The 47,799-nt window shown below is 73.1% G+C and carries 38 protein-coding genes (1 of these 38 cut by a window edge); 8 read left to right on the plus strand and 30 right to left on the minus strand.

Annotated features, from left to right (window positions below; translation table 11 throughout):
- Positions 1–74: the start of a RidA family protein gene (locus tag OGL89_RS03655; RefSeq protein ID WP_263118512.1), read on the minus strand. It extends 337 nt beyond the left edge of the window; 74 of the gene's 411 nt are visible here — the first part of the coding sequence; its start codon is at positions 72–74; its stop codon lies off the left edge, out of view.
- 140 nt (positions 75–214) lie between these two features.
- On the opposite strand from OGL89_RS03655, the gene OGL89_RS03660 reads away from it, so the two are divergent.
- From OGL89_RS03660 to OGL89_RS03675, 4 genes are all read left to right on the plus strand, one after another.
- Positions 215–559, plus strand: a complete 345-nt coding sequence (locus tag OGL89_RS03660; RefSeq protein WP_263118513.1) for a helix-turn-helix domain-containing protein — start codon at positions 215–217, stop codon at positions 557–559.
- A 115-nt stretch (positions 560–674) separates the two neighbouring features.
- A complete protein-coding gene (locus OGL89_RS03665; RefSeq protein ID WP_263118514.1) occupies positions 675–1,298 on the plus strand; it encodes a hypothetical protein in 624 nt (207 codons plus the stop codon).
- 66 nt (positions 1,299–1,364) lie between these two features.
- Positions 1,365–3,683 (plus strand): HAD-IC family P-type ATPase, encoded by a 2,319-nt coding sequence (locus tag OGL89_RS03670; protein ID WP_263118515.1) that lies wholly within the window; start codon positions 1,365–1,367, stop codon positions 3,681–3,683.
- A gap of 98 nt (positions 3,684–3,781) precedes the next feature.
- The gene (locus OGL89_RS03675) at positions 3,782–3,979 is read left to right on the plus strand and encodes a hypothetical protein (protein ID WP_263118516.1); all 198 of its coding nucleotides are present in this window, start codon (positions 3,782–3,784) and stop codon (positions 3,977–3,979) included.
- On the opposite strand, the gene OGL89_RS03680 is transcribed toward OGL89_RS03675, so the two are convergent.
- From OGL89_RS03680 to OGL89_RS03705, 6 genes are read right to left on the minus strand one after another with little or no spacing between them, the layout of a single operon-like run.
- Positions 3,976–4,830 (minus strand): HAD family hydrolase, encoded by an 855-nt coding sequence (locus OGL89_RS03680; protein ID WP_263118517.1) that lies wholly within the window; start codon positions 4,828–4,830, stop codon positions 3,976–3,978. The two genes, OGL89_RS03675 and OGL89_RS03680, sit on opposite strands and share 4 nt — an antisense overlap.
- 35 nt (positions 4,831–4,865) lie before the next feature.
- Positions 4,866–6,527: a glycoside hydrolase family 43 protein gene (locus OGL89_RS03685; RefSeq protein WP_263118518.1), complete on the minus strand. Its 1,662-nt coding sequence runs from the start codon at positions 6,525–6,527 to the stop codon at positions 4,866–4,868.
- On the minus strand, positions 6,524–8,932 hold the full coding sequence (locus OGL89_RS03690) for a glycoside hydrolase family 3 N-terminal domain-containing protein (RefSeq protein WP_263118519.1): 2,409 nt from the start codon (positions 8,930–8,932) through the stop codon (positions 6,524–6,526). The genes OGL89_RS03685 and OGL89_RS03690 overlap by 4 nt, the downstream gene beginning before the upstream one ends.
- A 6-nt stretch (positions 8,933–8,938) precedes the next feature.
- Entirely contained in the window at positions 8,939–9,808 is an 870-nt protein-coding gene (locus tag OGL89_RS03695) for a carbohydrate ABC transporter permease (protein ID WP_263118520.1), read from the minus strand.
- Positions 9,808–10,776: a sugar ABC transporter permease gene (locus OGL89_RS03700; RefSeq protein WP_263118521.1), complete on the minus strand. Its 969-nt coding sequence runs from the start codon at positions 10,774–10,776 to the stop codon at positions 9,808–9,810. Before OGL89_RS03700 ends, OGL89_RS03695 begins: the two co-directional genes overlap by 1 nt.
- Positions 10,773–12,068, minus strand: coding sequence for an extracellular solute-binding protein (locus OGL89_RS03705; protein WP_263118522.1), 1,296 nt, complete (start codon positions 12,066–12,068; stop codon positions 10,773–10,775). The genes OGL89_RS03700 and OGL89_RS03705 overlap by 4 nt, the downstream gene beginning before the upstream one ends.
- 153 nt (positions 12,069–12,221) lie before the next feature.
- Here OGL89_RS03705 and OGL89_RS03710 point away from each other — a divergent pair, with 153 nt between their 5' ends.
- Positions 12,222–13,220 (plus strand): LacI family DNA-binding transcriptional regulator, encoded by a 999-nt coding sequence (locus OGL89_RS03710; RefSeq protein ID WP_263118523.1) that lies wholly within the window; start codon positions 12,222–12,224, stop codon positions 13,218–13,220.
- Positions 13,221–13,257: 37 nt separating this feature from the next.
- On the opposite strand, the gene OGL89_RS03715 is transcribed toward OGL89_RS03710, so the two are convergent.
- From OGL89_RS03715 to OGL89_RS03745, 7 genes are all read right to left on the minus strand, one after another.
- A complete protein-coding gene (locus OGL89_RS03715) occupies positions 13,258–14,286 on the minus strand; it encodes an Lrp/AsnC family transcriptional regulator (RefSeq protein ID WP_263118524.1) in 1,029 nt (342 codons plus the stop codon).
- Entirely contained in the window at positions 14,283–15,197 is a 915-nt protein-coding gene (locus tag OGL89_RS03720; protein ID WP_263118525.1) for an alpha/beta hydrolase, read from the minus strand. Before OGL89_RS03720 ends, OGL89_RS03715 begins: the two co-directional genes overlap by 4 nt.
- 69 nt (positions 15,198–15,266) lie before the next feature.
- Entirely contained in the window at positions 15,267–16,481 is a 1,215-nt protein-coding gene (locus tag OGL89_RS03725) for a Xaa-Pro peptidase family protein (RefSeq protein ID WP_263118526.1), read from the minus strand.
- Entirely contained in the window at positions 16,471–17,388 is a 918-nt protein-coding gene (locus OGL89_RS03730; protein WP_263118527.1) for an ABC transporter permease, read from the minus strand. Before OGL89_RS03730 ends, OGL89_RS03725 begins: the two co-directional genes overlap by 11 nt.
- The gene (locus tag OGL89_RS03735) at positions 17,385–18,347 is read right to left on the minus strand and encodes an ABC transporter permease (RefSeq protein WP_263118528.1); all 963 of its coding nucleotides are present in this window, start codon (positions 18,345–18,347) and stop codon (positions 17,385–17,387) included. Before OGL89_RS03735 ends, OGL89_RS03730 begins: the two co-directional genes overlap by 4 nt.
- A gap of 14 nt (positions 18,348–18,361) precedes the next feature.
- Complete coding sequence (locus OGL89_RS03740) at positions 18,362–19,999, minus strand: ABC transporter substrate-binding protein (protein WP_263118529.1); 1,638 nt, start codon at positions 19,997–19,999, stop codon at positions 18,362–18,364.
- Positions 19,999–21,207 carry a dipeptidase gene (locus OGL89_RS03745; RefSeq protein ID WP_263118530.1) on the minus strand — a complete coding sequence of 403 codons (1,209 nt, stop codon included), beginning with the start codon at positions 21,205–21,207 and terminating at the stop codon, positions 19,999–20,001. The genes OGL89_RS03740 and OGL89_RS03745 overlap by 1 nt, the downstream gene beginning before the upstream one ends.
- Positions 21,208–21,398: 191 nt before the next feature.
- Here OGL89_RS03745 and OGL89_RS03750 point away from each other — a divergent pair, with 191 nt between their 5' ends.
- A complete protein-coding gene (locus OGL89_RS03750) occupies positions 21,399–23,129 on the plus strand; it encodes an ABC transporter ATP-binding protein (RefSeq protein ID WP_263118531.1) in 1,731 nt (576 codons plus the stop codon).
- Between the two features lie 55 nt (positions 23,130–23,184).
- Complete coding sequence (locus tag OGL89_RS03755) at positions 23,185–23,934, plus strand: ABC transporter permease (protein ID WP_263118532.1); 750 nt, start codon at positions 23,185–23,187, stop codon at positions 23,932–23,934.
- Positions 23,935–23,999: 65 nt separating this feature from the next.
- On the opposite strand, the gene OGL89_RS03760 is transcribed toward OGL89_RS03755, so the two are convergent.
- Positions 24,000–24,590: a TetR/AcrR family transcriptional regulator gene (locus tag OGL89_RS03760; RefSeq protein WP_263118533.1), complete on the minus strand. Its 591-nt coding sequence runs from the start codon at positions 24,588–24,590 to the stop codon at positions 24,000–24,002.
- Between the two features lie 97 nt (positions 24,591–24,687).
- On the opposite strand from OGL89_RS03760, the gene OGL89_RS03765 reads away from it, so the two are divergent.
- Entirely contained in the window at positions 24,688–25,704 is a 1,017-nt protein-coding gene (locus tag OGL89_RS03765; protein WP_263118534.1) for an NADP-dependent oxidoreductase, read from the plus strand.
- 142 nt (positions 25,705–25,846) lie between these two features.
- Here the strand turns inward: OGL89_RS03765 and pulA are convergent, their stop codons facing one another.
- The 15 genes from pulA to OGL89_RS03840 form a co-directional block, all read right to left on the minus strand.
- Positions 25,847–29,647 (minus strand): pullulanase-type alpha-1,6-glucosidase, encoded by a 3,801-nt coding sequence (gene pulA, locus OGL89_RS03770; RefSeq protein WP_263118535.1) that lies wholly within the window; start codon positions 29,645–29,647, stop codon positions 25,847–25,849.
- 169 nt (positions 29,648–29,816) lie between these two features.
- Positions 29,817–31,232 carry a nucleotide pyrophosphatase/phosphodiesterase family protein gene (locus OGL89_RS03775; RefSeq protein WP_263118536.1) on the minus strand — a complete coding sequence of 472 codons (1,416 nt, stop codon included), beginning with the start codon at positions 31,230–31,232 and terminating at the stop codon, positions 29,817–29,819.
- Complete coding sequence (gene eboE, locus OGL89_RS03780; protein WP_263118537.1) at positions 31,229–32,425, minus strand: metabolite traffic protein EboE; 1,197 nt, start codon at positions 32,423–32,425, stop codon at positions 31,229–31,231. The genes OGL89_RS03775 and eboE overlap by 4 nt, the downstream gene beginning before the upstream one ends.
- An 11-nt stretch (positions 32,426–32,436) precedes the next feature.
- Positions 32,437–33,306 carry a TatD family hydrolase gene (locus OGL89_RS03785; protein ID WP_263118538.1) on the minus strand — a complete coding sequence of 290 codons (870 nt, stop codon included), beginning with the start codon at positions 33,304–33,306 and terminating at the stop codon, positions 32,437–32,439.
- Positions 33,306–34,034, minus strand: coding sequence for an EboA domain-containing protein (locus OGL89_RS03790; protein WP_263118539.1), 729 nt, complete (start codon positions 34,032–34,034; stop codon positions 33,306–33,308). The genes OGL89_RS03785 and OGL89_RS03790 overlap by 1 nt, the downstream gene beginning before the upstream one ends.
- 29 nt (positions 34,035–34,063) lie before the next feature.
- On the minus strand, positions 34,064–34,915 hold the full coding sequence (locus OGL89_RS03795; protein ID WP_263118540.1) for a sugar phosphate isomerase/epimerase family protein: 852 nt from the start codon (positions 34,913–34,915) through the stop codon (positions 34,064–34,066).
- Positions 34,912–35,961: an SCO3242 family prenyltransferase gene (locus OGL89_RS03800; protein ID WP_263118541.1), complete on the minus strand. Its 1,050-nt coding sequence runs from the start codon at positions 35,959–35,961 to the stop codon at positions 34,912–34,914. Before OGL89_RS03800 ends, OGL89_RS03795 begins: the two co-directional genes overlap by 4 nt.
- Complete coding sequence (locus OGL89_RS03805; protein WP_263118542.1) at positions 35,958–37,079, minus strand: inositol-3-phosphate synthase; 1,122 nt, start codon at positions 37,077–37,079, stop codon at positions 35,958–35,960. The genes OGL89_RS03800 and OGL89_RS03805 overlap by 4 nt, the downstream gene beginning before the upstream one ends.
- On the minus strand, positions 37,076–38,083 hold the full coding sequence (locus OGL89_RS03810; protein ID WP_263118543.1) for a sugar phosphate isomerase/epimerase family protein: 1,008 nt from the start codon (positions 38,081–38,083) through the stop codon (positions 37,076–37,078). Before OGL89_RS03810 ends, OGL89_RS03805 begins: the two co-directional genes overlap by 4 nt.
- A 30-nt stretch (positions 38,084–38,113) precedes the next feature.
- Positions 38,114–39,322, minus strand: coding sequence for a DUF916 domain-containing protein (locus OGL89_RS03815; RefSeq protein WP_263118544.1), 1,209 nt, complete (start codon positions 39,320–39,322; stop codon positions 38,114–38,116).
- Positions 39,323–39,411: 89 nt separating this feature from the next.
- The gene (locus OGL89_RS03820) at positions 39,412–40,689 is read right to left on the minus strand and encodes a hypothetical protein (protein WP_263118545.1); all 1,278 of its coding nucleotides are present in this window, start codon (positions 40,687–40,689) and stop codon (positions 39,412–39,414) included.
- Between the two features lie 17 nt (positions 40,690–40,706).
- On the minus strand, positions 40,707–41,672 hold the full coding sequence (locus tag OGL89_RS03825; protein WP_263118546.1) for a sugar phosphate isomerase/epimerase: 966 nt from the start codon (positions 41,670–41,672) through the stop codon (positions 40,707–40,709).
- A 158-nt stretch (positions 41,673–41,830) separates the two neighbouring features.
- On the minus strand, positions 41,831–45,268 hold the full coding sequence (locus tag OGL89_RS03830) for a PQQ-dependent sugar dehydrogenase (RefSeq protein WP_263118547.1): 3,438 nt from the start codon (positions 45,266–45,268) through the stop codon (positions 41,831–41,833).
- A 181-nt stretch (positions 45,269–45,449) separates the two neighbouring features.
- Entirely contained in the window at positions 45,450–46,622 is a 1,173-nt protein-coding gene (locus OGL89_RS03835; protein ID WP_263118548.1) for a Gfo/Idh/MocA family oxidoreductase, read from the minus strand.
- 61 nt (positions 46,623–46,683) lie between these two features.
- Positions 46,684–47,721, minus strand: coding sequence for a substrate-binding domain-containing protein (locus tag OGL89_RS03840; RefSeq protein ID WP_263118549.1), 1,038 nt, complete (start codon positions 47,719–47,721; stop codon positions 46,684–46,686).
- Positions 47,722–47,799: the final 78 nt, after the last annotated feature.

A 47,799-nucleotide genomic window follows, 5' to 3' on the forward strand; every position in this document is an offset into this window, starting at 1 on the left:
CCCTCGGCGACCGCGACGTGCGCGTAGGGCGTGTGGGGCTGGAGACCGGCCGGGCTGAAACGATGGACGGACATGGAACTCTCCTGGCTCTGATGGACAACGGTCTACTCTTGATACCTAGTTCCCTCAAGCCACTTCAAGGAGACCTGGTGTCATGCCGGATACCGCACCAGGCGGTCCGCGGCCGCACGTGAGCGCGGCCGACGAGCTGCGAGTGACCGCACCGCACCGCGAACTCCTGGACCAGGTGCTGGACAAGTGGTCCCTCAGCGTCCTGAACGAGCTGTGCGAGCGACCCTGCCGGTTCAACGCCCTGCGCCGGGCCATCCCCGAGGTCACGCAGAAGTCGCTCACGGCGACCTTGCGTCGTCTGGAGCGCAACGGCGTGGTGCAACGCTGTGTGACCGGCACACGGCCGGTGTCCGTGGAGTACCGGATCACCCCCCTGGGCAAGACGCTGCGTGGGCCGGTCGACGCGCTGCTCTCCTGGGCCGACCGACAGCTCCCCGCCATCGAGCGCGCACGGCAGGCGTTCGACCAGGCACTCGACGAGCGCTAGCCCCGTTCCCGAGGTGTTCGGCGGGTGCGCCGCCCACGCCGAGCCCGGTTGCGTGGCTCGTGGTCCCCGTTACGTTCGAGAAGCCACGTGAGCCATCACCAGGAGGACGACCCCCGTGATCACGACTTCTCCGTACACCCGTCGCGTCATCGCCGCCGCGCTCACCGCGAGCGCCGTCACCCTATGGGCCTCGGGCTGTTCGGGCGACGACGCCGAGGCCGACAGCACCACCGACACCGCGACGGTCGCGCCCGCCCCGACCGAGGCGGCCACCGACGAGGACGCCGCCACCACGGAGCCGACGAGTGACGCCGGACCGCTGTTCGACGGCAGCACGCTGGTCGACCTCCAGACCTACGCCGGCACCTGGGTGGCCACCACCGCCGAGGGTGCGGTGACCACCATCGACGACCCGGCCGCCTCCGAGGTGCCGAGCACCTGGGTGATCGAGCCGGCCGACGCCGAGGGGACCTACCACCTGGTGTCCAGCGCCACCACGGACGACCGGGAGATGTGCCTGACCCTGCCCGGCGACGACGTGGTGAACGTGAGCACCTGCGACCCGGCCGACGCCGGACAGCAGCTGAGCATCGCCTCCCTCGACCAGGTGGAGCAGGTGAACATCTCGAACGCGAACGGCTACCTGGTGTCCGACCCGGAGGGCGGCCTGGCGGTGGAGCCGGACCCGTCCAGCCCGGCGAGCGTGTTCACCCTGGTGGAGCGGGGAGCGGCGGGCTGATCCCACCGCGTTCCGACGGTGCCCCGAGCCGGTCCGGCCCGGGGCACCGTTGTCTAGGCTGGCTCCGTGCAGCCGTTGACCAGCAGTGAGGTGGCCGACCGCGTCCGCCGGGGCGAGATAAACCGGGTCGAGCGGGTGACCAGCCGTCGTACGCGCGACATCGTGGTCGCGAACGTCGTCACCCGGGTCAACGCGATCTACTTCGTGCTGTTCTGCGTCGTCGCGTCCACCGGCCACTGGATCGACGGGCTGTTCGGTCTGCTGATCGTGGTCAACAGCGGGGTCGGGATGGTGCAGGAGATCCGCGCGAAGCGGACCCTGGACCGGTTGGCGATCCTGAACGCGTCGACGGTGACGGTGCTGCGGGCCGAGGGCGCGGTGCCGATCGACCCGGGCGACATCGTGGTCGACGACGTGGTCGAGGTGGCCGCGGGCGATCAGGTGCCGGTGGACGGCGAGCTGCTGGCCAGCACCGGGCTCGAGGTGGACGAGTCGCTGCTGACCGGGGAGTCGGACGCGCTGGCCCCGGAGGTGGGTGCGGCGCTGCTGTCGGGGAGCCTGGTGGTCGCGGGCAGCGGTCTGCTGCGGGCGACCCGGGTGGGCGATCAGGCTTACGCCGCGCAGCTGGCCCGGGAGGCGGCGACCTACTCGACGCCGTCGTCGGGGCTGCGGGCCGGGATCGACACGATCCTGAGGTACCTGACCTGGGTGCTGATCCCGGTCGGTGCGCTGATGATCTGGAATCAGCTGACCCGGACGGAGCTGCCGCTGGGCGACGCGCTGCGCGGGATGGTGGCCGCCCTGGTGCCGATGGTGCCGGAGGGGCTGGTGCTGATGACCAGCGTGGCGATGGCGGTCGGGGTGATCCGGCTCGGTCAGCGTCAGTGCCTGGTGCAGGACCTGCCAGCGATGGAGGCACTGGCCCGGGTGGACGTGGTCTGCTTCGACAAGACCGGGACGCTGACCGAGGACGGGATGCGGGTCCGGGAGCTGGTGGTGCTGGAGGGCGACGACGCCGAGGCACGCTCCGCCCTGGCGCTGATCGGGGCGGGCGAGAACCGGCCGAACGCGAGCATGCAGGCGATCCTGGAGGCGACCGAGCCGAACGCCGCCGAGGCGCTGGCCCGGGTGCCGTTCTCCTCGGCTCGACGGTGGGCGGCCGCACAGGTGGCCGGGACGACCTGGGCGGTGGGCGGTCCGGATGTCCTGCTGCCCGGGCACCCGGCACTCGACCGGGCGGCGCACGAGTCGTCGCAGGGCCGTCGGGTGCTGGCACTGGTCCGGAGCGGACAGCCGCTGGCGGGGCAGTCGCTGCCCGAGGACCTGACCGCGGTCGCCCTGGTGGTCCTGGACCAGCGGGTGCGACCGGAGGCGGCGGAGACGCTGCGGTTCTTCGACGAGCAGGGGGTCACGCTCAAGGTGATCTCCGGCGATGCACCGGTGGCGGTCGGCGCGGTGGCGGCGCAGGTCGGGCTGGAGTCGTCGGTGACGGTGGACGGGCGGGACCTGCCGGAGGACGTCGCGGAGCTGGGTCGGGTCGCGGCGGGATCGAGCGTGTTCGGCCGGGTGCGTCCCGACCAGAAGCGCGAGCTGGTCCGGGCCCTGACCGACCGGGGCCACACGGTCGCGATGACCGGCGACGGGGTGAACGACGTGCTGGCCATGAAGGAGGCGGACGTCGGGGTGGCGATGGGCGGCGGCAGCCCGGCGGCGCGTGCGGTGGCCCGCCTGGTGCTGCTGGACTCCTCGTTCGCGACCCTGCCGTTCGTGGTGGCCGAGGGACGCCGGGTGGTGGCGAACATCGAGCGTGTCGCCACCCTGTTCCTGTCCAAGACGGTCTACTCGGTGCTGCTCGCGCTGGTGGTCGCGGTGACCGCGCTGCCGTTCCCGCTGCTCCCCCGGCACGTCACCCTGATCGCCTGGTTCACCATCGGCATCCCGGCGGCGGTGCTCGCGCTGGCACCCAACCGGGAGCCCGCCCGGGACGGGTTCGTGGCCCGGGTGCTGACCGCGGCGGTGCCCGGCGGGGTGGCGGTGGCGGTGTCCGCCTACGGGGCGTACGCGGTGGCCAGGTCGGTGATCGGCACCGGTCCCGGCGACGCGGTGCTGACCGCGACGGCGGCGTTCCTGGCCCTGGTGGTGGTGGCCTTCGACATCCTGATCGACGTGGCCCGGCCGTTGCAGGCGTGGAAGGTCGGCCTGCTGGTGGCGATGATCGGGGCGATGGCCGCGGTCGTGGCGATCCCGCTCGGCCAGCGACTGTTCCAGCTGGATCCGACCGACGGCCGGGTGCTGATGATCGCGGGGGCGGCCGCGGTGGTGGGGCTGGTGCTGCGCCGGGTGGCACGGGTCGTGGTCGGGCTGGTGCTGGCCCGGCGGGGCTGAGGCGGCTCGCGGCGCACCACCCGGCGGCAGACCGGGGCTCGATGGCGCTGGTCGTGGGCGCCTAGACTCGACCCGACCAACCGCGAAGGGGGCACAGCATGGGCGTGATCGGTGAGGCCGACGACGGCACCACCCGGGCGCTGCTGAGCGTGTTCGGCCCGGCGCAGATCGGCGACCCGCTGGCCCCGGACCGGGACGTGCCGGACGAGGACCGCGAGCGCGACCGGGCGTTGCAGGACGGGTTCGTCCGGGTGGTCGGCGCGGACGGCCGTTCGTACCTGGTGCCGCGGGGCTAGCGGGCCTCGATCAGCCCGAGCTCGACGAACGCGGTGGCCAGTCCCTCGTGCTTCGGACCGGGCGCGGTGCGGTCCGCGACCGCCAGCGCGGACGGGTCGCCGCCCTCGATGCCGACGCCGATCCCGGCGAACTCCAGCATCTCCAGGTCGTTCAGGCCGTCGCCGAACGCGATCGTGTCCTCACGCGGGACGCCCAGGTGCGCGATGACGTCCCGGATGCCGACCGACTTGTCGACCGCGGCGACGTAGATCTCGCCCGCGCGGTCGCCCAGGCCCGGGATCGAGCTGGGCAGTGCGGCGATCTCCGGCCCCATCTCGACCGCCAGTTCGGTGACCGTGACCGGGGAGTCGAAGCAGGTGATCTTGGCGAAGGACGCGGTCGACAGGTCGGCGTCCGCGGTCAGCCCGTCCAGGATGTCCAGCGGCCCCTCGTGCCGGGACTCCTCCGGGTCGACCGCCATCCGGGCGGACCAGGCGGCGCGCAGCCGCTCCTTCACGTCCGGCGGGCCGTACAGCGCGTCCGGCGCCTCCAGCACGTAGGCCGCGTCGTGCCGGGTCAGCACCTCGACCGCGTGTGCCGCGATCCCCGGCGGGAACCGGCGGTCGGCGAGCAGCTCGCCGCCGACCTCCACGTAGCCGCCGGCGCTGGCCACGATGCCGTCGAACCCGGCCGCCAGGATGCGCTCGGGCAGCATGGACTTGGGCCGGCCGGTGCACAGCAGCACCAGGTGTCCGGCGGCGCGGGCGGCCCGGACCGCGGCGACATGGCCCGGGGGCACGTCACCGTGGTCGGCGAAGGTGCCGTCCACATCGAGGAAGATGATCCGGCGGTGTGCGGGGTTCCCAGTCATCGAGGCCGACCCTATCGTGCCCCGCGGAGCAATCCTTACCGGGCGGTCGACAGTGGGCGGTAGCTGAGCCGGACGCGGACCGTGCTCGGCGCGGGCTGACCTGCGGGGGCACGACCGGCCGTGTCTCCGCGCACCGTGGCCGTCTTCGTGGCCGTCGCCGTGGTCGTGGCCGTCACGTACGGTCCGATCCACAGGCCGAGGAATCCACCCGCCGCGACCGAGTCCAGGTCGCGACCGTCCGCGACCGCGATCTCGCTCAGATGGTCGAGGTCGGGTCCGGACAGCAGGGCGTACTCCTGGCCGCGGGTCCGCAGCACCAGGGTGTTCCCCGCCGGGCCGGCGCCGAGCTCTTCGGGCTCCCCCGCCCGGACCAGCACCGCCCGGGTCACGGTGCCGTCGGTGAGCAGGGTCAGGTGGTCGGTCTCGGACTGCCGCACCGCCAGCCCGGCCCAGGTCCCCGGTGCGAGGCCGGCGGCGACGCTGACGACGACCTCGCAGTCCTGATGCCGCTGCCGCACGCCGAGGAACGACGACGGCTCGGTGTCGGCGAGCGTGGTCGTGCGGGCCGGCAGCAGCCAGTCGTCGCCGTCGGGGGTGGCCAGGTCGGTCGGCAGGTGCCGGGGCGCGCACCACGCCGGGTCGTCGGCCGGCACCACCGCGGGGCCGTCCGATACCGGCACCGCGCCGGCGGCGTCGGTTCGGTACAACGGCGGCGAGTTCGGCACCCGGGCGACCGAACTCACGGCCGAAATACCGAAGTCGGTGCGGGCGGACGCGGCGGGAGCGGACGCGGCGAACGGGACCTCGACCTCGCGGGGCACCCGGCCCTCCCCCGGCGCGAAGACCGGCCAGCCGTCCTGCCAGGTCACCGGGACCAGGAACGTCTCGCGGCCCAGGTTGTGGTGGAAGCCGCCGTACGGCCGCACGCCGAGCAGCAGCGCCCACCAGGAGCCGTCGACCGCCTGCACCAGGTCGGCGTGACCGACGGCGGCCACGTCCACGTCCCGGCCGAGGTGCCGATGGGTGAGCACCGGGTTGGCCGGATCGCCGAGGTAGGGGCCGGTGACGCGGTCGGCGCGGGCCACGACGACGGCGTGGTGGAACTCGGTGCCGCCCTCCGCGGTGAGCAGGTAGTACTGCCCGTCGATCCGGTAGAGGTGTGGGCCCTCGGACCAGACGGCACCGCGCACCGCGCCGGTCCAGAGCACGTGCTCCGGTCCGACCAGGGCGCCGTCGACCAGCTCGCGCAGCCAGATCTCGGTCTGGCCGTCCCACTCCGGGTCGGCGGCCGGGCGGGTGGCGTGGAACCAGACCCGGCCGTCGTCGTCGACGAACAGGGACGGGTCGATGCCCTCCCCCGCCAGCCACATCGGTGCGGACCACGGACCGGCGGCGTCCTCGGCGGTGAGCAGGAAGTGCCCGCCCGCGTCGACCGCGGTGCAGACCAGCCAGAACCGGCCGTCGTGATGCCGCAGGGTCGGCGCATACAGCCCGCGCGAGGACCCCACCCCCGCCAGGTCGAGCCGGTCGGTCACCGCATGACCGACCGGCTCCCAGTGCACCAGGTCCCGGCTGCGGTGGACCGGCAGCCCGGGCAGGTACTCGAAGGTCGAGTTGACCACGTAGAACCACTCCCCGACCCGGCACACGCTCGGGTCGGGGTAGCAGCCGGCCAGCACCGGGTTGGCGACCCTCACGCGGGCTCCGGCACCGTCGCGCGCGAGACCCGGACCAGTCGGCCGTCCGCGGCGGTGACCGGGTACACGTCACCGTCGATCGTCAGCCGGGCACGGGTGGTGGCCGTACCGGGCACCACCCGGGCCGCGCTCGCCCGGTGATTGGTGATGGTGCCGGAAGTGGTGTCCCGTGCGGCGTCGGTGCCTCCACCGGCGGCCGCCGCGTGGTCGCCGACCCACACGTCCACGTCGCCGGGCTCCACGATCCGGGTCATCGACCGGTCGCTGAACGCCAGCCGCGCGGTCGGCACCACGAACCGCAGCCGCACGGACTCCCCCGGCTCCAGCGCCACCCGGTGGTAGCCCACCAGCTGGGCGACCGGTCGCACCACCGAGCCGTGCAGGTCCTGGCCGTAGAGCTGCACCACGTCCTGTCCGGCGCGGTCGCCGGTGTTGGTCACGGTGACCTCGGCGGCGAACTCCCCGCCCGCGTCGACCCGCTCGTCCACCACCAGATCGGTGTGCGCGAAGGTCGTGTACGACAGGCCGAAGCCGAACGGCCGCACCGGGGTGGAGTCCGCGGAGGTCACGTCGGACGGCCCGCCGAGCACCGGCTGCAGGTAGCTGAACGGCTGCGCGCCCGCGGACCGGGGCAGGCTGACCGGCAGCCGCCCGGAGGGGTTGACCGCGCCGGTGAGGATGTCCGCGATCGCCAGGCCGCCCCCCTCACCGGGGAAGAACGCCTGCAGCACGGCCGCCGGTCGCGGGCCGTCGCCGAGCGCCCAGTCCAGGACGTAGGGGCGACCGGTGAGCAGCACCAGCACCACCGGGGTGCCGGTGGCCACCAGCTCCTCGACCAGTCGGCGCTGCACGCCGGGCAGGTCCAGGGACTCGGCGTCGTTGCCCTCGCCGACGGTGCCCCGCCCGAACAGCCCGGCCTGGTCGCCGACCACCACCACGGCGACCTCGGCGGCCCGGGCGGCGGCGATCGCCTCGTCGAACCCGGCGGTGTCTTCCCCCTCCACCGTGCAGCCCTCGACCACGGTCAGGTCCACGCCGGTCCGGCGCAGGGCCTCGGCGACGGTGGGCGCGTCGATGCCGATCGGCACCTCCGGGTACATCGGCAGCACGTGGTTGGCGAAGGCGTAGCAGCCCATCAGCGCGTCGGCCCGGTCGGCGTTCGGACCGATCACCGCGACCCGGGCGGCCCGCAGCGGCAGCACGCCGTCGTTGCTGAGCAGCACCACCGACTCCTCGGCCAGCTCCCGGGCGATCGCGCGGTGCTCCGCGGAGTCCAGGTCCAGCTCGGTCGGCGGGTCGTCGGCGTAGGCGCCCGGGTCGAGCAGACCGAGCTCCTCCTTCTGGGCCAGCACCCGCAGCACGGCCCGGTCCACGACCCCCTCGTCCGCGAGTCCGGCGCGGATCCGCTCGGCCAGGGGTGCCAGGTAGGCGTCGCCGGTCGGCAGCTCGACGTCGATCCCGGCGGTCAGCGCCAGCTCGGCGGCCTCGCCACGGTCGGCTGCCACCCGGTGCATGACCTCCAGGAAGGCGACCGCGAAGTAGTCGGCGACCACCACCCCGTCGAATCCCCAGTCCTCGCGCAGCACGCCGGTCAGGTAGGCGTCCGAGGCGGCCATCGGCACCCCGTCCAGGTCGACGTAGGCGTTCATCACCGAGCGGGCGCCGCCGTCCCGGACCGCCATCTCGAACGGGGGCAGCAGCACGTCGGCCACCTCCCGCGGTCCGATGCTCACCGGCGCGTGGTTCCGCCCGGCGTGCGAGGCGGAGTACCCGACGAAGTGCTTCAGCGTCGCGTGCACCCCGGCGTCCTGGATGCCGCGCACGTAGGCGGTGCCGACGGTGCCGACCAGGTACGGGTCCTCGGCGATGCACTCGTCCACCCGGCCCCAGCGCGGGTCACGGATCACGTCCAGCACCGGGGACAGTCCCTGGTGCACGCCGAGCTGCCGCATGGACGCGCCGATCGCGTGCCCGGCCCTCTCGACCAGGTCCGGGTCGAAGCTCGCCCCCCAGGCCAGCGGCGTCGGGTAGGTCGCTGCCTGCCAGGCGGCCAGCCCGGTCAGGCACTCCTCGTGCACCAGCGCGGGGATGCCCAGCCGGGTCTCGCGCTGGAGCCGGCGCTGCTCGGCCCACAGCCAGGCGGCCCGCTCGGCGGGATCCACCGGCCGGGTGCCGTAGACCCGGGTGTAGTGACCGATGCCGTGCCGCGTGACCTGGGCCAGCTCGCTCGACTGCTGCTGGCCGGCCGCCATCTCGGACTGCATCGGGGCGACCGTGCCGTTCTGGTCGATCCAGTAGCCGACGATCTGGGCGAGCTTCTCCTCCAGCGTCATCGCGGCGTGCAGATCGCGGACGCGCTGGGAGACGACGGGCATGGCACGCATGGGCAGTTCTCTCTCGGTCATGGGTGGTCAGCCCTTCACGGCGCCGGTGAGGCCACCGACGATCCGGCGCTCGAACAGGGAGAAGAAGATCAGCGCGGGGATCATCGACAGCGAGGTGAAGGCCAGCACCCGGGCGGTGTCCACCGAGTACTCCGAGGCGAAGGCCTGCACACCGAGCGGCAGGGTGAAGGACGAGGAGTCGTTCAGGATGAACAGCGGCAGCATGTAGCTGTTCCAGCTGGCCACGAAGGCGAGGATGCCGACCGTCACCACGCCGGGGACGGACAGCGGCAGCACCATCCGGACGAAGAAGCCCAGTCGGCTCGCCCCGTCGATCGCGGCGGCCTCCTCCAGCTCCTTGGGGATGGCGGCCAGGAACGGCACCAGGATGATCACGGCCTGCGGCAGCGCGAAGGCGATCTGCGGCAGGATGATCCCGGCCAGCGAGTTCATCAGGCCGAGGTCCTTGATCAGGATGTACAGCGGCGTGATCGCGACCGTCATCGGGAACATCAGACCGGCGGCGAACAGCGCGTACATCGCCCCGCGTCCGGCGAACCGGTAACGGGCCAGGACGAAGCTGACCATGAGACCCAGCACCACCACTCCGGCGGTGGTGCCCAGACCGGCGACCGTCGAGTTGCCGACCTGCTGCCAGAACCCGGAGGAGGACAGCACCTCGGCGAAGTTGGTCAGCTTCCAGGTCGACGGCAGCCCGGACGGGTCCGAGGTGATCTCCGAGTTGGTCCGGAAGCCGCCCAGGATGATGTAGACCACCGGGGCGATGCACAGGCCGACGAACAGCCACGCCACCACGTAGACCATCGGGTTGACCCGGCTGACCGGGCCGCGGGTGCGGGTGCGGGGCAGCCGCCCGGCCGCCGTGATCGCCGCCATCACTTCTTCCCCTCCGTCAGCGCGCCCGCGGTGTCCCGGCGGAGCACGTAGCGCTGGTAGGTCAGCGCGATGACCAGGCTGATCAGGAACAGCACGACCGCGACCGCGTTGCCGTAGCCGAAGTTCCCGGAGTTGCGGCCGTTGGTGACCATGTAGGTCGCCATGGTCGACGTCCCGGCGGTGGCCGCCACGTACTGACCCCAGATGATGTAGACCAGGTCGAACAGCTGCAGCGAGCCGATGATCGACAGGAACGCCCAGATCCGCAGGGTCGGGCCGAGCAGCGGCAGGGTGATCCGGCGCTGGGTCTGCCAGTAGGACGCGCCGTCGATGGACGCCGCCTCGGACAGCTCCTCCGGGATGGACTGCATCCCGGCCAGGAACAGGATCACCGCGAAGCCGATGTACTTCCAGCTGATGATCAGCATCAGCGACCAGATCGCGATCGACGGGTCGGACAGCCAGTCGGTGGTCCACGACTCCAGGCCGATCTTGGTCAGCAGGTCGTTCACCGCACCGTTGGTCTGGAGCATCAGGCTCCACCCGGTGCCGACGATCACCTCCGAGACCACGTACGGCACGAAGATCAGCACCCGGACCAGGCTGCGGCCGCGCATCCGCTGGTTCAGCAGCAGCGCCAGCAGCACCGCGGCCGGGCCCTGGAGCACCAGCGACGCGATCACGATGAAGCCGTTGTGCTGCAGCGCGTCGTGGAAGGTCGGGTCCCGGAGGATCGTCAGATAGTTCTTGAACCCGACGAAGTCCGTGGGGGCGCCGTAGCCCTTCCAGCTGAAGAAGCCGTAGTAGGCCGCCATCAGCACCGGGAAGATCACGAACGCGACGAAGATCAGGATCGCCGGACCGGAGAGCAGGGTGATCTCCGCGCGCTTGCGCCAGTCCGCCGACCGGCGACGCCGGGCCGGGGTCGCCGTGACCCCGGCCCGGGTGCCCTGCACCAGAGCGGTCATTCCTTCGCGGCGGCCGAGCTGACCGCGTCCACGATGCCCTGCGGGTCGCCCTGGCCCGCGAGCAGGTCGACCACGCCGGCGTTCAGCGCGTTGCCGACGTTGGCGCCGTACAGGGTGTCCAGCCAGACCTGCACGTAGGGCGCGTCGTTGTAGGCGGCGAGCACCTCCTGCAGGGCCGGGTCGGTGACGACCCCCTGCGCCTCCTTGTTGGCGGGCAGCGTCTGGAAGGCGTCGGCGTAGGCCTCCTGGTTCTCCTTGCTGAGCACGAAGTTCAGGAAGTCGGCGCAGGCGTCCGGGGCGTTCACCGAGCAGGAGTAGCCGTCGACGCCGCCCATCATGGCGCCGTCGCCGCCCTCACCGCCGTCCACCGCCGGGAACGGGAACCAGCCGAGGTCGCTCAGCGGCTGCTCGTCCGGGGTGAGCGAGGAGACCACGCCGGGCTCCCAGGCGCCCATCAGCTCCATCGCGGCCTGGTGGTTGGCCAGCAGGCCGGCGGACGACCCCGCACCCTGCTGGGCGGTGGTGGTGAGGAAGCCGTTGTTGAACGGCTCGGTCCCGGCGAACTCCTCCAGGTCCTCGCCGGCCTTCAGCCAGCACGGGTCGGAGAAGTCCTTGCTGGTGGCGGACTCGGTCATGGTGTCCTGCGCGCACTCGCGCAGCGCGAAGAAGTAATACCAGTGCGCGGCGGGCCAGGCGTCCTTGGCGCCCAGGGCGATCGGGTCGATGCCCGCGGCCTTCAGCGTGGTCACCGCGTCGGACAGGTCGTCCATCGTGGTCGGGGCCTCGGTGATCCCGGCCTGGGCGAACAGGTCCTTGGAGTAGTAGATGCCGCCGGGCAGCACCGACACCGGCATGCCGTAGACCTTGTCGTCGATGGTGAACGGGCTGAACGCGGCGTCGCCGACCTCGCTGGTGACATCGTCCGAGATCAGGTCGGTCAGGTCCTTGGCCTGTCCGGCGGCGACCACGTCCGCGAGCTTGCCGCCGCCGCGGGCCATGAAGATGTCCGGCGCGTCGCCCGAGTTCAGGGCGGTCTGCAGCTTGCCGTCCATGTCCTCGTTCTGGATCGCCTGGACCTCGATGGTGACGCCCGGGTTCGCCTCCTCGAACTGCGCGACCATGTCCTCCCAGTACGCCTTGCCGTCGCCGGTGGTCGAGTTGTGCCAGAACGTCATCGAGACGTCGCCGTCGCCGTCCCCGGAGCCGCTGCCCGAGCCACCACCACAGGCGGTCAGGGCGAGGAGCCCGGTCAAGATCGCGGCCGGGACGGCCCGCTTCCTACGAGCAGTCATCAGATCGTCCTCTTCGTTGAGTGTGACCAGAGCGGGTGCGGGCCTGACCCCCATGTCGTCCTCGACCCGGTTGCGCCGCCCACTGTCGCAGCGGCGATTCCGACGTGTCAACCGTTATCGATAACGTTTTCGCAACCCGGTACGCTGCGGTCCATGACGCGTCGAGTGACGATCACGGACGTGGCACGGGCGGCCGACGTCTCGGTGTCCACGGTGTCCAAGGTGATCAACGGCCGGTACGGGGTGGCGCAGTCCACCTCGACCCGGGTGCAGCAGGTGATCCAGGAGCTGGGCTACGAGTCGAGCCTGGTGGCCCGCTCGCTGCGCTCGCACCGGACCCACGTGATCGGGATCCTGGTCGCCGAGTTCGAACCGTTCAGCACCGAGATCCTCAAGGGCGCGGCCGCCGCGGTGTCGGACGCGGGCTACGAGCTGCTGGCCTACACCGGGGCCACGGTCAGCGGCGGCGCCGGATGGGAGCGCCGCTACCTCTCCCGGCTCAGCGGCACCCTGATCGACGGCGCGGTGCTGGTCACCCCCTCCGTGGTCGACGTGGACGCGCAGATCCCGGTGGTCGCGGTCGACCCGCACACCGGCCCGAGCGGCTTCCCCACCGTCGACTCCGACAATCTCACCGGCGCCCGGCTGGCGACCGAGCACCTGATCGGGCTCGGGCACCGCCGGATCGCCTTCCTGGCCGGACGTCCCGACCTGGAGTCCTCGCACCTGCGCGAGACCGGCTACCGGGACGCGCTGGCCGCGGCCGGGCTGCCGGTGGACGAGTCCCTGATCCGGGTCGGCGACTACCGCTCCGAGGCCGCCCGGGCGCCGATGTCCGAGCTGCTCGGGCTCGCGGACCGCCCCACCGCCGTGTTCGCGGCCAACGACATCTCGGCGATCGCGGCGATGGAGGTCGCCCGGGCCGCCGGACTGCGGGTGCCGGAGGACCTGTCGGTGGTCGGATTCGACGACGTGCCGGAGGCCGCCGGGGCCACCCCGCCGCTGACCACCGTCCGGCAGCCGATCCAGCGGCTCGGGGCGGAGGCGGTGACCCTGCTGCTGGCACTGCTGAACGGGGACCGGCCCGCCACCACGCACGTCCGGCTGGACACCACGCTGGTCCGCCGGGGGTCCACGGCGCAGCCGGGCTGAGCCGTTCGACGCCCGGCCGGACCCGCTCGGCGGCCGGTCAGACCGCGACCGCCGACTCCGGTCCGAGCTGGGCCCGCCACCACGGCGTCTCCACCGAACCGCGCTTGAGGTAGACCAGCTCCATCGACGCGCTCCAGCCCTCCACCCCGTCGAGCAGGGAGAGCGTGCGCTGGATGAAGGCGTGCAGCTCGGTGGCCGACGGGGTGATCACCTCGCACAGCAGCGAGTTGTCGTCCAGCAGCGCGGCCAGGTAGCGGACGGACGCGTGCGTCGCGAGCTGCCGGGCCACCGCCTCCAGCCGCGCGGGCGCCACGCGGACCGTCACCAGGGTCTCGGTGCCCATCCCGAGCGCCGCCGACGGCACCAGGGTGACCACCTCGACGCAGGCGTTGGCCCGCATCCGGTCGAACCGGCGCCGCACGCTGCTCTCGTTCATCCCGACCGTCTGGGCGATCGACTGGAAGGTGTCCCGGCCGTCCAGGCGCAGCCGCTCCAGGATCGCCCAGTCGGCGGCGTCCATGTGGCTGGGGTCGCACGGCTCCGGTTCGGCGGTGCGGGCCTGCACCGGCGTGGGGGTGCCGTCCGTGAGCAGAGCGCCGGACAGCTGACGGCCCCAGTCGTGGCTGACCTTGTAGACGTGCATGATCAGGTCGCTGCGCCAGCGCTCGATGCCGGGGATGGTCTGCAGGTCGGCCAGCAGGTACGGGTACCGATCGGCCCCGCCGTGCACGACCAGTTCGGCGATGATGTCGAACTCCCCGGTCACGATCGTGCAGAACCGCACATCGGGCCGGGCCACCAGCTGCTCGGCGACCGCGGCCTGGGCACCCGGGGTGCAGGTGATCCGGATCCAGAAGTTGTCGTACAGCCCGTGCGCACCGAGGGCGGGCACGGCCGTCACCTTGACGATGCCGTCCGCGAGCAACTGCTGGCCGCGCCGCACCACCGTCGTGACCGGGCTGTCCACGGCGTCCGCGATGGTCCGCCACGACGCCCGCCCGTCCTGCTGCATCGCGACGACGATGCGCCGGTCGAGGTCGTCGAGCAGCTGGAGCCGGGGGTTCACGCGGGCGGCACCGGTCGCACGGTCGGCGGGTACACCTCGTGCAGGAAGCTCCGCACGGTCGACGTCCATTCCTCGGCCTCCTCGATCTGCGGTGAGTGGCCCGACCGTTCGAACACGACCAGCCGGGCGTCCGGCACCAGCCGGGCGATCGTCTCACTGCACGACACCGGCGTGATCCAGTCCGTCCGACCGACCGTGACCAGCGTCGGCGCCGTCACACCGGGCAGCACCGGCTTGAGATCGTAGCGGGGCAGGTTCTGCGAGAAGGCGGCGTTGTGCGCCCGGTACCGGTACGGCGTGGCACGGACCTTGCGCTCCACCGCCTCCGGGTCGTAGACGTAGTCGTAGAGCGGGAGGATCTCGCGCCAGCAGTCCGCCAGATCCGCGTCGTCGCGCACCCGGCCCGAATCGATCCGGTCGAACTTCTCCATGTCGATCGTGACCCGGTCCGAGGCGAGGGCGTTCTGCCGGGCCAGCGCCGCGTTCCCGTGGTCCGGGGAGGTGTCCCGGAGCACCAGCGCGCTGACCCGGTCGGGGTAGCGCACCGCGTACTCCATCGCCATGAACCCGCCGTAGGAGCCGCCGGCCATCGCCACGGTCTCCGCGCCCGCCCACTCGCGCAGGCCGTCCAGGTCGGCCGCCCACTGCTCGTGCGAGAACTCACCCGAGCCCTCGCTCTCGCCGCTGCCGCGCGCGTCGAAGACGATCACCCGGTACTCGTCCGCCAGCCGCCCGAAGCTGGCCCGCGGCTCGGCACGGGACCCGAGTCCCGGGGCACCGTGGTGGGTGAGGACGACGGGCGCGTCCGGCGGGCCGAGCACCTCGACGGCGAGCTCGTTCCCGTTGATCCGGACACGCTGCGCCGGTGTGGTCGCGGCGGCGAACTCGGGTGACACCTCGGACGGACTCATGGACTGCCTCCTGCGGGACGGACGGACGGACGATGCGGAGCGGGGTCGGTGTGCACCGTCCCCGCGCGGTCAGACGGGCACGGTGCAGGCGTCGAGCCCGCGAGGGAAGGAGGTGAGCGGCTCCGAGCCGTCCTCGGTGACCAGCATCGAGTCGCTGATCCGGTAGCCCGCGTGCCCGGGCACGTAGATCCCCGGCTCGTTCGAGACGACCATCCCCGGCTCGAGCGGCGTGGGATCACCGTCCTCCAGCCACGGCGGCTCGTGCATGCCGACACCGATCCCGTGCCCCTGCCGGTGTCTCAGATACCCTCCGAGACCCCGGTCCCGGATCACCGCGAGGCAGCGCGCGTTGCTGTCCGCGCACCGGACACCGGGGGCGATCGCCCGAGCGCCCTCGGCCTGCGCGTCACGCACCGCGTCGTGGAACCGGCGCTGCTCAGCGGTCGGCTCCCCGAGCACGAAGGTCCGCTCGCCCTCGACGAACCGGCCGCCGACCGCGCAGCCGAGGGAGAGCATGAACGTGTCCCCGGGCCGCAGCCGGTACCCCGAGGGCAGCCCGTGCGGGATGGCGGAGTTGGCGCCGCCGTAGACCAGGCCGCCGGCCAGCGGGGAGACCACCACGACGTCCGCGTGCTCCGCGTACATCGTGGCCGTGCCGGTCCGGGTGACGTGTGCGGCGAGTTCCTGCTCGGAGGGCAGCGGACGGCCGTCGTGCACCGCCTCGGTCAGCAGGGCGATCCCGGCGGCGAGCATCAGGTCGGTGATCCGGGCGGCTTCGCGGTGCAGCGCCACCTCCTCGGGCAGCTTGACGTACCGGGCGCGCTCCACCAGGTCGGTGGGCACCCAGTCCACCTGCGGGAGCGCCGTGGCCGCGAGCGCGAGCCGGTGCTGGGTGATCGCGGTGGTCACCCCGACCCGGCCGGTGCGCACCGCCGCACCGGCCGCCCGTGCGAGAACCGCGAACGGGCTCGCGAGTCCGGGGTACTCGGCGTAGGAGACGATCTCGGCGCGGGCGTGCTGCTCCTCGGCGTGCTGGCGCTCCAGCTCGGGCACCAGCAGGACGGTGCTCCCGTCCGTGCCGACGAGTGCGGCCACCGGGCGCTCGCACGGATGGTGGAAGAACCCGGTCAGGTAGGCCACGTCCCCGGGGTCGTCGGTCAGCACCGCGACCAGGCCCGCGGCCGCCGCCCGGGCGCGCACCCGGTCCTGCAGCCGGTCGAGCACCTCGGCCGGCAGACGGGTCGTCCGCGGCGCCGGATCGGGGCCGGTGGACTCAGCGCGCATGGTTCCTCGGATTCCGGGCGTCGTTGTACGCGATCGACAGCAGGGTCGCCGACAGCACCAGGGCCAGGATCGCGAGCGAGGGGAACAGGGTCAGCCACCAGGCGCTCACCATCGCGCCCGACTGCTGCGCCTCGTACAGGATCCGGCCCCAGGACCACGTGGTGGGGTCCCCCAGGCCCAAGAACGCCAGCCCCGCCGCGGACAGGACCGCGCGGGAGGCGGTCACCACCACGGAGACCACGATCACCGGCGTGACCGCCGGGACGATGTGCCGCCCGATGATCCACCCGTGGCGCCGGGTCATCAGCCGGGCGGCATCCACGTACGGCAGCGTCACCACCGCGAGCGCCTGCGACCGCACCAGCCGGGTCACCTCCGGCCAGGAGAACGCGGCCACCACCCCGATGATCGTGCTGGTGCTCGGTCCGACCAGCGCCGCCACCAGGATCATCAGCGGCAGCACCGGCAACGACAGCGTGAGGTCGACCACCACGCCGACCACGGCGTCCACCGCCTTCACGTAGGCGCCCACCACGGCGACCAGCGTGCCGAACGCGATCGCGATCACCGAGGCGGCCACGGCCACCAGCACGGACTGCCGGGTGCCCCACACCACCTCGGCCAGCACGTCGCGGCCCAGGGCGTCGGTGCCGAACGGGTGGCCGCCGCCGGGCGGCCGCAGCACGTCGGTGCCGTACGAGGCCGGGGCGTCGACCAGCAGCGGTGCGGCGATGCTGACCGCCACCAGCAGCAGGAGGATCACCAGCGAGACCATGCCGAGCGGTTGACGGCGGAACGCCCGCCAGGTCGCCCGCCCGGCACGGGTGCCGTCGGCGGTCCCCTCCGGCTCGGCGGGGGTCGGGCCGGCCAGGTCGACCAGCGCGCTCTCGGGGATCGGGGAGGTCATGAGGCCTTCACTCTCGGGTCGAGGAACCCGTAGGCGATGTCGGTCAGCGTGTTGGCCGCGACCACCGTGACGGCCAGCAGCAGGAAGGCGCCTTGGAGCACCGGGAAGTCGAGCTGGGTCACCGCCTCGTAGATGCCCCGGCCGACCCCCGGGTAGGCGAACACGGTCTCGGTCAGCACCGCCCCGCCGACCAGGAAGCCGAGCTGGAGCCCGATCAGGGTGGTGGCGGGCAGCAGGGCGTTGCGCAGCGCGTGCTTCCACAGGATCCGCCGGGGCGGGATGCCGTTCGCCCGGGCGAGCACCACGTAGTCGTCGTCCAGGGCGTCGACCAGGGTGGCGCGCATGGTCAGCACGTAGGAGCCGAGCTGGATCAGGGTCAGCGACAGCGCCGGCAGCACCAGGTGAGCGAGCACCGACCCGTACCAGGCAGCGCCGTAGGTGCCGTCGGAGTACGCGCCGCCGATCGGCAGCCAGCCCAGCCGGAGCCCGAACACGTACAGCACGAAGATCCCGATGCTGGGCACGAAGAGCGACTGACCGGTGACGCCGACCACCTGCACCACCCGGTCGACCAGGCCCCCGCGGTGCGCGGCCGCGGCCACACCCAGCGGGATGCCGAGCAGCACGGTCAGCACCAGGGCGCTCGCGGTGAGCAGCAGCGTCCACGGCAGCCGCTCGGCCAGCACGTCCACCACCGGGATCGACTGGGTGAACGAGGTCCCGAGGTTCCCCTGCACCAGCTGGCCGAGGTACAGCAGGTACTGGGTGGGCAACGGCTGGTCCAGGCCGTACTGGGTGAGCAGGGCCGCCCGCGCGTCGGGGGTCATGTTCGGGCTCGCCACCGCGAGGGCCGGATCCCCGGGCAGCAGCCGCAGGAGCAGGAAGGTCACGGTCACGGCGAACCAGACGGTGACCAGTCCCAGCCCGAGACGGCGGAGGACGAACAGGGCGACGGACACGCGGGCGACCCCTCTCAGCCGTCGGTGCGGTGCGCCGAGGCCACCGACACCGGGTTGACGATGGACAGCAGCTCGGAGGGCTTGGACACGAAGCCGGCCCAGTCGGAGCTGTAGGCCATGTACAGGTTCTGCGTGTACATGACGTTGTCGTAGACCTGCTCGTGCACGATCGCGGCGGCCTGGCGCATCAGGTCGATCTTGTCGTCGGCGTCGGTCGCGACCCCCGCCTCGGCGACCAGGGAGTTCAGCTCCGGGTCGTCGACGTAGGTGTAGTTGATGGCGCCGCCGGGCAGGTAGGACAGCCGGAAGTTGGTGACCGGGTCGTCCATGATCGCGAAGTTGCCGGCGTAGATGTCGTAGTCGCCGTCGGCGGTCATCGCGAGGTAGGTGTTCCGCTCGGTGCCCTGCAGCTCGATCGTGATCCCGGCCTCGGCCGCGCTGTCCTTGACCATCTGCGCCCACTGGCTGGTGACCGAGTCCTGCAGGGAGTAGATCAGCCGGAACGACACCGGGAACATGCCGTCGGCGCCCGCGGTGTAGCCCGCCTCCTCCATCAGCGACCGGGACAGCTCGGGGTCGAACGCGTACTCGGTCAAGGAGTCGTCGTAGTAGTCCGCGAGCACCGGCATCAGCGGGCTGGACCCGGTCGACACGGCCTGGCCCTGCAGCACCACGGTGCGGATCGCCTCGTAGTCGGCCGCATGGGCCAGTGCCTGGCGGACCTCGGTGGTGGCGAGGTCCGGGTTCTGCATGTTGTAGACCATGTGGGCGTAGCCCAGTCCGGTGACCTCGGCGATCTCGATGCCGTCGGTGTTCCGCAGCTGTTCCACCTGTGCCGGCGGCAGGGCGTTGGCGATCGCGTCGACCTCGCCGCTCTGCAGCGCGAGGATCTCCGTGTTCACGTCCGGCAGCACCCGGTAGACGACCTTCGCCGGGACCGGGACACCGCCGTCCACCAGCGGGAAGGAGTCGGTGCGCTCCAGGGTGTAGCTCTGCCCGACCTGCACGTCGGTCAGCACGTAGGGCCCGGCGCTGACCCAGCCGCCGTCGGAGCCGTCGTTGGCGAACTCCGCGACCGAGCCGGCCGGCTCGAAGACGTGCTGCGGGACGATGTTGCCCCAGAACCCGATCTCCTCGATCAGCGAGGTGTCCGGCTCGGTCAGGGTGACCTCGACCCGGGTGTCCGAGACCGCCTCCGCCGAGGCGAAGGTGCCCATCTGGCCGTAGAACGTGCCGGAGGGAGCATCGTTCTTCACCGCGTTCAGGGTGTAGGCCACGTCCTCGGCGGTGAGCGGCTCGCCGTCGCTCCAGGTGAAGTCGTCCCGGATCTCGTAGTAGCCGGTGGTGTCGTCGGTGTAGCCCCAATCGGTGGCGAGGTACGGCTCCTTGCTGCCGTCGTCCGCGATGGAGAGCAGGTGGGGGTACATCAGGTTGGTGATCCAGTAGTCGCTGCGGCTGTTGCCGATCAGCGGGTTGTAGTTCACGACGTCGGTGGTGGTGGCGATGGTGAGCGTGTCGGTGCCGGCCGTGGCGGTCGCACCGGAGGCGGACCCGGTGCCCTCCTCCGGTGCCGACGGCGCGCAGGCGCCGAGCGCGAGCGCGCCGGTGACGGCGAGGGCCGCTCCGACGAGCGCGGGTGGACGATGAGACATCAGACCCAGACCTCCTCGAGAACGCGGACGATGTTGCCGCCGACGACGGCGCGGATCTCGTCGTCGGAGTACCCGTGCTGGACCAGCCAGCCGATGATGTTCCCGAACGCCTCGGCCGGGTTCTCCAGGCCGTCGACGTACGGGACCTTCTCGTACTCGACCCCGGCGTGCGCCTGGCCGAGGGAGAGGTTCGAGGCGAAGGCGTCGTGCAGCCCGACGTGGTCGCCGAACAGGGTGTCCGGACCGAAGGCGACGTGCTCCAGGCCGACCAGGTCGACGCAGTACTGGAAGTGGTCCATCACCGACTCCAGGCTGTGCCGGGGGTGCTCGGGCGACAGTGTGGTGTGCGGGGCGGCCTCCAGCCCGATCACCCCGCCGCGCCGGGCGCACTCGACGATCGTCTCGTCGGTCTTCATCCGGTTGGTCGGCCACACGGATCGGGCGCCGGCGTGGGTGATGAACACCGGCTTGGTCGAGGCGCGGATGACGTCCAGGCAGGTCCGGTCGCCGGAGTGCGAGATGTCGATCGCGATGCCGAGCTGGTTCATCCGGCGCACCGCGCGCTCGCCGAAGAAGGTCAGCCCGCCGTCACCGCGCTCCTTCAGCCCGCTGCCGAGCGTGTTCGCCTCGGAGTAGGCGATGCCCATCTGCCGGACGCCGAACCCGTACAGCACGTCGAGCCGGTCGACCTCGTTCTCGATCATGGTCGCGGCCTCCAGCGCGAAGACGTGCGCGATCCGGCCGGTCTCCTGCGCGTGGCGGATATCGGCGAGCGTCTCGCCCTTCACCACGAAGTCCTGGTGCGCCAGGTCCGCCATCCGCACCCCGAGGTCGAAGAGCACGTCCTGGTACTTCCAGCCCGCGTCCGAGGAGATGCAGCAGGTGCCGTCCATCCCGTTGTCGAACACGGCGGTCAGCCCGGAGCGGGCCAGCCCGGCGTAGGCGGTGGGCTCCCGGCCCTGGCGGATGTGGTCGCGGAGCTGCCCCATGTCCTCGGGGAACACCTGCACGTGCTCGTGCAGGGAGATCACGGTCTCGGTGGCGAGCAGGCGCATCGCCCGTTCGGCCTGCTCGTCGCTGAGGTCGAGCCCGGCGTACTCGGGCACGCGGCCGAGCTGCTGGGCGTACCGGAACTCCCGGTAGTCCACCCCCGGCTCCAGATAGTCGTAGGCGGTGTATCCGGTGTACCGCTCGGCGGGGTCGAGCACGTGGGGCCTCCTCGGTCGGGGGGCCGGGCAGCGACGGCGGCGCCGGACGGCCGGCGCACCGGATCCTCCCGGCTTCACGACCGTCACTCTTGGTGCTTTCCGGCATACACGTCAACCGTTGAGGAACAGATCGGTGCAGAGTTTTCTTCCGTGAAACATTCCGGCGGCGATCGGTGTGCATGATGAGAGGCATGCCGACCACTCCCCTGCCCGGCGCACCCGCCACCGGCGGCGCCACCCCGGTGTTGCGCGTCCGCGGCCTGGACATCGCGTTCGACTCGCCCGGCCGCCCGCCGGTCACCGTGGCGAGCGGCGTCGACCTCGACGTGCACGCGGGCCAGCTCGTCGCCCTGCTCGGCGAGTCCGGCTCGGGCAAGACCGTCACGGCGCGGGCCGTGATGGGCATCCAGGACCCCGCCGCCCGGGTCACCGCGACCGAGCTCAGCCTCGGCGGCACCGATCTGCTCGCCCTCACCGAGGTGCAGCGCCGTCGGTTGCGCGGCGAGCGGATGAGCATGGTGCTGCAGGACGCGCTGTCCTCGCTCAACCCGGTGCTGAGCATCGGCGACCAGCTCGGCGAGATCGTCCGGGTGCATCGCGGTCTCGGCCGCCGCGCCGCCCGCGACCGGGCCGTGGAGCTGCTCGATCTGGTGGGGATCGTCGACCCCGCCGCCCGGGTCGACGACTACCCGCACCAGTTCTCCGGCGGCATGCGGCAGCGGATCCTGATCGCGATGGCGATCGCGCTGGAGCCCGAGCTGCTGATCGCCGACGAGCCCACCACGGCGCTCGACGTCACGGTGCAGGCACAGATCCTGCGGCTGCTGGACGACCTCCGGCGCCGCCTGGACATGGCCGTGCTGCTCATCACCCACGACATCGGCGTGGTCACCGAGGTCGCCGACCGTCTCGCGGTGATGTACCGCGGCGAGGTCGTCGAGCAGGGCGACGCGGACAGCGTCTTCGCCGCACCCCGCGCCGCCTACACCCGCACCCTCCTCGCCTCCGCCCCGCATCCCGCGCCGCCCCGGGTGCTGGGCGGGCATCCGGTGCCCGGCGCGACCGACGATCCCGATCGGGCCGAGGCCCCCGCCGACCGCCACGAGACGGTGCTCGAGGCGACCGGGATCGTCCGGGTGTTCCGCACCGGCTCGCCGCTGGCCCGGCGCACCGTGCGCGCGGTGGACGACGTCGACCTGGTGCTGCGCCGTGGGGAGACCCTCGCGGTGGTCGGCGAGTCCGGCAGCGGCAAGTCCACGCTGGCCCGCGTGCTGGTGGGCCTGGAGAGCGCCGATGCGGGGACGGTCGCGTTCCGCGGGGTGAACGTGACCCGGCGGACCGGCGCCCGCCGACGCGCGCCGCACAGCGGCATCCAGATGGTGTTCCAGGACCCGTACACCTCCCTGGACCCCCGGATGCGGGTCCGGGACGTGATCGCCGAGCCGCTGACCGTGACCCGCACCGGCAGCCGCGCCGAGCGGCACGCACGGGCGGGCGACCTGCTGGAGCTGGTGGGACTGGGCCGGGACGCGCTGGACCGGTTCCCGCACCAGTTCTCCGGCGGTCAGCGCCAGCGGATCGGGATCGCCCGGGCCCTGATGCGCGACCCGGACGTCCTGGTGTGCGACGAGCCGGTCTCCGCGCTGGACGTGACCATCCAGGCACAGGTCGTGGACCTGCTGGTCGGCCTCCAGGAACGCCTCGGGGTGGCGATCGTGTTCATCTCGCACGACCTGTCGGTGGTGCGGAACCTCGCGCACCGGGTGCTCGTGATGCGCCGTGGCGTCGCGGTGGAGACCGGCGACGTCGAGCAGATCTTCGACCGGCCGGAGCATGCCTACACCCGGGAGCTGCTGGCCTCGATCCCGCCGCTCACCCGCGCGGAACGGGGCAGGATCACCGGGAGCCGCGCCTCCGCCTGAAGCCGGCTCGCCTGCGCGGGACGGGCCCGGCGACGGAGGTCGATACGCTGCGGCCGTGACCTGGCCCGACGTCCTGCGCACCGCCGCCGCCGCGGCCGTCCTGGTCGGTGTGTTCCTCGGCGTCACCCGCGCCGGCCGGGTGCCGGTCGGCCGCGACGCGCTCGGGGCCGTGGCCCGCGCGGCGGTGCAGCTGGTGCTGGTCGCGCTGGTGATCGCCTGGGTGTTCCGTCACCCCGCCGGGATCGCGGTCTACCTGCCGCTGACGGTCCTGGCCGCCGCCGTCACCGCCGCCCGCCGGATCCGGCTCGGGCGGGCCGTGACCGGCCACCTGGTGCTCGCGATCACCGCCGGCGCGGGCGTCTCGGTGGCGGTCGTGATGGCCAGCGGCGCCCTCGACCCCGGCGCGGCGACCGTCCTGCCGTTCGCGGCCCAGATGATCGGCGGCGGGATGTCGGCCGCGGCGGTCTCCGGCGGACGGCTCCGGGAGGACGCCCGGAGTCAGTGGGCCGAGGTCGAGGGGTGGATCGCCCTGGGGGCGTCGCCCCGCCGCGCGGTCGCGGAGCAGGCCCGGCACGCGGTGCGCTGGGCGCTGGTGCCGGGCATCGACCAGACCCGCAGCGCCGGACTGGTCACGCTGCCGGGCGCGTTCGTCGGCCTGCTGCTGGGCGGGGCCTCCCCCGCGACGGCCGCGCAGGTGCAGCTCCTGGTGCTGGTCGGCCTGATGGCTGCCCAGGCGGTGTCCGGCGTGCTCACCGTCCGGTTGCTCGGCGCCAGGATCGGGGCCCGCCGCCCGGCCGACGACTGATCCTGGCGCGCCGGGGTCGCCCGACTGCTGCCGATCCGGCGCAGCGTTGATCCGGCGCGGTGCGCTCAGACCGGTGTGGCCGCCGCGACGTCCAGCGACGCGAGCGCGGCGTCGAGCTGGGCCGCCGCGGCGGTGGGCTCGACCCGGGCCAGGGCGAACGCGGCGACCACCAGACCCGTGCAGACCTCGGCCAGCCGGTCCCGTTCACCCCGGTCCCGTCCGGGCAGCGACGCCTCGACGCCGTGACCGATGGCGGCCCGGAGCTCGGCCCGGTAGCCCGCGACCACGGCGGCCACCGCGGGGTCGGCACCGATCGCCGCCCCCGCCGCGCTGATCAGCAGGCAGCCGGACCCGGCTCGTCCGCCGGCCAGGATCGCGTCCCGGAGCCCTGCCAGGTAGGTCCGCAGCGCGGTGGGTGCCGGCTGCGGGTGCAACGGCACCAGGCGGGGGCGGACCACGTCGTCGAGGTAGTCCTCGACCGCGGCGTCGAACAGCCCGCGCTTGGACCCGAAGGCGTGGTAGAGGCTCGACCGGTGCAGGCCGGTCGCCTGTTCCAGGGCGCTGAGCGAGGCCGCCTCGTATCCGTCACGCCAGAACACGTCCCGGGCCGAGCGCACCACGGCGGTCCGGTCGAACGACTGCGGCCTGCCTGCCATCGACTGCCTCTTCCGGGTGGTCAGGTTATTGTGGATCGATCGGTACACAATACCTGCCGCACGCCGTGCGGCGCCGGATGTCTCAGGAGGACCCGTCGTGACCCAGCCCCAGCGCACTCAGATCCAGCTGGCCCGCCGACCCGAGGGGTGGCCGGTGCCGGAGGACTTCCGGATCGAGCGCGCACCGCTGCCGGAGCTCGGGCCCGGGCAGGTCCGGGTGGCGAACGAGTTCGTGTCGGTCGACCCGTACATGCGCGGCCGGATGAACGACGTCCGCAGCTACGTCGCGCCCTACCCGGTCGGCGGCACGATCACCGGCGGCGCGGTCGGCCGCGTGATCGAGTCGACGGTCGCGGACCTGCCGGTGGGCACTCCGGTGCTGCACCAGCAGGGCTGGACGGACCTCGCACAGGGCGACGCCGCCGAGTTCCGCGCGGTGCCGGACCTGCCGGACACCCCGCTGTCCGTGCACCTGCACGTGCTGGGCATGACCGGGATGACGGCCTACGTCGGCCTGACCGCGGTCGCCGGGCTGCGCCCGGGGGACACCGTGTTCGTCTCGGGCGCCGCCGGTGCGGTGGGCACCGCGACCGGGCAGCTCGCCCGGCTGCTCGGCGCCTCCCGGGTGATCGGCTCCGCCGGGTCGCCGGAGAAGGTGGCGCTGCTGACCGAGAAGTACGGCTACGACGTCGCCTTCGACTACAAGGACGGCGACGTCCGGGGTCAGCTCGCCGCCGCCGCGCCGGACGGGGTGGACGTGTTCTTCGACAACGTCGGCGGCGACCACCTGGAAGCGGCGCTCGACGTGCTGAACCCGGGCGGCCGTGCCGCGCTCTGCGGGGCGATCTCGCGCTACAACGCCACCACGCCCGCCGCCGGGCCCGACAACCTCGCGAACCTGATCACCCGGGGACTGACCCTGCAGGGCTTCACGCTCGGGTCGTACCTGCACCTGGCACCGGAGTTCCAGCGGACGGTCGCCCCGTGGTTCACCGAGGGCCGGATCGCCTACGACGAGACGGTCGTGGACGGGATCGAGCACACCGTCGAGGCGTTCCTGGCCATGATGCGGGGCGCCAACACCGGCAAGATGCTCGTCCGCGTCCAGCCCTGACCCCGCGCACCCCTGCCCCCGAACCCCCGCACCCCCGCGCCCCCGACCGGCAGCGCGGGCCGAGTGCGAAGAAGTTGTCCTCCCACGGGCGATATGGGCGACAACTTCTCCGCACTCGGCAGGGGTGGGGCCGGGCGTGAGGTCAGGTGCGGGTGGCGCGGCGGGCGATCAGGCCCGCGGTGAGCAGGGCCCCGGCGGTGAGCAGCAGCGCGAGGACACCGGTCCCGGTGGTCGCGAGCGCGCCACGACCGGTCGAGCCCGAGCCCGTCGCCGCGCCGGTGCCGGGGTCCGTGCCCGTGCCGGGGTCCGGGTCGACGGCGACCGGAGCGGCGGCCAGCACGGTGAGCGGCGCGGAGGCCTCCACGGTGCCCGCGATTGCGCGCAGCGTGTGCGCCCCGGCCTCGGTGCCGGCCGGCACGACGACCTCCGCGGTGAAGGCCCCGGATCCGTCCGCGGTGACCGTGGTCAGCAGCACCGGGTCCGAGTGCAACCAGAGCTGCACCGGCTCCCCGGCGGGGAAGCCGGACCCCTGCACGGTGAGCGACTCCCCGGCCCGGACCTCGGCCGGGGACAGCGTGATCGTGGCGGGGACGACCGGGGTCGACCCCTGCGCCTCGGTCAGCACCGCGACGGTCCGGGCCGGCACCGTGACCGTGCCGGTCGCAGCGTCCCAGGTGGTGGAGCGGACCACGTCGTCGGCACCCTCGGCCTGGACGCCGGACAGGGCGAGCGCGTGCCCGGCCAGACCGTCGACCGCCTCGGTGACCGGGGTTCCCGTGGTGTTGAAGACCACCAGGAGACCGTCCAGCGCGGGGTCGGCGTCGGCGCCGACCGTGTCGTCCACCCGCATCACGATCACGCCGGGGGTGGCGTCCGGCCCGGAGCCGGGGAAGGTCAGCTTGGCCTCGATCTGCGCGGCGTCGCCGAGCCGGAACAATGGGGTGGAGTGACGCAGCCGGAGCAGGTCCTGGGCGGAGGCGGTGGCCGCGGCGATGTCCTCCGGCGCGGGGACCAGCGCGGCGTCCGCGAGCAGCGGGCCCTGGACGGACCAGAACTCGGCGTTCTTCTCCTCCGGGGGCAACCCGACGCCGAAGTTGTTGCCCAGACCGGTCCAGTCCAGCGCGTTGAAGTGGTCGCCGGAGTTGTAGGAGTCGCGGTCCAGCGACTTGCTGCGCAGCAGGTCGGTGCCGGCGTGCCAGAAGCTGACCGACTGGGACAGCGTCGCGGTGGCCAGCGAGAGGGTGTTCATCCGGACCCGGTCGGCCATCGGCAGGTCGGCGGGCAGCTTGGTGGCCAGGACGTCGAACAGGGTCTCGTTGTCGTGCGCGTCGACGTAGGAGACCACCTCCTCCGGAGACTCCGCGTAGCCCGCCGGTGAGCCGTTGTAGTCGATCTGTTCCCCGGTGCGGACCGCGCCGTCGGCGGTGGTGAACGCGAAGTCCCGCAGGTTCCCGGCCAGCCCGAGCCGGACCAGGTCGGTGGCATGCGCCAGATCGGCGAACTCCTCCGCGGACCCGTCCTGCACCGTGGACCCGTCGCCGATCTGCGCCTCCCTCCCGTTCGGGTCGGTGGCCAGTCCGGAGCCGAAGCCCTGCTCGAACAGCGACCCGCCGTTCACCGGGCTGCCGCCGCGCACCGCGTCGCGCAGCCGGTCGGAGAAGGTGCCGATCCCGGTGCCGTCCAGCTGCCCCTGGGTGGCCTGGGTGAACAGGGCGTTCCCGCTGACCTCGCCGAAGTCCCAGCCCTCGCCGTAGAGGTAGATCGCGGAGCCGTCGACGCCGTCCTCGGCCAGGGTGAGCTCGTCCAGCGCGGCCCGGATCGCCTCCATGTTCTCCCGCGAGTGGTGGCCCATCAGGTCGAAGCGGAAGCCGTCCACCCGGTAGTCCCGGGCCCAGGTGACCACCGAGTCGACCATCAGGCGCTCGGTCATCGCGTTCTCGGTGGCGAGGTTCTGGCAGCAGGTCGAGGTCTCGATCGCGCCGGCCGGGGTCAGCCGGTGGTAGTAGCCGGGCACGACCCGGTCGAGCACGGACTTGTCGTCCTGCCCGGCGGCGGCGGTGTGGTTGAACACCTGGTCCAGCACCACCTGGAGTCCGGCCGCGTGCAGGCCGCCGACCATGGACCGGAACTCGGCCACCCGTGCGCCGCCGTCCTGGTTCCCGGTGGTGGCGTAGGAGCCCTCCGGGGTGGAGAAGTGGAACGGGTCGTAGCCCCAGTTGAACGCGTCGGCGTCCTTGATCGCGTTCACCGCGTCCTGCTGCTCGGTGGAGTCGGAGGCGAAGCCGGACAGGTCGCCGGTTGTGGCCTGCCGGGTGCGGTCCTCCTCGATGGACGCGATGTCGAAGGTCGGCAGCAGGTGCACGGTGGTCAGCCCGGCCTGTGCCAGGTCGCGCAGGTGCCGCATGCCGTCGGACTCGGACTCGGTGAACGCCAGGTAGCTGCCGCGTTCGGCCTCGGGCACGGTGCTGTCGTCGATGGAGAAGTCGCGCACGTGCAGCTCGTAGATGGTGTGGTCGACCGGGTTCTCGACCACCGGGGCCGGGGTGTCGGACCAGAGAGCGGGCCGGAACGCGGGATCGGCCAGGTCGACCAGGACCGAGCGCTCCGAGTTCAGGGTGAGCGCCACCGAGTACGGATCGGTGACCACGTTGTGCTCGACGGTGCGGGTGCTCGGGACGTAGACCTCGACGTCGTAGCGGTAGGTCAGTCCGTTCCAGGACGGGGTGCCCGTGACCGCCCAGGTGCCGTCGGCTGCCCGGGTCATCGGCACGGGTCCGGTCGCCAGGTCGAGGGTCACCGACTTCGCGGTCGGGGCCCACAGCCGCAGGGTCGGGGCGCCTGCGGACCAGGTCACGCCGAGCGGGGTGTCCGCGTCGACGGTGAACAGCGCGTCCACCACCCCGGCGATCTGCACCCCGGTGGCGTAGTCGACGCCCTCGGCGCCGGTGTGGGTGACCCGCAGCTCGCCGGTCAGCAGCGCGGCGGTGTCCAGGCCGGAGGGCAGGTCGAGCGCGCGGTAGCCCGCGACCCGCGGCGTCCCGGCGGCGATCGGCTCGGGCCGCACGGTCAACGGGACGGTCCGGCCGTCGGCGGGGAGCGTCACCCCCGAGTCGGCGACCTCGATCCCGCCGGCCGGCGCGGCCTGCAGGGCCCAGTCCCCGTCCGCGGGAACGGTCGGCGGCACGGCCAGCGTCCCGGCGTCCAGCCAGTAGGCGGTCGCCCCCGCACCGGGCACGGATCCGTCGACGTCCACGGTGAACTCCCCACTGCCGAGGTCGAGCCGCATCACGACCGCGGCGCCGTCCCGGGGCACCTCGAAGCCGAGGTTGCTGCCCGGGTAGGACCGGGCCCAGTCACCGGCCACGACCGCCTTGGTCTGATAGCTGCCCGCGGTCAGCCGGTCGGTGCGCAGCTCGTAGACCGTGCCGCCGACCGGGGCCAGCCAGCTGCCCAGGCAGGCCGGGTCCCAGGTGCCGGCGCAGCCGAGCTGGGTCTGGAAGTCCCCGGCGGCGACCACGCTGACCGCGCCGTCCGCGCTCAGCTGGCCGACCGCGTGCGACCCGTCGTCGTAGCGGAAGGTCACCTCCTGCTCGGTGGCCAGGCTGAACTCGATGTTCTGGCCGTCGGTGGTGCCGTAGGCCTCGTCCCAGCTGTGGTCGACGACGACCTTGTACGCGTACTGCCCGGCCGGCAGCGTGAAGGTGCCGGAGTACACCGAGCCGGTGCGCGCCGTCAGCTCGCTCGTCGTGCAGGCCACGTCCCAGTCGTCGCAGCCCATCGCCGCACCGGTGGTGCCCGCGACGCTCACCGTGACGTCCCGCAGCGGCTCCGCGGCGGGGGCGGCAGTGGCGGGCAGCACGAGTCCGGCGCCGATCAGGGTCAGGGCGGCCAGCAGGGCCGGGATCCGTCGGGTCCATCCGGGTGGGCTCGGGCGGTGCGCCACGTCGACTCCTTCGTCGCAGGGGTGGCCCGGAACCTGTGCGGCGGCCGGGGATTCCCGGGACGTTAGCCATGCGGCGGATGTGCCCACAAGGGGCGTTACATCATCGGATGATTCGGGACGGAACGACCGGCCGGATTCGGGAGATCCGGCCGAATCCGTTGCAGCGGATTCAGGCCGGATCGGCCACCAGCGCCCCCAGCCCCTGCAGTTCCAGCACCGCCGACCGCACCGCCGACGCCGGGACACCCCCGGTGCGCAGGTGCCCGGCGACCACCGGCGGCACCTCCTCGTCCGAGCACAGGATCATCGGTGCGTCCGCGGTCGATCCCGGCAACCGGCCGTGGGTCCCGCGCACGCAGCTCGGGTCCAGCGGCGTGGTGGACATCGCGTAGCGCAGCCCGAGCCTCTTGCGCACCAGATGCAGTCCCGCCCGCGCCTTCGCCCACCGGTCCGACGGGTCGAAGAACAGCTCCGCCGGGTCGTAACCGGGCTTGCGATGGATGTCGACGCCGCGGGCGTAGTCCGGTGCCCGGTCGTCGTCCAGCCAGAAGTAGTAGGTGAACCAGGCACCGGGTGCGGCGACCAGCACCAGCTCCCCCGCGTTCGGGTGGTCCAGCCCGTGACCGGCCTGTGCCTCGCGGTCCAGCACCAGGTCCACGCCGGGCAGCCCGCGCAGCAGGGCGGTCACCCGGGGCAGGTCGCCGGGGTCCCGGACGTAGACGTGCGCCACCTGGTGGTCGGCGACCGCGAATGCCCGGGAGCTCCACGGGTCCAGCTGCTCACGCCCGTCCTGGACGTAGACCTCCAGCAGCCCGGCCGAGCGCAGCACCCGGTTCACGTCGACCGGGGTGTCCGCGGGCTCGATGCCGTACTCGGAGACCACCAGCACCGTGATCCCCCGGGACGCGGCGTCGTCCAGCAGCGGCGCCAGCGCGGCGTCCAGCTCCGTGGCGGCGGCGTCGGCCCGCGGGTCGAGCGGTCCGAAGCGCTGCAGGTCGTAGTCCAGGTGCGGCAGGTAGGCCATCGTCAGCGGATCGGTCCGAGTGGCCAGCAGGTGCCGGGTGGCGTCGACGATCCACCGGGTCGAGGTGATCGACGCGGTCGGCCCCCAGTAGGTGAACAGCGGGAAGTCGCCGAACCGCCCGGTCAGCTCGTCGTGCAGCTCCGGCGGGCGGATGTAGGCGTCCGGCGACTTGCGGCCGTCCGCGTGGTAGACCGGCCGCGGCGTGACCGTCACATCGGTGGACATCCCCATCGCGTACCACCAGCACACGTTCGCGGCGGTGTACCCCGGATCGGCGCGCCGGGCGGTCTCCCACAGCTTCTCCCCGGTGATCAGCCGGTTGTGCTGCCGCCACAGGTGCACCTCCCCGAGCTCGCGGAAGTACCAGCCGTTGCCCACCGCGCCGTGTTGCGCGGGGGCCAGGCCGGTGAGCATCGTCGACTGCACCGAGCAGGTCACCGCGGGCAGCACGGTGTCCAGGCGGGCCTGCCACCCCCCGGACGCCAGCCGGCTCAGCCGGGGCATGTGGGCCAGGGCACGCGGCGTCAGCCCGACGACGTCGAGCAGCAGGACGGGCTTCATGCGGACCTCCGGGCTCGTGCGGCGGTCGGGGCGGGTGCGGGCACCGGCACCGGCCGGGTGGGACGGTCGGCGGCCCACAGGTCGGCGGGCAACAGGTGTTCGACCGCCCAGCGCAGCTCGGCCGCGATCCCGGCGACCAGGTCGGACTCGGCGCGTGCCGCCAGCTCCTCCGGCAGCACCGCCCAGGTGTAGGTCTCCACGTCCAGGTGCGCCTCGTCCCCGTGCGGGGTGCGGGCGACCGCCCCGACCGCGGCCCGCAGCACGTCGGTGGTCGCGGACAGCGGTGCGGCGGGCCGGGCGTGCAGCGGGACGTGCACATGCACCCGCCAGGGTCCGGCGGCGGGCAGGGAGTCCAGCGCCTCCGGCAGGTCGTCGGCCCGGAGCACCCCGTCCGGACCACGCTCCCGGGTCTGGTGCAGATACCGCGGCTCGGCGAACCGGGCCACCGCCTCGCGCGCGACCGGGTCGCCGGGGTCGTCCACCTGCAACGCGGCGGAGGCCTGCACCTTGACCACCCGCAGTCCGGCGTCCCGGATCCGGCGCACCGCCTCGACCGGGTCAGCGAAGGAGGTCGCCAGGTGGCAGGTGTCCAGGCAGATCCCGACGTGCTCCGGGTCGATCACGTCGGTGCGGGCGGCCAGCCAGTCGACCACGTCGTCCACGGTGTCCAGATGGCAGCCCGGCTCCGGCTCGATCGCCAGCCGGACCGTGCGCGGCAGCGCCCGCAGCCGCTCGGACACCCGGGCCAGCGAGTCGGTGGCCGCGCGGTCCCGGTCGTCGGTCCAGCCCTCGCGCCAGCCGAGCGGCAGGGTGGAGATCGACCCGGCCGCCCCCTCCGGCAACAGCTCCGCCAGCACCCGAGCGCAGGCCAGCGTGTACTCCGCCCGCTCCGGGTCCGCCCAGGTCGGCCGGTACACCGCGTGCTTCACCACCTCGGCGTGGAAGCCGCCGTACGGGAACGCGTTCAGGGTGTGCACGGTGAGTCGCTGTTCGTCCAGCACCGTGCGCAGCCGCTGCCGGTCCGCCGCCGACCGGTCCAGCCGGTGGGCCAGGGTCGCGGGCAGCCACAGCCCGACCCCGAGCGTGTCCAGCCCCGCGGCGCGCCGCACCGGTCCGGCGTACCGCTCCAGCTGCTGGACCACTCCGTCCAGGTCCTCCGCGGGGTGCACGTTGGTGCAGTAGGACAGCAGCATCGCCCGCCGCCTCATGCCCGCACGCCGCGCAGCACCGAGGACCCGGCGAACTCGGCGGGCACCGGCGCCGCCCCCGCGACGAACCCCGGCACCGGGTCGAGCACCAGCGTGGATCCGAAGAACGCCACCGGGTTCCGCCACAGCACCTGGTCGACCTCGTCCGCGGTGAACCCCGCCTCCAGCATGGTCATCCCGGTGCGCCAGGTCTTCAGCGGGTCGGAACGACCCCAGTCCGCGGCGGAGTTCACGATCATCCGCTCCAGCCCGTACTCGCGCAGGATCGCCACCATCCGGACCTCGTCCATCTTCGTGTCCGGGTAGATCGAGAACCCGGCCCAGGCCCCCGCGTCCCGCACCAGCGCCACCGTGGTCTCGTTCAGGTGGTCCACCAGCACCCGGTCCGGCGTCATGCCCGCGTCCCGCACCACGTCCAGCGTCCGCCGGGTCCCGGCCAGCTTGTCCCGGTGCGGGGTGTGCACCAGTGCGGGCAGCTCCGCCGTCACCGCCATCGCGAGCTGTGCGGCGAACACCTCGTCCTCCTCCCGGGTCATCGCGTCGTAGCCCAGTTCGCCGACCGCGACCACGCCCTCCTTGGCCAGGTACCGCGGGATGACCTCCAGCACCTCCCGGCAGCGCGGGTCGTTCGCCTCCTTGGGGTTCAGCCCGATCGTCGCGTGGTGCCGGATGCCGAACTGGGCCGCCCGGAACCGCTCCCAGCCGATCAGCGCGTCGAAGTAGTCCACGAAGGACCCCACGCCGGTCCGGGGCTGCCCGAGCCAGAACGCGGGCTCCACCACCGCCCGGACCCCGGCCGCGTACATCGCCTCGTAGTCGTCGGTGGTGCGGCTGGTCATGTGGATGTGCGGGTCGAGGATGCGCATCAGAACTCCTTCTCCGGCCCGGCGATCCGGGCGAGGTCGTCGGGGACGACGCGACCGGCGGCCCGTCGTTCGGCCGCCAGGTCACCGGCCATCCGGGCCAGCTCCGCGTCGGCTCGTTCGGTCAGACCGGTGACCGCGTCCAGGCTGACCTGCTGGAACACCAGCTTCACCACGGCGTGCCGCCAGCTGTGCTGATCGAGGTGTGCCGCGGCGAACGGGCCCGTGGCGGCCGCGACCAGCGAGGGGTCGTTCGTCCGCAACGCGTCCGCGGCCAGCTCCAGGCCGACCGGTACCAGCTCCGGCGGCAGCGGCCCGCGCACGGTCAACGCGTCCAGGCCGCGCAGCACCCCGCGCCGCTCCCCGGTGTCGCCCTCCCGGTAGCGCACCCGAAGCTCCTCCGCGAGCGCATCCGGTGCGACGTCTCCGTCGAACGCGGCCACGACCAGCGCGGCCCGGGCGGCATCGGCGACGGTGCCGTGCACCACCCCACCGGGATCGCTCCCCGGCCGGAGCGGATCCCGTCCCACCCGGCGCGCCGCCCAGGCGAAGGGCTGCGCCAGTGTCCCGGGGTCGCGCCGCACCTCGGCGACCGCCTCGGCCAGCCACCCGGTGGCGGGAGCCAGCGCGGCGGCCACCACCGTGGGCGGGTCGGCGGCCGGCGAGGAGGGCGGCCGACTGACGGTCGGGTCGTGGTCGGTGCGGGCCGGGGACGGCGTCGTCGGCGTCATGGCTGCTCCAGGGGGGTCGGAGGGACGGGTCAGGACGTGGACGGCACCGGGCGGGGCCGCCGGGCGGTGGTGATCGCGGTGTGGCTCGCACGCAGGAGACGCGGGGCGTCCCAGGAGTGGCGTGGGAGCTCCACCGAGACCACCCCGTCGAATCCGGTGCGGTCGAGGGCCGCGAGCGCCGCGGGCAGGTCCAGATCCCCCTCCCCGAACGGCCGGTGCTCGTGGTGGGTGTCCGGCATATCGTCGATCTGCACGTGCGCCAGGGCCGGGGCCGCCGCCGACAGCGCGCCATCCACCCCGCCCGGCTCGACCACCAGGCAGTGCCCGATGTCCACGGTCAGTCCGAGCGGGCCGGGATCGCCCAGTGCCGCCCGCACCGCGAGCGCGTCGGCGACGGTCTCCACCACCATGCCGGGCTCCGGTTCCAGCGCGAGCCGCACGCCGGAGCGCCCGGCGACGCCCACCAGCCCGCCGAGCCGATCGAGCAACCGGCCCCGCGCCGTCTCCGGGTCGTCGCCGGGGGTCAGCACGCCGGAGAAGAACTGCACGGTGGCCGCCCCGAGCTCCTCGGCCACCTGCACCGCACGACGCAGGTAGGCCACCCGGGCATCGGCCTCGGCGTCCACCAGGGCGGGTGCGTGCTTGCGGCGCGGGTCGAGCAGGAAGCGGGTGCCGGTCTCCACCACCACCCGCAGCCCGGCCGACTCCAGCCGGCGGTGCAGCCGGTGCACCTCGTCCGGCCCTGCCCACGGGTCGAGGTGCGGGAAGCCGAGCGTGAGCGCGACCGCGCCGTACCCGGACTCCGCGATCAGGTCGAGGGCCTGCGGCAACGGGTGGTCGCCGAGCCCGTTGGTGCCGTAGCCGAGCGTCCAGCCGGTCACGTCTCGCTCACCGTCCTGCCGCGACGCCGCAGGGCGATCCCCACCAGCCCCGCGAGCCCGATCACGCCGGCTGCGGCCGGCGACCCCGAGCGCGCGGCCCAGGCCACCTGCAACGGGATCATCGCCCGGATGCCCGCCCCGGTGGCCGTCCTCGCCCGTGCCGCACCGGGCTCCCGGACGGCCGCGAGCTGCGGGCCCAGCACCGACGCGGCGTAGGCCGCCGCACCGCCCAGCGTCGCCAGCCGCCCGAGTGCGCCGGCTCCGGCGCGCGAGGTCGGTACATCGGCGCCGAGTTCGGTAGCGCGGGGACCGAACTGACTGCGGGAGTACCGAACTCGGCGCCGCGCGACGGTGGGCGGAGTGATCCGCAACCGGGGGGTGCCCGCGGTCGTCGGGCGCGGGAGCGCGGTGGCCGCCAGCACGGCCGCGCTCCCCGCCAGCACGCTCGCCGCCACCACCGCGCTGGTGCCGTGCACCTCACCGCGGGACAGCCAGGTGACCCCGGCGGTGTGCCCCGCCACGGTCAGCGCGGCGGGCGCCGCGGCACGCAGCCGTCCGACCCCCGCGCCCATCAGCACGTCCAGGCCCCGGCACGCCGCCATCGCCACCGGCCCGGCCGGGCTCTCCTTCAGCACCGCGTCGTACAGCCACACCCCGACGGCGAGCGGGGCGGCGACCGCCAGCGCCCGCACCCCTCCGCCGACCGCCGCACACCCGAGCCCGGCGACCCCCAGCCCGCCGGCCACCGCCACCGCGCGTCGGGGCGTGATCCGCCCGGACGGGATCGGACGCTCGGGTCGCTCGACCGCGTCCAACTCCCGGTCCGCCCAGTCGTTGAGTGCCATCCCGCCGGAGTACAGGCACGCGGACGCGAGGGGCAGCGCCGCCCGCCGGAGCGTCCACGGGTGACCGGCGGCGGCCGACCCGGCGAGGGCGTCGCCCAGCACCGTCAGCACCGCGGGCGCCCGCACCAGCTCCAGGTGGTCGGCGACCGTGGGCGTGCCGCGATGCCCTGGCACCCCGAACCCGCGGACCAGGACCGTCACAGCGCCGCCTCCGCCGTCCGCTCCGCCCACGCGCGCAGCGCCGCCGCCTGGTCCGCGGCGCCGTGCCGGTCGCTGCCCCACGGGTCCTTGAAGAAGAACCCCAGCTCGGGCACCACCCCGGCGAGGCCGGCCCGGTCGGCCAGCGCCAGCAACCGGGTCAGGTCCAGCACCATGGGCGCGGCGAGCATCGAGTCGTAGGCGCTCCAGGTGGTCTGCAGCGTGATCCGCGAGCCGAGGAAGCCCTGCACGTGCACGTGGTCCCAGGCGACCTTGACGTCGCCGAGATCGGGCACGTTGTCGATATGCAGCGGGGTGACGTCGCTGCCGGTCAGGTCCCGCAGGCCCCGGGTCTTGGAGGCGAGCTTGGAGCGCACCGCCGCCGGGTCGGCGAGGGTCGCACCGTCCCCGCCGCCGAGCAGGTTCGCCCCGGCCCAGGAGAGCACCCGCAGCCCCCGGTCGGTGAACGCGGGGGCGAGCACGGTGCGCAGCCAGGTCTGGCCGGTCTTGCCGTCCTGCCCGGCGACCGGCACCCCGGCCTCCCGGGCCAGGTCGAGCAGGGGCCGCATGCCGGTCGACGGGGTGAAGCCGGCGTAGGGACTGCCGGCCAGCAACGCGGCCCAGGCCATGACCGCGGAGGGCGGCAGCACCTCGCGGTCCGGCTCGGCGATCGCCTCGACGGAGAAGTCCGGCAGGTCGTGGGGCGGCTCGGTGGAGGACAGGTCGATCACCACCACCCGGGACAGGCCGTGGCGCTCGCGGAAGTCGATCAGGTCGGCGGCCAGTCGTTCGGCCTCCTGCTGCTGGGAGCGCCCCGGCGGCAGGGCGGCGTAGCCGGGGCGGATCTCGGCGTCGGCGAGCTCCAGGTCGTCCCGGGTGGCGGCGAGCAGGGCCGCGGGGATCATCCCGGCGTCGACCAGGGTCTCGGCCCGCTTGGCCAGGGAGACATCGCTGACGTCGTGCCCGCCGACCACGATCCGGTCCCAGTCCTCGAGCCCGGGCCAGCCCGCGGTGACGCAGCCCTCGGGTCCGGCGTGCCCGCGCGCGAGGGCGGCCAGGCCGAGCACGGCGGTGGTGGCGACCGACCCCCGGGCGCCGATCAGCCACAGGCCGGTGCTCACGCGTCCTCCCGGGTGGAGAAGGCGGAGTCGAAGGCCGCGTCGGGGGCGTCGAAGGCCAGCGACCGGACGAACTCCAGCGCCTGCGGGGCGCCGAGCAGCCGGTCCATCCCGGCGTCCTCCCACTCGACCGAGATCGGGCCGGTGTACCCGATGGCGTTCAGCGCCCGGAATGCGTCCTCCCAGGGCACGTCGCCGTGTCCGGTGGAGATGAAGTCCCAGCCCCGGCGCGGGTCGGCCCACGGCAGGTGCGATCCGAGCCGGCCGTTGCGGCCGTTGTGCATCCGCCGGCGGGTGTCCTTGCAGTCCACGTGGTAGATCCGGTCGGCGAAGTCGACCAGGAACCCGATCGGGTCCAGGTCCTGCCAGACCATGTGGCTCGGGTCCCAGTTCAGCCCGAACGCCTCGCGGTGCCCGATCGCCTCCAGGGTGCGCACGGTGGTCCAGTAGTCGTAGGCGATCTCGCTGGGGTGCACCTCGTGCGCGAACCGGACGCCGACCTCGTCGAACACGTCCAGGATCGGGTTCCACCGGTCCGCGAAGTCCTGGTACCCGGCCTCGATGGTCTCGGCCCGGACCGGCGGGAACATCGCGACGTACTTCCAGATCGACGATCCGGTGAACCCGACCACGGTGTCCACGCCGAGCTTGGCCGCGAACCGGGCGGTGTGCTGCAGCTCCTCCGCGGCGCGCCGACGGACCCCCTCCGGGTCGCCGTCGCCCCAGATCCGCGGGGAGAGCATGTCCTGGTGGCGCTGGTCGATCGGGTCGTCGCAGACCGCCTGGCCCTTGAGGTGGTTGGAGATCGCCCAGACCTGGAGGCCGTAGCGGTCCAGGACGTCGCGGCGGGACTGCACGTAGGCGTCGTCGTCCCAGCGCCACGGGTCCAGGTGGTCGCCCCAGCAGGCGATCTCCAGGCCGTCGTAGCCCCAGCCCGCGGCCAGCTCGGCCACCTTCTCGAACGGGAGGTCGGCCCACTGGCCGGTGAACAGGGTGATCGGTCGCATGGTGTCTCCTTCGACAGGTGCGGGTGGGGATCAGGCGGTGCGCGGGGCGGATCCGCCCAGGGCGGCGGCGACGGCGGCGTCGACGGCCCGTTGCTGGGCGGCCCGGCGGCGGCGACCGGCACCGGCCCGCCACACGACGACCGCCACCACCAGCAGCAACGCGGCGATCCAGGTCCACGGGATCGCCCAGGCCTGGGCGGAGGCGGTGGCGGTGGGCACGGCGACGTCCTCCGCGGTCGCCCCCGGCAGTGCGACGACGGTGCCGTCCACGCTGATCTCCGCGGTGGCCAGCAGCAGCGGCCAGACCTCCTCCAGGGTGGCGGTGCGCTGGACGGTCGCGCCGGGGATCAGCTCGGGCAGGTCGACCTGGGCAGCCGGGGCGCTGCCCCAGCCGAACGGGCCGCCGACGGTGACGGTCTCGCCGGGGGCGATCCGCGCGTTGCCGGTGTTGGTCACGGCGAAGCTGACCGTGGCGGTGCCCGGGGCCAACGGGTTCGCCCCGGCGCCGAGGTAGCTGACCCGCACGTCGTCGACGGTGAGCGCGGGGGTGAGCTCACCGGTGACCCGCAGGTGGATCCGGGAGCCGAGTCGCCGGTCCACGGTGACCCCCTCGGCGTTCTCCACCCGCAGCGTGGACACCACCCCACCGGCGTAGTCGCCGGGCTGGGCGACCGCGGGGACGGTGAGGGTGAACGGCACCTCGACCGACTCGTCCGGCGGGACGGTCACCGGGCTGCTCGCGGCGACGGTCCACGCGCCGAGCGCCCGGGACTCCTCCCCCGCGGGCAACAGGTCGAGGGTGCCGTCGGGGGTCAGGAAGCCGTCGGCGGCGTAGACGTCCAGGGTCAACGGCTCGGCGCCGCGGTTGGTGACGACGATCGCGTCCTGCAGGGTGCCGCCGGGCGGCAGCCGGTACGCGAAGTTGGGCCGGTCGGTGCCGTGCACGCTGTCGGCCGGGCGGACGCCCCAGGAGACCTGCGCGGGGTCCACGGCCGGCTCCACGGCGGCGGGGGCGGGCACGGCCGCGGTGCTCGGCACCGGGCCAGCGGCGCTGGGCTCGGGGCCGGCTGCGCTGGGGGCGAGGATGGTGGCGTCGGCGCTCGGCGCCAGGGCGAACAGCCCGGCCAGCGCGAGCGTCAGGATCAGGATCGCGGCGCGGAGCGCGGAGCGGAGCGCCGGGCTCGGCGGGGACGTGAGGCGAGCGGCCTCGTCGTCGTGAGGGGTGGAGCGCAGAGACATCGTGAACCGCCTGAACGAGGGAGTGGGCGGGGTGGGGTGCCGTCGTCCCGTCCGGGTCGCGCGACCCGGACGGGACGACGGCGTGCCGGTCAGCTCAGCGCGGTCAGCGTGAGCGTCGCGGTGTAGGTGCCCGACGGGGAGTCGAGCGGGAGCTGCAGGTCGAGGTCCGCACCGACCAGCGAGGAGCCACGGGCGTGACCCTCCTCCGCCGATGCCAGGGTCCGGGCCACCGACAGGCCCTCGCCGCCGCCCTCCAGGGCGCTGGGCACCGGCGCACCGGCCACCGCGTCACCCGCGTTCTCCAGCACCTCGGGCGTCCAGCCCAGGAAGGAGGAGGACAGTGCCTGGCCGCCGGCCCGGAAGTCGGAGACCTGCGCGGTGATCGACCAGACCGGGTCGCCGGCCCGGGTGTCCTGCACCCGCACCGGCACGATCTCGCCGGTGGCCTGGTACCGGTCCTGGAGCTCCTCGGCGACGCCCAGGTTCACCAGGCCGTTGCCGCCCTCCAGGGACCAGGTCAGCTCACCCGCCCGCTGGTCCGGCACGGTGACCGCGATCGCCTGATCGCCCGCGACGGCCTCGCCCGGCTGCTCGCCGGTGAAGTCGCCGGTGACCGATCCGGCGGTCACGCCCGGGCCGAAGGCGGCGGCCGGGTCGTTGCCGTCCAGGGTGATCGCGCCGAACACGGTGGTCTGGGCCACCCGCAGGTTCGCGGTGTTGCCCGAGAGCACCAGGTCACGGCCGATCGTGTTGCCCCAGGAACCGGGGCTGCCGTCGGCGTTGGCGCCGATCAGCACGTCCCGGGACGAGCCGGTGACCGAGACGCTGCCGCCCACCACCGCGCCGGAGACCAGCGCCCCGAAGTCGGCGTCGGCGATGGTGACGTCCCCGTCGACGCCGGTGCGCACCAGGTCCAGGTAGGTCGGCGCCTGGGCCAGCAGACCGCCGGTGATGTCCGAGTCGGTGATCTCCACGTCGACGCCGCCGGTGGCGACCGAGCCGCCCACGGTGAGGTCGTTGAGGTAGAGGAACCCGACCCGGGTGTCCGAGGCGTAGACGCTGATGTCCCCGCCGACGCTGGTGCCGTCGATCAGCACGCCGTACGGGTCGGTGGCGACCACGTCACCGGTGATGGTGGCGGAGGTGGCGTCCAGCCAGCCGCCGGGCTCCACGATCACCGAGCCCTCGACGGTGGCACCGCCGAGGACGCAGTCGGCGCCGGCCGGGACCACCAGGTCGCCGGTGACCGCCTGGTCGCCCAGGTCGGCAGTGCAGTCGGTGCCGGCGGCCTGCGCCACCGGGATGCCGACCGCGGTGAGGGCGAACGTCCCGACCAGCACGGCCGGGATCTTCCACATGCGCTTCATGGTTTCCTCTCCCCGCCTCAGCCGCGCAGGCCGGCGATGGCGTCGTAGCTCCGGGCGGCGTTGCCGAAGGAGTCGAGCGGGTGGGGCGGCACGGCGGTGCTGGACGCGTTGTCCTGCTCGTACAGACCGAAGTGCTGGCCACGGGTGCGCAGCTGCGACAGGAAGGACTGGTACGGCAGGTCGCCTGCACCGAACTCGATGATGTCGTAGCCGTTGGCGGCGGCCTCGTTGGCCTTGCCGTCCTTCAGGTGCAGCAGCGGGTAGCGCCGCGGGTTGCGCAGGATGTAGTCGACCGGCTCGAACCCGGGGTACTTGTGCTGGCCGACGTAGGCCCAGTAGATGTCCATCTCCAGGAACACCAGGTCCGGGTCGGTGTGGTCGTAGAACACGTCGTACAGCCGGACCGACGGGTCGACCGGGTCGAACCGGAACTCGCCGTCGTGGTTGTGCTGGTAGAGCTTGAGCCCGGCGGCGGTGACCTGTTCGCCCCAGCCGTTCCACTCCTCCGCGGCGGCCAGGTAGCCCTCCTTGGTGGCGTCGTTGGTCGGGGCGTTCCCGGTGCCGAGGTGCGGCATGCCGAGGGTGTGCGCGATGTCGATCTGGTTGGCCAGGTCGTCCCGCAGCAGCGTGGTGCTGACGTGGGTGCCGACCGCGCGCAGGCCGTTGTCGTCGAGCAGGGTGCGCAGTTCCGCCGGGGTGATCGCCCCGACGTCGCCCTGGGTGTACCCGGCGAACTCGACCTCCGAGTAGCCCATGGCCGAGAGCTCCTCGAACACGGTGCGGAAGCCGACGGACGACACCTTGTCCCGCAGGGTGAACAGCTGGATGCCGATCCGGTTGGCGGGGACGAGCTTGGCTCCTCCGCGACCGGGTGCGGCGGCGGCCGGGGTCAGCGCCCCTGCCGCCTGTGCGCCGAGCGCGGTGCCCACACCGACGGCCACCGTCGAGGCGGCCAGGGCCTTCATCACGGAACGCCGACTCATCGGCCGTGCCGGGATCTGTGCGTGCTGGTGAGCGTGTCCCGGGGTCCCCGCGAGCTCGGGAGCGCAGCGAGCGGGGTTGTGGGGTGTCTTCATGTCTCTCCTTCGAGACGAGCGGGTCACGGGGCCGGGTGGGCGTGATCCACCCGGCCCCGCGGCCACTAGCTGCGGACGGTGAGTGCGGTGCTGGTGCTGCTCGGTGCGATACCGGCCGTGCCGCGGTAGGCGACCTGGACCTGGTAGGTGCCCTCCGGGAGCTTCCCGAGGGTGACGACGCTCGCGCCGGTGGCGTCGAGGGTCCCGGTGGCGGTGGCCACCACGGCGTTGTTGCGCCTGACGGTGACCGTCACGTCGCCCGCCGGGACGATCCCGGTGGCCGACTGGACCTGCACCTGCACCGTGGCGGCGACCGCGGGCTTCACCTGCGGGGCCGTGGCGGTGACGGTGGAGGTGGTGCGGGCGACGGTCAGTCGCACGGTCGCCTCGGACGGCTTGAAGACCTCGCCGCCGGAGTAGACCGCCCGCAGGGTGTGGCTGCCCACCGCCAGGTCCGCGGCCAGCGGCACGTCGGCCGTGCCCGCCTCGGTCAGCGGGGCGCGCCCGACCTCGGTCTCGCCGAGGAACAGCGCGACCTCCCCGTCCGCGACGCCCTCCGCCGCGGTGACGGAGACGCTGACCACGCCGGGGTTCCCGAACGGCACCCGGCCCGCGGCCACGGCGGCCACGGTGGTGGTGTCGACGGTCGGCTCCTGCGGGGCGTCCAGGTCGATCGAGAACGCGACCTGTCCCAGCTCGGAGACGTTGCCCGCGGTGTCGGTGGCCCGGTAGCGCAGGTCGTACGCCCCGTTCTCACCGAAGGTCACGCCGTACTGCTGGTTGGCGGCCAGGGCGATCCAGGTGGTGCCACCGTCCCGGCTGTACTCCACCGAGCGCAGCGCTCCGTCGTCGGTGGCCTGCACCGCGAACCGGACCGGCTCGGTGAAGACCCCGCCGACACCGGTCGGCTCGGCCGGGGTCAGGGTGTGCGCCACCTGCGGCGCGGTCACGTCCGCGACACCGGCGCCCACCATGGTGATCGAGTCCAGTGCCAGCTCGTCCGCGCTGGTGACGACCAGGTTCCCGGTGCCCTCCGGTGCGGTGAACGCGATCTCCACGTCCTTCCATCCGGAGCCGCCGGGGATGGTGGCGGTGGCGAAGGGCTGCGCGTCGGCGGCGCCCCAGCGCAGCTGGACCTGCCCGCCGCCGCTGGACCGGACCACCGCACCGGTGATCCCGGTGAAGTTCACCGGGGTGTAGGTGATCGAGTCACCGGTGCCCAGACCCCGGATCGCGTTGCCGCCGGAGGCGGACTCGTCGGCGTAGACCGTGACGCCCTGCTTGGCACCGTGCTCGGCCTGCTGGGTCTTCGGGTTCAGCCGGGCGGTGGCCTCACCGCGGGCGGCCGGGACGCCGTTGGCGCCGTTGTCGGTGTAGGTGACCACCACGGCGCCGTACAGCAGCGCGCCGGGCCCGTGCTCCGGGGAGTTCGGGTCGGTGGCGAAGGCACCCTGGCAGCCGGTGCCCGAGGTCTCCGGGTGGGCGTGCTCGTCGTGACCCAGACCGTAGGTCCAGGACACCCGGGTGCACGCCGTCTCCGTGCCGTCCTCGGCGTCGGTGGTGCTCACCTTGAACGGCACCGCCTGGCCCCAGTCGAAGAACCCGCCGTTCGCCGGGTAGTCCAGGGACACCTCCGGTGCCTGGTTGCCGACCGAGATCGGATGGCTGGTCAGGGTGAACTTCCCCTGCGGGTCGGTGACCCGCAGCCGGGCGGTGTAGAGCCCGAGCTCGGTGTAGGTGAAGGAGGCGGAGACGCCCTCGGCGTCCCAGGTCCCGTTCCCGTCGAAGTCCCACTGGTAGGTGAGCGCCTCGCCCTCGGGGTCCGCGGAGCCGGAGGCGTCGAACGCGACCTCCAGCGGAGCGGCCGAGGAGGAGGTCGGGGTGGCGGTGAAGGCCGCCCGCGGCGACTTGTTCCCCTCCGCGTAGGAGATCCGGTACAGCCCGGCGTCGGGGTTGGCCCGGAAGAAGCCGTCGCCGTAGTCGAGCACGTACATCGACCCGTCCGGGCCGAACTCGATGTCCATCGGGTTGTCGATCGGCGGGAAGTCCTCCGAGCCGATCACGGCGTTCGGCGTGACGTCCTCGATGTGCGTGACCTCGAAGGTGTCCCAGTCGACGGTGAAGGCGGCGATGTAGTCCTGGGAGAACTCCCCGAAGAACGCCTTCGAGTCCCAGTACTCCGGGAACGCGGACTCACCGGCGTCGGCGTCGTAGTGGTAGACCGGCCCGCCCATCGGGCCCTGGCCGTTCCCGGTGCCGAAGTCGATCAGCTCGTCCCACGGCTGGTCGCCCGGCTCGTCGCCGTAGTACAGCGTGGCCGGCTTGGCCGGGGGCAGGTCGGTCAGGCCGGTGTTCCACCGGGAGTCGTTGACCAGGTGCGCCGGGTCGAAGAACGCTCCCGGAGTCGCCGTGGCGAAGTCCCAGTCGTTGTAGGCGAAGTTGTCGCCGGTGACGTAGGGCCAGCCGGAGTTGTGCGGGTCGTCCAGGCTGGTGACGTTCCACTCCACCAGGCCCATCGGTCCACGGCCGGCGGTCTCCGCCACCGCCTTGGTGGCGTCCGGGCCGTAGTCGCCCCAGGACAGGGAGTTCGTCTCCGGGTCGACGTCCAGCTTGAACGGGTTCCGCACACCCATCACGAAGATCTCGGGCCGGGTGCCCTCGGTGCCCTCCGCGAACAGGTTCCCCTCGGGGATCGTGTAGCTGCCGTCCTCCTCGACGTGGATCCGCAGGATCTTGCCGCGCAGGTCGTTGGTGTTGCCCGCGCCGCGACGGGAGTCGAAGCCCGGGTTCATCCCCGGGGCGTCGTTGTTCGGCGCGAAGCCGTTCGCACCGGGGGTGCCGGCCGGGGTGTTGTCGCCGGTGCCCAGGTACAGGTTCCCGTCGCCGTCCCAGTCGAAGTCGGCGCCGACGTGGCAGCACTGGCCGCGCTGCACCTCGACGTCGAGGATCTGCTGCTCGCTGGCCAGGTCCAGGCTCTCGCCGGTCCACTGGAACCGGGACAGCCGGTTCACGCCGACCCACTGGTCCCAGTAGGACTCGTCGGCGCCGGCCGGGAGGGTGTTCGGGGCGTTGCCGGCCGGGGTGTCCCCCGGCGGTGCGTACACCAGGTACACCCAGCCGTTCTCCTCGAAGTCCGGGTCGATCCCGACGGACTGCAGGCCGTCCTCGGAGTTCGCGTAGACCGGGATGTGGTTGACGATGCTGGTCACGCCGGTGTCCGGGTCGGTCAGCCGGACGTCCCCGTTGCGGGCGGTGTGCAGGACCCGTCCGTCCGGCAGCACGGCCAGGTCGATCGGCTCCCCGACGTCCTTGGTCAGGGTGACCTTCTCGTAGTTGCTCCAGTCGAGTGCGGCGTCCGCACCCGGCTCGGCACCGTGGTCCACACCGTCGTGGGCCTGCGCGGGGGCGCCGATCAGCGCGAACGCCGTCCCCGCCAGGACCGTCGCCAGCACCGCGGCGATCGGTCGTCTGCCGCGATGAGTGCGCGGCTGGATATCCTTCATGGGTGATGCAGCTCCTCAGGGGGTCTGGTCACCGGGGTCGGGTCCGGGTCGTGCAGCGGCAACGGCACCCGACCTCGTCATGACAGGTGATGCGCCGGCACCACAACCACTGCCGCCGGCGGGGTGATACTCGGTTCTCCTTCCACGTCGTCGTGGGGGTCGTGGGGGGTCGTGGGGAGGGTCAGTCGACGGACGTCCACCGGCTGTCCGTCGCGGCGGAGCGTTCCACCGCGTCCAGCACCCGCTGCACCGCCAGGCCGTCCGCGAAGGACGGGGCCGGGTCGGTGCCCGCGGAGATCGCGCCCACCAGGTCCACCACCTGGTGGGTGAAGGCGTGCTCGTAGCCGAGGCCGTGCCCGGCGGGCCACCAGGCGGCGAGGTACGGGTGCTCGGGCTCGGTGACCTGCACCCGGCGGAACCCCTGCACGTCGTCGTCGCCGTCGAAGAACTGCAGGACGTTCATGTCCTCGAAGTCGAAGGCCAGCGACCCGGTGGAGCCGTTCACCTCGATCCGCAGCGCGTTCTTGCGCCCGGTGGCGAACCGGGTGGCCTCGAACACGCCGAGCACCCCGCCGGACAGCCTGGCGAGGAACACCGCGGCGTCGTCGACCGTCACCGGGCCGGTGGTCTCGCCCGGTCGGGCGACCAGACCGCCGGTAGGCCCGCCCGCGGGGTACGGCCGCTCGGCGACGAAGGTCTCCAGTGTGGCCGCGACCCCGGTCACCGCCTGGCCGGTGAGGAACTGCGCCAGGTCCACCGCGTGCGACCCGATGTCGCCCAGCGCCCCCGACCCCGCGAGCTGCTTGTCCAGGCGCCAGGTCAGCGGCGCCAGCGGGTCCACCAGCCAGTCCTGCAGGTACTGCACCCGCACGTGCCGCAGCTCGCCCAGCCGCCCGTCGGCGATCAGCTGGCGGGCCAGCTGCACCGCGGGCACCCGGCGGTAGGTGAAGCCCACCATCGACCGGACCCCGTGCGCGGCGGCCCGCTCGGCGGCGGCCACCATCGCCTCGGCCTCGGCCAGGGTGTTGGCCAGCGGCTTCTCGCACAGCACGTGCTTGCCCGCGTCCAGCGCGGCGATCGCGATCTCGGCGTGGGTGTGTCCCGGGGTGCAGATGTCCACCAGGTCGACGTCGTCGCGGTCGACCAGCTCGGCCCAGCCGGTGACGGTCTGCTCCCAGCCGAGTCGTTCGGCGGCGGCCTTCACCCCGCCGGGGTCGCGCCCGGCCAGCACCCGCATCCGCGGGGCCAGCGGCAGGTCGAAGAACCGGGGTGCGGTGCGCCAGGCCTGGGAGTGCGCGGCGCCCATGAAGGCGTAGCCGATCATCCCGACGCCGAGCGTGCGTGCCTCGTCCATCGACGGGCTCCTTCCGTGGTCGGCGCCCCGGGCCGGTCCCTCCCCGGCCCGGGGCACCAGCTCAGGACTCGAAGGCCGAGTCGATGTAGTCGTCGACGTTGTCCTCGGTGACCACCGGGGCGAACAGCTGGACGGTGCGCGGCACGCTGAACGAGGCCAGGTCGCTCAGCGAGCGGTCGCCGTGCGCCACCAGCCGGGCGAGCTTGATGCCGTCCGCGGCCTGGGTGGACGGGTAGATGACGGTGGCCTTCACCACCGACTCCGGGTCCTGGATCTCGCGCATCATGTTGGCCGATCCGGCGCCGCCGACCAGGAAGAACTCGTCCCGGCCCGCGTTCTCGATCGCGGCCAGCACCCCGACGCCCTGGTCGTCGTCGTGGTTCCAGATCGCGTCGATCTCCGGCGCGGCCTGCAGCAGGTTCGCGGCGGCCTGCTCGCCGCCCTGGACGGTGAAGTCGGCGGCCACCCGGTTGGAGACCTCCAGACCACAGCCATCCAGCGCGTCGGCGAAGCCCTGCGACCGGTCCTGGGTCAGCGGGAGGGAGTCGATGCCGGCGATCTCCGCGATCACCGCGTCCGACTGGTCGCCGAGCTGCTCGCAGACGTAGGTGCCGGCGGAGACGCCCATGCCGTAGTTGTCGCCGAGCACCGTGCTGCGGGAGGCGAACGGGCTGGAGAACTCGCGGTCGACGTTGATCACCGGGATCCCGGCGTCCATCGCCTTGGTGGCCACGTCGGTGAGCGCGCCGCCGTCGAAGGGCAGCAGCACGATCGCGTCGACGTCGTCGTTGATGAACTGCTCGATCTGGCTGATCTGCAGGTTGACGTCGTTGGTGCCCTCGGCGACCCGGAGCTCGACGTCCTCGTACTTCTCGGCCTCGGCCTGGGCGGCGGTGGTGATCGCTCCCATCCAGCCGTGGTCGGCGGCCGGGGCGGAGAAGCCGATCACCACGGTGTCACCCGGCTCGTCGTTGTCCGAGACAGCCTGGTTCACGGCGTTCCCGGTGTCGGCGGGGTCCTCCGCCGGGGTGTTGGACGTGCAACCGGCCAGGGCCAGTCCGGCCACGGCGGCCAGCGGGATCAAGCGGCGGATGGACATGAGATCTCCTTTGACGATGTCCGCGTTCTGGGCAGGGGTGGGTAGGGACGTGTCGTTCCGGGGCCGACCTCGGCAGTT

Origin of the sequence: Cellulomonas sp. RIT-PI-Y (genome assembly GCF_025642745.1) — a bacterium.
Lineage (GTDB): Bacteria > Actinomycetota > Actinomycetes > Actinomycetales > Cellulomonadaceae > Cellulomonas.

What these genes read in the sequence shown, in the direction of transcription:
- OGL89_RS03810 (WP_263118543.1), bottom strand. Translation starts at nt 38,083, where the DNA reads ATGCGACCGATCACCCTGTTCACCGGCCAGTGGGCCGACCTCCCGTTC.
- OGL89_RS03835 (WP_263118548.1), bottom strand. Translation starts at nt 46,622, where the DNA reads ATGGACGAGGCACGCACGCTCGGCGTCGGGATGATCGGCTACGCCTTC.
- OGL89_RS03750 (WP_263118531.1), top strand. Translation starts at nt 21,399, where the DNA reads ATGCCGACCACTCCCCTGCCCGGCGCACCCGCCACCGGCGGCGCCACC.
- OGL89_RS03690 (WP_263118519.1), bottom strand. Translation starts at nt 8,932, where the DNA reads ATGACCGAGAGAGAACTGCCCATGCGTGCCATGCCCGTCGTCTCCCAG.
- OGL89_RS03785 (WP_263118538.1), bottom strand. Translation starts at nt 33,306, where the DNA reads ATGCGCATCCTCGACCCGCACATCCACATGACCAGCCGCACCACCGAC.
- OGL89_RS03705 (WP_263118522.1), bottom strand. Translation starts at nt 12,068, where the DNA reads ATGACTGCTCGTAGGAAGCGGGCCGTCCCGGCCGCGATCTTGACCGGG.
- OGL89_RS03830 (WP_263118547.1), bottom strand. Translation starts at nt 45,268, where the DNA reads ATGAAGGATATCCAGCCGCGCACTCATCGCGGCAGACGACCGATCGCC.
- OGL89_RS03700 (WP_263118521.1), bottom strand. Translation starts at nt 10,776, where the DNA reads ATGACCGCTCTGGTGCAGGGCACCCGGGCCGGGGTCACGGCGACCCCG.
- OGL89_RS03775 (WP_263118536.1), bottom strand. Translation starts at nt 31,232, where the DNA reads ATGAAGCCCGTCCTGCTGCTCGACGTCGTCGGGCTGACGCCGCGTGCC.
- OGL89_RS03740 (WP_263118529.1), bottom strand. Translation starts at nt 19,999, where the DNA reads ATGTCTCATCGTCCACCCGCGCTCGTCGGAGCGGCCCTCGCCGTCACC.
- OGL89_RS03695 (WP_263118520.1), bottom strand. Translation starts at nt 9,808, where the DNA reads ATGGCGGCGATCACGGCGGCCGGGCGGCTGCCCCGCACCCGCACCCGC.
- OGL89_RS03710 (WP_263118523.1), top strand. Translation starts at nt 12,222, where the DNA reads ATGACGCGTCGAGTGACGATCACGGACGTGGCACGGGCGGCCGACGTC.
- OGL89_RS03730 (WP_263118527.1), bottom strand. Translation starts at nt 17,388, where the DNA reads ATGACCTCCCCGATCCCCGAGAGCGCGCTGGTCGACCTGGCCGGCCCG.
- OGL89_RS03815 (WP_263118544.1), bottom strand. Translation starts at nt 39,322, where the DNA reads ATGTCTCTGCGCTCCACCCCTCACGACGACGAGGCCGCTCGCCTCACG.
- OGL89_RS03790 (WP_263118539.1), bottom strand. Translation starts at nt 34,034, where the DNA reads ATGACGCCGACGACGCCGTCCCCGGCCCGCACCGACCACGACCCGACC.
- OGL89_RS03680 (WP_263118517.1), bottom strand. Translation starts at nt 4,830, where the DNA reads ATGACTGGGAACCCCGCACACCGCCGGATCATCTTCCTCGATGTGGAC.
- OGL89_RS03840 (WP_263118549.1), bottom strand. Translation starts at nt 47,721, where the DNA reads ATGTCCATCCGCCGCTTGATCCCGCTGGCCGCCGTGGCCGGACTGGCC.
- eboE (WP_263118537.1), bottom strand. Translation starts at nt 32,425, where the DNA reads ATGCTGCTGTCCTACTGCACCAACGTGCACCCCGCGGAGGACCTGGAC.
- OGL89_RS03725 (WP_263118526.1), bottom strand. Translation starts at nt 16,481, where the DNA reads ATGCGCGCTGAGTCCACCGGCCCCGATCCGGCGCCGCGGACGACCCGT.
- OGL89_RS03820 (WP_263118545.1), bottom strand. Translation starts at nt 40,689, where the DNA reads ATGAAGCGCATGTGGAAGATCCCGGCCGTGCTGGTCGGGACGTTCGCC.
- OGL89_RS03720 (WP_263118525.1), bottom strand. Translation starts at nt 15,197, where the DNA reads ATGAGTCCGTCCGAGGTGTCACCCGAGTTCGCCGCCGCGACCACACCG.
- OGL89_RS03675 (WP_263118516.1), top strand. Translation starts at nt 3,782, where the DNA reads ATGGGCGTGATCGGTGAGGCCGACGACGGCACCACCCGGGCGCTGCTG.
- OGL89_RS03825 (WP_263118546.1), bottom strand. Translation starts at nt 41,672, where the DNA reads ATGAGTCGGCGTTCCGTGATGAAGGCCCTGGCCGCCTCGACGGTGGCC.
- OGL89_RS03760 (WP_263118533.1), bottom strand. Translation starts at nt 24,590, where the DNA reads ATGGCAGGCAGGCCGCAGTCGTTCGACCGGACCGCCGTGGTGCGCTCG.